Consider the following 57,671-nt stretch of genomic DNA (forward strand, 5'->3'; position numbering starts at 1 on the left):
TCAATTCTATCTTGATATTTTACTTCTAATTGAATCATAAGTTAATTATATAAAATATATTGGTTTTTTAGTATTTTAGTTCTTATCTATTTTAAAAGTATTTAATTTCTAAAAAGCTTATTTTGTTTTTTATAATCGTATTCTTTAACGGTTTCTTTTAGCATCTTAATACAGTGTTCATCACTAAATGGCATTACATCTTGTGCGTGCAATCATAAAATAGTTAAATAATAAACGAAAATCTTTTGTTGAACTAAGTATTCTTCTCAATATGAATCATATTCATCAAGGAAAATTTGTTCTTGTTCTTTAGTTAAAAATGAACCACAAATAAAGTACGCTAAATCAAAGTGTTTATCACCCATTGATGCGTATTCTCAGTCAATAAAATATACTTTATTATGCTTATCTAAAATAATATTACCCATATAAAGATCATTATGTAATGGACGGTTATTTTCTGAGTGTTTTAAGATTAAATTAATTCGTTTGTAATATTCATTTAAAACGTCAATCTTAACTCCTTTTTCTTGCAGTATTTTACGATATTCTTTTACTCTAGCTGCGTGATTGGTTTTAGGAAATTTAAGATTAGAATCGTGTAATGTTTTAAAATTACGAGCGATTTGTTTTAGTACATCTGGTGTAAATTCAAGTGGTTTGGTGTCAATAAGTTCATAAATTAGTTCTTGCTCATCATTTTTAATTAATTTGGGCACAAAATCTAATTTTGAAAGTTGTTGATAATCAATTTCATGATTGAATTTATTTTTAACTTTTTCTTGATAAAAAAACTTATCATCTTTATAAGAAATGTTTGTGTGTCCTTCTAAAATTCTTGTTTTCATTTCTCTCCTTATTCAATATAATTAAATTATATAAAACTAACAAATAAATTGTGAAAAAGTAGGTAATATGCAACAAAAAATCATAGTGTTAGATGTGGGTAATACCACTGTAGATTTAGGTATTTTTGATGCTCAACAAAACCTACATAGTGCAAAGAAATTTAACTATTCACAATTAGAAAATGAATTGCTTTATTTTTTAGCAACTGAGTTAGATTTTAATAGTATTTTAGTAATTGGATATGTTAATTTTTCAGCTTATAAAATTATAATGAACCATATCACTAAATTTTTCCAAAATATTTATGTGATTAATGACGTTCGTGATTGAGAATTTGGACTGAACCCTCAAATTAAGATTGACGAAGTAGGAATTGATATTCTTGCGAGCACAGAATATGCTGTATCGCAAGGATATTTTAATAGCATAATTTATTTATTAGGTAGTGCTAATGTTGCAATTAAAATTAAAAATTCAATTTTGCAAGGAGCAGTAATTACTCCTGGGTTACAAAATACTTTTAATGGTTTAATTGATAATATTTATAATTTACAGAATTTAAAATTCGATAGTGTTATGACTACTGATATTACTAATTTAATTTTTGGAACAAATACTAATCAAGCAATTAAAATCGGTTTAATTAGACAACTAAATTCTTTTGTTGCAGATTTTTATGATGATAATTCAAAAATTTTTATTACAGGCGGCAATGCAAAATTCTTAAATAAAGAATATACTGTATATCAAGATAGTTTTTTTGTTATTAAAGCTTATTTAAACACATTTTTAAAAAGAAAGGGGTAAAAATGGATAAATCTCGTTTATATACAAATGATGAAAGAAAAGAGTTATGAAAAGATCGAGTTATTCCTGCTGTTTTATTAGTAATTGGATTTTTAGCATTATTAGTCATTAGCAGAATTTCATTTTTTTATACAAATTACCAAACTAATTTAACTACCTTTTGAGTATTAAGAATAGTCTCATTAGTGCTTTGAACATTATTTGGTTTATGAGTTTTTTATGAGCTAAATAAAGCTTTTTTAGAAAATAAAATAGCAAGTCTTTTATTAAGCTTTATTTCGCTTGGAATGTTATTTTTAAGTCCAAATTGATTACTTAGTGTATTACTTAGCGATAGCTTTGCTGTATTTAGTGTAAATAACTTTGCAATTTTTAAAAATTATTTATTTATTGATTCGTATGGATTAAATTTAATTTTAATTTTTACAATTACTGTGTTTTATTCAATTTTTAGAATGATAGTTTTAAAAAATAACTACATTGTAAAAGAATTAATTATTAAAGCATGTTATTACTTTGTAGCTTTATTTGTGCTTAATTTCTTATTAAAAGGATTTATTTTATTATGTGCTTTTAATTATGGATTAGAACTAATTTGCTTAGTTATAGTGATCGCAATGTCAAGTGATATTGGAGGGTTTTTTGGTGGTAGATTTTTAGGACATAAATGATTTGATAAAAAATTAGCACCAAATATTAGTCCTAAAAAAACAATTGAAGGAGCAATAGTTGGTTACATAACAGCGATTTTAATGTCGCTTGCTCTTGTGTTTATTTGACAAGGTGTATGTATCGGACTTGGTTCACAAAATTATATCGGCAAATTATTTACTTCAATTAACTGAGGTAATGAAATCTTTATTTTCTGATTATTCATTATTCTAGCTCCATTTTTTGCAATTATTGGTGATTTATATTTTTCATTAATTAAAAGAAAAATAGGTATTAAAGATTATTCGCACATCCTAAGAGGTCATGGTGGAATTTTAGACCGTGTGGATAGTATTTCATTTATTTTTACATTTTTAGGGATTTGTTTAGCTTGTGTAGTTATTTAGAAAGGAACATATGAAATCAAAGTTTCAAGACGCTTGTTTTGGTAAATTAATGGATTTTCTAGGAATTAAACATCTAGATGGTTTTAATGATGCGTTTGTTAAAGATTCGTTAATTGAAATTGAATGTGATGATGATGGTAATCATTTTTATCAATGTCAAATTTGCATTCCTAATGTTCCTAATGCGAATGATTTATTAAAACTATATGACTGCATTAAAAATAATCAAATTGCAACAATTAAAGCTGACTTTAAGGTGCTAACAGGCAATGTTGAACAAAAAAGACTAATTGATTTTTATTTAGATTTAATTTACTCTTTATCAAAGCTTAAACCTTTACGTAGTCTAGTGCGTGGTATTGCTACCCTAGAATTTAATTACAAAAATGGTGAATGATTTTTTAATTATGATGAATTAAAGCCAAATATTCATTTAGATGAATTATTGCATTATTCAGAACAAGTTATGCATACTTTAGGGTTTAAAGATTTTAAAGTTGTTCCACGCTATATTGGTTCTGAAAATCTTGAGGATGATAAAAACAACCTAATTAAAAAGCTCGAAAAAGATATTGAAGACCAAGAAAGAAATAGTTTTAGCTTAAAAAATACAGACGATTCGTTTAATAAGAGTAAAGAAAAAGCTTTTAAAAATGCTTATTATTCAAATCAAGCACGTAATACTAATTACCGTCAAATGACTATTACTGAAGTGGTTGAGCTACCTGATGAAGCTTTTAATGTAAAAGCAAATCTTGAGGGCATGATTTATAAAACTGAAGTAAGTAATTATGGAGAAAATTACTACTATCATTTTTATATCACTGACTTAAGTGAAGCAATGAAAGTCTCTTGTCGTAGTAATGGAAGTAATGATATTTTAGATGGATTAAAAATTAATGATTGAATTAATGTTTCTGGTGAAGTTAAAATTAATACTTTTGATAAATCTAAATCATTGCAAATTCCTTCACCAAAACAAGTTGTTAAAATTGCGTCAAAATTAACTGAACGTATTGATGATGCTGAACAAAAAAGATGTGAGATTTCAGCACGTAGCAAAATGAATACAATGGATGGACTGCTTTCAGCTAAAGAATTAGTTTCAATCGCAAAGAAATTTGGACATAAATCAGTTGCTATCTTAGATAGTAATAGTGTTCAAGCTTTTCCTGAATTTGTAGCAGCAGCGAAATCAGCAGAAATTAAGCCAATTTACGGTGTTTCGTTTGACGTAATCTATGAAAATAACCAAGCAATCTTAACAGAAAAATTTACAAATGTCGATTTACATAGTGCTGAAGTTGTTTCATTTGACATTGAGACAACACATCTTTCTCCAAAAATTGGAGATGTAATTGAATTTGGTGGTTCACTCATTTCAAATGGATTTATTAAAGAAAACTACCAATTTTTCTTAAAAGCACGTAAACCATTAAGTACCTTTACTATTAATTTAACAAACATTACTGATGCGATGCTCCAAAAAGATGGTTTAGAGCAAAAAGAAGGAATTCAAAAAATTCGTGACTTACTTCATAATAAAATCGCTTTAGCTCACAATGCTAACTTCGATATGCATTTTATTATGCAAAAATTCCTTGACTATGGAATTGAATTACCTAATACTGTATTTATTGATTCGCTAGTAATTTCAAGAATGGTGTTTAAAGATAAAAGTAAACACACCTTAGGAGAATTCTGTAAAAATTTAGGTGTTAATTATGATGCTGAAGTGGCTCACCGTGCTGATTATGATGCTGAAGTGCTTGCTAAAGCTTGAATTAATGTTTTAGCTCACTTATCACATATGGGAATTGTTGATCTGCAAACTTTATATGACTACAAACAAGAAGAATTAAGAAATAAAACTCGTTCAAGTCAAATTAGTATTATTGCTAAAAATCAACATGGACTAAAACAGTTATTTCAATTAGTTTCTAAATCATTAACTGAGAGATTTTATAAATCACCTAAACTATTTTGAGAAGATATTCCTAATCCACACGATGATTTATTATTAGGTTCTGGTGGATTAAAAAGTGAATTAATTGATGCGGTATTTTATTCAAGTGATTTAAAAGTTAATAAATTAATTTCTAAATTTGATTACATCGAAGTGCCTCACCCTAGTGCTTTTAAGCATTTAATTGATACAAATGATTTTACTTACCAAGATATTTGCTATTTACTTAAAGATTTTATTTTAAAAGCAAAATCACAAAATAAAATCGTAGTTGCAACAGGTGATGTCCGTTATGAAAATAAAGATGATCAAATCTTTTATAAATCTTTAGTATATTCAAAAGGAATTGGTAACGTAGCTCATTTTTTATTTAACTACAGTAAAGCTAAAGCTGGAAATCTACCTATTCCTGATTTATATTTCCTAACTACAAAGGAAATGTTAGAAGAATTTAAATTTTTAGATAATTTAGATTTAATTAAGGAAATTGTTATTGAAAATAGTAATAAGATTGCTGACTTAGTTGATGATAATATTATTGTTATTCGTGACAAGTTATATACACCTATTTTTGATGATTCGCAGACTAAATTAAAAGAACTAGTTTATAAGACTGCACACGAAAAATACGGTGAGCAATTACCTCAAATTATTGAAGAAAGACTTGAAAAAGAAATTACACCGATTTTAAAATACGGTTTTGATGTTATCTACTGAATTTCGCATAAACTTGTTAAAAAATCAAATGATAGTGGATATCTAGTAGGTAGTCGTGGTTCGGTTGGTTCTTCGCTTGTTGCTACTATGTCAGGAATTACTGAGGTTAACCCTTTACCACCTCATTATGTTTGTGAAAAATGTAAGCATTTTGAATTAGCAAACGTAGAAGGAATTACTTCTGGTTTTGATTTAGATGATAAAGAATGTCCAAATTGTCAAATTACAATGATAAAAGATGGACAAACCATTCCGTTTGAAACATTCCTAGGATTTAATGCCGATAAGGTTCCAGATATTGATTTAAACTTCTCTGGAGACTTCCAAGGGCAAGTTCATAATGAAATTAAAAGATTATTTGGTGATTCGCACACATTTAGAGCTGGGACTATATCAACAATTAAAGATAAAACAGCGTTTGGATATATTAAAAAAACTTGTGAAGAATATGGATTTAATTATTCAAAAGCTTTTATTGACTATTTAGCTACTAAAATGATTGGTGTAAAAAGAACTACAGGACAGCACCCTGGCGGTATTATCATTATTCCTAAAGAATATGACGTAGAGGATTTCACACCTTCAAACTACCCAGCTGATGATACATCGATAGATTGAAAAACAACACACTTTGATTTCCACGCAATTCACGATAACGTTTTAAAACTTGATATTTTAGGACACGTTGACCCAACCGCTATTAAAATGCTAGAAAGATTAACTGGATTAGATGTTAAAAAAGATGTGCCTAAGAAGGATTTAAAGGTTTTATCATTATTTAGTAGTACAAAAGAGTTAGGAATTAGCCCAGACTCAATTGGTGGTGAAATTACTGGAGCTTTAGGTTTACCTGAGTTTGGGACAAACTTTGTTCGTAGAATGCTTTATGAGGCTAAACCTGAAAGTTTCGCTGATTTAATTTCTTTATCAGGATTATCTCACGGTACTGATGTTTGAAGTAATAATGCACAAGAGTTGATCAATAATCAAGGAATGACTATTAAGGATGTTATTTCTTGTCGTGATGATATTATGGTTTATTTAATGAACAAAGGTGTTGAACCACTTAGTTCATTTAAAATTATGGAGCAAGTGCGTAAGGGTAAAAGTATTAATGATGAACAAGAAAAAATGTTAAAGGAAAATAATGTTCCTGATTGATACATTGATAGTATGAAAAAAATTAAATATATGTTCCCTAAAGCCCATGCTACTGCTTATGTATTAATGGCCTGACGTATTGCGTTCTTTAAATTATATTATCCACTTCCATATTATGCAACCTACTTAACCACACGTGTTGAAGAGTTTGACGTTGAAGTGCTTGCGGATGATTATGGATGTAAAAAAATTAATGCAAAATTAAAAGAAATGGAAGCGATCAAGGATAAAAAAGTTAAGGATAACGAATTAATTCAAACCTTAGAAATTGCACGTGAATTATATGCTCGTGGTTTTGGTATATCTGGAATTAACCTTTTTAAGTCGTTAGAAAAAGAATGAGTTATTGATTATGAAGCTAAGAGCTTAATACCTCCTTTTAGTGCACTAAAAGGATTAGGTTTAGCGGCTGCAGAAAAAATAGTTCAAGCCAGAAACGAAGGTGAATTCCGTTCAAAAGAAGACTTTAAAAAACGTTCATCTATAAACAATACGTTATTTAATTTAATGGATGAAATGGGAATTTTAAAAGATTTAACAGATACTGACCAAATGACATTATTTTAATGGATTTGACTAGCGTAAGCTGGTCATTTTTTGAATAAAACTTTCAAATAATATATTTTGAATTGAAAAAAATTTAAAAATATCAAATATTAATTAAAATATTTTTAGTTATTATAAATTCATAAAAAAGGATATTTATGTTTGGCGTTAAATATAAAAAATGAAGCAAAAATACAAACAAGTTATTGATACTTTTAACGGTTTTACCTATATTATGATTCATTCTTTGCTTAGGATCGATAACGATATCATATTTTGTAGTAAATAGAATGGATATGAGAAACAAAAACTTCACTACTTACTTATTTTCTTGATTGTCTATTAGCTATGATTGTATATTTATTATCCGCACATTAATTTCTAATTTAATACATTATCCTTCTGCACGAATAGTTATTTCGACATTATTGATGCTTTTTTCTTATCAAAATCACTTAATTACAAAATCATATAAAGAAAAGACAAAAATAAATGAATAAATTACATCTTAGTAATAATTTAAATATTTAATTATTAAAAAAGTATAAAAGTTTAAAATATTTATATACATTTATTAATAGAAAGGAACTATAATGAAAATTACACACATCGACGACACTAGAAATGATTCTATGTTAGTTAAAGCTGTTTTCAAAGGACAAGAATATCCTGAAACAGTAATAGAAAAAAATAATGTTGTAACAGAATACTTTGACAAAAACGAAGCATTAGCATATTTAGGTGATGAAGATAAATTTGACTTTGATGCACTTACAGCTTTTGCTAAATCATTATTTGCAAATCAAACTAGAGACTTACAAATTTACATTGATACATTTGCAAGAGGAGGGCTTTTCGTTCGTGAAGTTGTTAAAGCTTTCGTTCATGCATATAACTATGTAAATGCCGATCTTTATTCAGCAAAAACAAATAAAAAAGAAAATAAATTTAAAGTTAGCTTATTTTCAAAAGTAGAACAAGACCACTTCCAAGCTGCATTAAATGAAGCTGTTATTCTTAGTGATGCTGTAAACTTTGCAAGAAACTTACAAGTTACACCTCCAAACATTTGTAATTCAGAATGATTAGCTGATCAAGTAGTTGCTGACTTAGCAAAATACGATAACTTAAAAGTTACTGTACTTGATAAAAAAGCTATCGAAGAACAAAAAATGGGACTTTTACTTTCAGTTAACCGTGGAAGTATGTACGAACCACGTGTTGTAGTTATTGAATACAACGGAAATCCAGAATCAGAAGAAAAAACTGTTTATGTAGGTAAAGGTATCACATTCGATTCAGGTGGTTACAGCTTAAAACCAGGTAGAAGTATGCTTGGAATGAAATACGATATGTCTGGATCAGTATTTGTAGCAAGTGCTTTAAAAGCTATTGCACAACTTAAACCAAAAGCAAACGTAGCTGCTATTATGTGTATTACAGATAACCGTGTAAATGGTGATGCATCATTACCAGATTCAGTTTGAACATCAATGAATGGAAAAACTGTTGAAATTAACAACACAGATGCTGAAGGTCGTTTAGTTATGGCTGATGGTCTTACATACGGTGTAAGAAACTTAAAAGCAACACGTTTAGTTGATGTTGCTACATTAACAGGTGCTATTTTAGTGGCTTTAGGTTCAACATATACAGGTGTTTGAGCTACAACAGAAAAAGCATGAAAAGATTTAAAATCAGCAGCTGATACACAACACGAAGCTGTTTGAAGAATGCCTTTAGATGAAGCTTTTGCTACAGAAATTAGAAATTCAGTAGTTGCTGATTTAAAAAATACAGATCTTTCAGGTGCTGGTGGTGGAAGTTCATCTGCTGCTATGTTCTTAACAGAATTTACAGAAGGTGTTGAATACATTCACTTAGATGTAGCTGGTACAGCTGATATTGCATCAAAACCAACAGGTGTTATGGTTAAAACACTTGTTCAATTAGCTTTAAACGAAAATAAATAATTTTATTTATCGTATATAAAAAAAGTACTAAGTCAATTTTGTTGGCTAAACTAGGATAAACATAGTGAACACAATTAATGTGTTCGCTATTTTTGTTTACTTTAATTTCAAAGTTATAAGTTGAAATTGTGTATATATTGACACCTAATAATTATTTAAAAATTTTACGTGGCTACTGCATTGCGAGGGATATTAAAAATCAGTATAGATATACATATTGATGTCTATACTGATTTTTTTCTAGTTCTATTTGATTTTATTAATGGTTGACTTTGCTGTGAAGATAATTTGTTTTATTATTTTGTCATTATCATAATTATCTTTGACATAAATTAAATTAGATATCTTTGATAAAAACTTATAATAGACTCATCTGAATTTTTGATAAGAATTTGAGTAATTACTGTCAGATCAAAATTTATCAATTCAAATTAATGGTACATCATACTCATTTTTAATATAATCTGATTCATCATATCTATTTTCGATATTAAATTCATAATAAACATTTTTATAAGAAATATTAATCAAAAAAGGGAAATAAATTTTAAATTTATTTAAATAAAGATTATTAAAAGAAACTTTTTTATTAGTTATTGGATTCTTTGAATAATTAGCAGCACCTTCACTGGATGAATTTTCTTGAATTTCTGCTTGAACTATGCCTAAAACTAAATCGAGTTGAGCATTTATAAAATAAAAATAATTATTAATTAAATTTGCATTAATTCAATTCATTCTTATTGAATTTGTGTCTCATAATTTTAATTCATTTAAAAAATGAAAAGAATTGCAAGTTTGAGCGAGTTCTTTCGTTAAACCTAGAATCTTATTGAAATTTGGATTTTCTTTTGAGATTCATCAATCATATGAATTTTCGCCTATACTTTCAAAGTATTCGTAAATTCTGTGTAATATAATACCGAAAATTTGAACATCATAAATTTGTGATATATTTAAATTTAATTTCGGGATTCATTCTTTTTTTGTCCAATGCAATCTTTTATTCAAATGTTCAATTTGTTTATTAGTTCATATTATATTATTTTCGTGTTTTTGTTGCTCTAATTGATAATATTCAGAGTTTAGTGACTGAAAATATGTTGACTTTTTCTCTTTAAAAGCTTCTTTGCTTGTTCCAAAACAAGATGTAGAAACAATAGGTAAGGTTATAAAGCCAGTTACCAAACCAATTGATAATATTTTTGTATTTTTCATAATAATTACCATTTATTCAATAATTTCATAAACTAAATAAATATTTTGAGTTTTATCTATAAAATCTTTGTAATTATTAATAAGAATAGCTTTAAATGAGTTAATAGTTTCTAGTTGTTTTATAGAATTGCTACCAAAAAGAGTTTTCTTGTTTTCAAATAATTTATTTAATTGATCTGTTATAAATGATAGTTGCTTTAAAATGAGTTTCACAGAGAAACCAAATTTTTCTGATTTATTATTTTTATGGATAGTTTTTTCAACTGGAGAATAATATGAAATACTACTTTTTGTTCTTTCAGATGTATAAAATTTATCTATTGAATATTCAATTTTAGAAAATAAGTCTAAAAAGTTATTTTTATGAATTGAATTAGAATTTTTGCATTGTTTGATCAATTCAGATAAAATATTTTTGTAACGAGATAAATTATTTTGACTATTCACATAATCAAAAAACTTATTAATATTTAAATTGTTGAATGTTGTAGTAATTTTAACCCATCGAATATTGTTTTTTTGATTTAAATTAACAGGTATAGAAACAGTGTGATCCCCATCCATTTTTTGCGACAATTTGGAATTTTTATCATTTAAATTTATAATACGATAACCATCGGTATTATTGTATATTTTTCTCATTTTAAAATATTTAGGAATTCCATAACCAGTTTTACTTTTTGCGTGATTATTTTTTCATCATTCGATATTATTCGAGTTTTCTAAATCGTCTATTTTATTATGAACTACTTTTGTATTACCATAAGTTGCCGATGCAACCAATAATGCTTTTGCTTCATTTATTGTTAATTCATGCTTAAATTCAGTTTGAAATAAAGAAAGCAAACCAGAAACCATAGGAGCAGCCATACTCGTGCCGTTAAAATGTATTACATAATTAAGTAATTCTAATGTTTGTCGATTATAATCTGTTTTTTGCAAAGAATTATTTCAAAACTCATAAGCCTTATCACGTGCAAATTTGCGAGTATATTCATATCCTTTTTTACTTTCGATTAATTGGTCATCAATTTTTAATCCCTCTCCATAAGCAGATACTAGCGGATTTAAATCGTGCTCATCATCGTAAGCTGTAAATGATGTAGGTTTATTGTCGTAATTTACTGCTCCGACATAAATTGCTTTTTCTGATCTTTTTTCATTAAATGTTTTTCTGATATTTCTAATTAAAGTATTTATACTTTCATCGATTGTAGATGAATCACCATATGCAAATAATTGATTAATTTTTTTAAAGTTATCATCTGTTAATTTACTAAGAATTTGTAAAAAAACATTATTTTTTGTTCAATGAATATAATTAGGGTGTAAATATATTCTCGATATTGATGCGTATTCTGAGAAATTATTTTTTATATTTTTTAAAAATTCTTTTAGTTGTAAATAAGTGTCGAAATTGTTGTTTGCACTAACTACAAAAATCATATTATTTTTTTCACAAAATTCATCAATAGCATTTGTTAATTCAACATCTCATAGAGTATCTTCGGTCTTTCTATTTTCTAGTTTTTCTGTTAATTTTATAAACCAAATGATTTCAAATAACTTATTTAAATCTTTGTCATTCATAATTTTTCTTAGTTCATCTCAATTAAAGCTATTTTTTCATTTGTTTAAAAAACTAAAATTTTGACCTAAGCTGATATTTACTATATTCACACCATTAGATTTAAATTGAGAAAATATATTTAATAAATTTTGTTTTTTATTTGGAGCTTTTGCATAATAAATATTCGCATTTCTGTTAATACCAAGATCAGTTCCGATTATTGAAGAAACCGCTATAGGATGATTAGGAGAATCGCTTTCCATAGAATGGATGTCTTTTTCAGTGATTTTTTCTTTATTTATATCAGTTGAATTTAAATAGTTAATTTTAAATGTTTGATTTGAGGAATATAAATATTCATCAAATTTTTTGTTTGAGAGCTCTAGAATACCAACTTTATTAAAATTTGTATTAAAGCTTGTAATTTGGTTTTTTCTATCTGTTATATTAATTCCGAGTTTTTGATAATATACTTGAAAAGTATTTTTTAATTCTTGAAGAACGAAATTACGATAATTATTAGTACTACTTGACGCAGATACTATTATTATAGGTATAGATAAAGGAGCGAGAAAAGCAACTATTTTTAAGATTTTGTATAATTTCATGATTGTCTCAATTCCTTGTTAATTATTTATATAACAATAATTTGTTTAATATAAGGAAGTTTTTTCTTCCTCTTATAATTATATTTTTTTAATAATAACCATTTTAATTTTTAGTTAATTCATACTTAATAACTGAAAATTATAAAATTTTGTTTCATATAAAAAACCGTCCGCAGAGCAGACGATTTAAAATTAACGTTTCGATTTGTCGTATGGTATACCGGCAGCGGCAGGTCCAACTGATTTCTTACTTGTAGCAATCATAATGATAAGAGTAATGATGTATGGTAACATTGAGAATAAGTCTCTGTATGCTTGGAATCCTGTTCCGAATAATGTCACTCCATAGAATGATAATGAAAGTAAGAATGAGAAGAATACTGATGTAATAATAGATAAACTAACTTTTCATCTAGATGTAATCATAATTGCAAGTGCGATAAATCCTAATCCTTGTACATCTTTAGTAATACTAAATGCACTAATGTTTGATTGTGCGTAAATTGCACCAGCAATTCCTGCGATAAATCCTGCAAGAAGTACACCTTGTCATTTTGCTTTATTAACATTAACTCCAGCTACGTCAGCAGCTTGTGGGTTTTCACCAATTGCTCTAAAACGAAGTCCTCAACGAGTTTTTCTTAATGCAAATCAAGAAGCAATAACAATGATGATTGTAATAACTAATTTAAATGAAATTAAGTTTTTTCATGATGTTTCTGGAGCAAGTGCTAATTCTTGTCTACCAGGGAATGAAAGGTTAATTCCTGAGTCAGTTACTTTTAAGAATACAAGAATTAATACAGCTGTAATACCACCACTAAGAATGTTAATAGCGAAACCAGAAATTGTTTGATCTGATTTTAATTTAATAGTTGCAAATCCAAATAATAATGCAAATACAGCAGTAAGCAGAGCGGCAACTATTGTTAGTCAAATTTGGTTTCATGAATTACCATAAGTACCTGATGTTTTAAACATTAAGATACTAATTGCAGTATACATTAAAGCACCAAATACCATAAATCCGTTAATTGCAATGTTAACAATACCTACACGTTCAGAGAAAATACCAGAAATTGTACCTAAAATTAATAAACAGAAGAAAAATCCTGTATAAGAAATAACTAATTCCATTATTTATCTCCTTCTAATTTATGTAATTCTGGGTTTAATGCATCAAATTTACTTGAAACAACTTTTGCAACTCATGCAGCAAATAATTGTTCTTTTAAAGCATTAAATGTAACTTTACGTGAGTAAACTTGGTTTTGGTATTTGTTTCTAGCATCTTTGTACTTGTTAAGTCCGAAGCTTTCTTTACGTTTAAGGAACGCAAATTTTTCTTCAGCAATCACGTTGTAAATTTTTAAAATTTGCGATTGAATATTTTTTCTTTCTTGTTCGTTGTGAATATTTTTAAGTTTTTTATCTAATTCATTTATTTCTAATAAATGTTTAGCAATTTTTGTTTCATATTCTTTAGTTTCTTTTTTAAATGAATGATTTAATTTTTTATTTTCAAAATATAATTTGAAAATTTCTTGACGTTCTTTTCTTAAGTATTTTTTACCACTAGCATGTAGTAGTTTTTTGTTCATTCAATATTCTTTGTTAAATAATAAGTAGAAGAATTTGAATGTGCCTCGAATTGGCTTGAAGTTATAGAAGATAACAGCAAGAGCAGCAAGGAAGATAATAATTCCGTTGATGATTGGGAAAAAGTCTGGTCCAACCATCATAGCTCCATCTAATAATTGGAAGGCATCTTTACCACTGTAAATTACACTGTAAAGAAGTCCTGAGAAAATAACTCCAATTGGACTATTTAAGGCAATAAGAGCAACAGCGATTGATTCAAATCCAATAGGATCTGGTGTATCTGTTGCAGGGTAGTTATGTAAAATAACAACAGTGTAGAAGTATCCAGCAAGTCCTGAGAATGCTCCAGCAATACCCATAATAGAAATTGTTGTTAATTTTTCGTTAATACCAACATATTTTGAGTTAGTTTTATTTAAACCAACCATTTTTATTTTGTACCCAAGAGTTGTTCTTTGATAAATATATCACATGCTAATTGCAGCTACAATCAAAATAACTACACCAGCAATTAATAATGACATAGCAGTACTATTTTCTAAAAGGATACCTTGTGTACCAGCAATTTCGAGAAGGTAATCATACCCATTAGCAAAAACGTTGTTTGTTCTTGTGAATAATCAAACTCCTAAATAAGTAATAATTCAGTTTAAGAAAATAGTTGAAATAACTTCGTGTACGTTAAAGAAGGCTTTTAGGAATCCTGAAATTGCACCAACAGCCATTCCGATAATAACGAAAACGAAAATCATTCCGATTAAGTAACCCATAGAAATGTGGTTTAAATCAAGGTTGTTTGTAATAATAATTACAAAGAAAATAATAGCAGGTAATTGCATTTGCCCAGCAATACCAATATTGAATAATCCGGATTTAAATCCGATTGCTACTCCAATACCTGCAAAAGCAAATACTAAAAAGTAACTTAAGAATTTTTGTTGTGAAAGTTCATCAGGTGCTAATGCGTTTTTGAATAGAATAACTAAAAATGTAAATGGATTGACAGTATCTCCTTCACCTCCAGAGATTACCATAATGAAGTAAATTACAGATGCGGCTAATAATCCGATAGCTACAGCTCATAATGAAGCGTATGATTTACGACGTGTTTTTACACGATCATCGAACATTAAGAACTTACGTGTGTTATATAATTCGTTTTTAATAGCGTTCATAAATTCCTTTCTATACTGTAGCTGGTGCTACATCCTCTTTTACTTCACCACGATCCAATGGATCGATTACATTTTTATTTTTATGAGCCATATACATACCAATTTCTGTTCTTGTTAAGTCTTTAGCATCTTTAACAACTAAAATTTCACCACTGTTAATTACGGCGATTTTATCAGCAAGAGCTAAAACCTCATCAAGTTCATAAGAAATTAATAAGATAGCTTTTCCATTAGCTTTTTCATCTAAGATTTGTTTATGGATGTTTTTGATAGCACCAACGTCTAATCCACGTGTTGGTTGCATAATTAAGATGAAATCGTGTGGTGCGTTCATTTCGCGACCAACGATGAATTTTTGTTGGTTACCACCAGAAAGTGAACGAGCCATTGAAAGACCTCTACGTGCTCCACGTACGTCGTATTTTTCAATAATTTCATCATTTTCTTTTTTAACATTTTTGTTTTTGAAGAAACCGAATTTTTCAAAGTTAGAATCTCAAAGTCTTCTTAATACAGTATTAGATTTGATATTATAATCTAACACTAAACCGTGTTTGTGACGGTCTGATGGAATAAATGAAAATCCAAGTTTTGAAATATCGTAAACAGATTCATCTGCAATGTTAATAAATTCTTCTTTTTGGTATGTTTCTTCTTTAAAGTAAGTAAATGATAAGAATAATGCTTTACCAATAACCACTAAGAATAACATAATTACAGCAAATACTACATTTGCGATTTTTAATCCTGAAATATCTTTAGTAATAGTTGTACCACTTAAGAAAATCACAGCTAATGTTGACAAGTAGTAAATTACTTCATAAGCGATTAATTCGTTTTTATGTGCTTTAGTTTCAATAAAAATAGTTTTTTTCTTGATAAAGAAGAATGATTTTAATACAAGAGATAATCCTAATGAAACTAATGTTGTGACAAGTGCGATAATAGATGTTGTTCTTGTAATGTCTGAACTTAAACTTAAAAGTACTGTAATTGTAGATATAACTGCAAAAACGATTGTAGCGATATTATCAATTTTTAATAATAAGTTAGTACGTTTAGCAAAATGCTCTTGGTAAACTTTTTTACCACCGAGAGCTTTTTGGAAAATGTTTGAAAATCCTGTGATCTTATTAATGAATAATAAATATAATACAGCACTTATGAATAAGGTAAATCCACCAAAGATACGAAGAATTGCACTAATATCATCTTGCTCAATTTTTACACACATTAAAATAATTCCAATAATAGTTGCTAAAATTGCGGTACCTAATTGAATTCATAGTGATTCTTTTTGACTTTTAGCTAAGTGTGTGTATCTTTCATTTACTAATTTTGTTTTACGATAAAGAATTTGACCAGCAGTAGGCTTAATCATTCCGCTAAGTACGTATTCTAAATCGGTTTGTCCATTACCTTCAACTCCAGCAATAGCAACGATTTCTCCAGCACGAATATCAAGTGAAACGTCTTTTAATGGTTTTTCACTAGCTGTTGAAACATTTTGTAAGCTCATTATAATTTCATTTTTGTTTGTGTCAGTATATTCGTTGTGTACGACTTCAACATCACTACCAACCATTCTACGAGCCATTTCTTCAATTGAAACATCAGCAACTGCGAAATTACCCATAACTTTACCGTGACGGATAACTGTCGCGTTATCAGCAACTTCTTTAACTTCTCCAAGTTTGTGAGAAATAAATAAAATTGTTTTTCCTTGTTCTCTAAATAATTTGAAAGTATTTAATAATCCCTTAATTTCTTGATCTGTTAAAACAGCAGTTGGTTCGTCAAAAATTAAAATCTCTGAGTCACGGTATAACATTTTCATAATTTCAACTTTTTGTTGTGTTGCTACTGTTTCGGTACCTGTGATTTTATTTAAATCAAAGTGTAAATCAAAAGCTTCTTGGATTGTTTTGATTTTTTGAATAGCTGGTTTTTTATCAATAACATGAGTATTTTTATCATAAGGTTCATCACCTAAAATGATATTTTCTAAATTGGTATAAACATCAACTAACTTAAAGTGTTGGTGTACCATTCCGATACCAAGTGCATTGGCATCGTTAGGACCTTTAATCAACACTTCTTTGTCGTTTACTTTGATAATTCCTTTATCTGGTTGATAAAGACCAAAAAGAATTGACATTAAAGTACTTTTTCCGGCTCCGTTTTCTCCAATCAGAGCGTGTACTGTTCCTTTTTTAACTTGGAAACTAATGTCTTGGTTGGCTTTTATCTCACCAAAATATTTGGAAATCTCTATAAACTCAATTGCGTTTGATTTTTCCATATTTTTCCTTTTTTTGTAGTGAATAAAATAAATAATAGTACGAGACTATTATTTATTATTAGTTTGTTAATTTTAAAATTAAGCGTTAATTAATTTTGCTAATGCGTTTAAAGCTTCTTGAATACCTTTTTCTGTTTGTCCATTAACTGTTAATGATGTTAAATCGTTAACTTGTTCTGGTGTTAATTTATCAAAGTCAGCTTTAGCTTCAGCTAAGTTTTTATCCATATTTGCTTTAAGTGTTTCATCTTTAACGTAAGCGTTTGTGTAACCTACTCAACCTTCGGCCATACCTTCACTAAGGTTTAAGCTTCCTTGTACACCTTTTAATAATCCTTTAGGGTCAAGGTTAAAGATTCTAGCTAAAATAATATCGTATGTAGCTTGAGCAATGTTTTTTGTAATGCTTGATAAGAATCTTTCTCTAGCTGAACTACCTGCACTGAATGTTAATGCTTGGTCAACGTCTACCCCAATGATTTTTACATCTTTATATTTTGAATCTTTATCTAATTCTTCGATTGTAATTTGTGTAGCTGGACCAGCAACTGGTAATGTTACAGCAGGGTTTTGAGCAATAATTGAGTTAATTACTTGTTTCATTTTGTCATTTGGTTCGAATCCTGAGTCGATTGGAACTAAATTATTTGTATTTGTTTTTACTTTAGCTTCAGCGTTTGCTGTGTTGTAAGCTAAGATTCCTCTTAAGAATCCGATGTTAAAGTCTGTAACTCCAGGGAATGATCCACCACCGAAGCTGTTGATAATTCTTTTTTCTGGGTTTTCTTTGAATTCTTCAGCGATTGTTTTAGATACAGCTTTACCTACAACGTACGCAGATTGTTGAACTTTAAATCCAAGTCCGTAGAATCTGTCGTATTGAACTGCATCTTTTCCTTCAAATGGTAACACGAAGTCAACACCAATAATGATGATTCCTTTTTTGTCCATTTGTGCTTTGTTAGCTGCGATAAATTTAGTAATTGGGTCTTGGTGTTTAAATCCTGAAAGAATTCAAACTTTTGTACCTTTTGTTAATAATTGTGAGTAAATAGCAGCGTAGTTTGTTCCTTGAGGTTTAAGTTGTTTTACTTTAACTAATCCTTCTGTTTGGTCTCAGATTTGGTTAAGAGCTTCTCAAGATGATTGGTTGAATGATTTATCATCAACGTTACCAGCATCTGTTACAAGAGCAATTTCAAATTTTTGGTTTTTAAAATTATCTTGTACATAAGCTTTATTAAATTGTGTATCAGGTGTAAGAACTGCAAGTCTGTTTTTTGGTTCTATGTATTTATTTGGTTTTGTTCCTTCTGATTCGCTTGGGTCAACACATGAAACTGCAACCATTGGTAATGCAGCCATTGCTGTTACGCTAGAAAGTGCAAAAAATAAATTTTTAATTTTCTTCATAAATAATAAATACTCCTATTTATATAAGGTTATAAACAACTTTATTTGTTTATGCATATCCATAATTTAAATGCATATATATTATAATTTTTTCTAAATTAAATGATTTTAAAAATAGCAAGCGATAAGTTACAATAAAAGAAAAAAATATTCATTATTGTGCTTTTTTAGCTATTTTTCTTGCATTTACTAATGTTTTTTATACTTTTTCGCTTAAAAATCGAAAAAATAACATTTAGAGCTTTAAAAGAAAATTTTGTGGAAATTTACCACATTTTAGGATTTATGACCTTAAAGGTTTTTGTTTTTAAATTATGTTATTTTTTAATTTTTTTAAATTTTTCTAAAAATTAAAAAATAACGTTTTACCCAAAAAGTAAGAATTTAACCTATATTTAGGGCGTAAGTTCTTTTTTTTTTTTTTGAATCGAGTTTTTTCGTATACAATGTATAGGAATTTATTTTATAGCATTTTTTTGATAATTTTAGGGTCAATGAATGTCTCAAATGATTGCTATATCTATATATTGATTAATGTAATATGTTAATTTAATGCAAAGGAGAAACAATGAACAAAAGAAATAAATTCTTAATTTTAGGAAGCACATCAGCAATTATTGGTGTTATAACACCAACATTAATTGGTGCTTCGACAGAAGCGGATAATTTCCAAAGCACTGAATTTCCAAAGCACTGAATTTCCAAAGCAACCAACAGAAACACATGATTATCGTAAACAAAATAATAGTTATGAATTTACTAATCCACAAAAGGTTGAAGAGCAAAAACACGTAGAAGGTCAACCAGTTACAATTCGGATGATTAATCAAGATGGTTGAAATAGTGATGAACAAACTTGAGAAATTGTGTTCAACAGAGGATACGTTCGTTCAGGTGGTACACTTGGAGCTAAGAAATGGGATAACGATATTGTTTATAAAACATGAGAAGTTATTCCTGCTTCTGTATCATCTTCAAAACAAGATGAAGTTCAATACTGAACTACTAACCCTCAATTTGGTATCGCTCTTTCTAAATCACTTGAAATTGTGCCAGGTTCATATGAATTAGATATTTATAATCGTAGAAAAACAATTGCGTGAGCTTTAGATAACGCTAAAGATAAAAATAACCCTTGATCTGAAGTGCAACCAAAATACGTATATAAAGATGTTTTTAAATATGATTATGAAAACATCCAATTAAGAGAAGAAACAGACTACTTAACTAATATTCAAACTGAAGATCAAAATATAATTAATTCAGAAAAAGATGCCGGAGCATCTAAAAAAGAATTTGATCTTAACTTTGTACACTTTTCATCATTCGGTTTAGCAAAAACTGATAAAACCGGAAATGATGATTTCTACCGTAAAAAATTAGCAGAGATGCAAAATAAAGAATATAACCTTAAAAACGCACAAGAAACATTAGAGATCTACGGTAAAGATGCTAAAGAACAAGAAAAATTACTTCTTTATAATGGACAAAATAATTTCACACCATCAAAAGATTTCCAAAAGAAATTATATAGATGAGAAAGCCAGTTTAATATGCCGCTTTCTCCAGTTCGCTATACAGAATTAGAAGAAAAACCTGAAATATTAGAAAATGTTGGTGAAATAATGGCCTACAGATATTTCAACTCTATATTTTTAGGAACAGTAAGCAATACTCCAGCTGATTATGGTAACCAACATATTTTTAGAATTACATTCAAAACAAGAAAAAATAATTACTTATTAAAGACTGATTCTGATGATATGTATAACAATTTTGGTGACAATGCCTACGTATTAGCTACCTATACTTCTTATGATAATTCAACTTGATATAGACAACTTAAAATGGAAAAGGCTGATTTTAATCACTTATTAAATTATCGTGTTGATATTAAAGGGAAAAAAGAAGCTACAGCAGAAGCGTCAAAATACCAATTACCTGGTGTTAAATTTAGTTTATCATTGCAAAATCCTTCAGGTTCAACACCAATTACTAATGAACCTTTAGAAATAACTGATTTAGAAGGAAAAGAATCATTCTATGGTAGAGGTATTTTTGGTGTATCAGATAAAAATAAAAATAAACAAGTTTATAACGCATTACAAGCTGATGATTTTTATGCTAAATCTGAAACTGAATTAACTGAAAACGGACAAACTAACCCAGATAAATTAAAACTTGAATATGAAATTCAACCAACTGGTGATGATGTTTGAGATTTAAATATTAAAAAAGTTGGTTTTGATCCACATTCAACAACCGTTAATTATGAAGTTGAGTATACTTTAAACCCTGATAAAGTTCGTATGCATACAACTTTAAAAAATATCGACTCAAAAGAACACTTGACAGCTGCTCAAAAAGCACACTATAAAGCAGAAGCTTTAAAATTACCTAATGAAGTTGCAGACATAACTAAATTTAATGCAATGATTAATCAATTAGATACATTCCAAGATAGATTAGAAAAAGCCGAAGAAAAATTAAAAGGTAATAATTACGATTTTAGTAGTGATAAGCCTAAACAAGCTTTTAATGCTGCAGTGCAAAAAGCTACTTCTTGAACAAAAGCTAAAAATCCTGAATTACATACTTTTGACGAAGTTAAACAATTAATTATTGATACAACTATCGCTGAAAGAGCTTTAGATGGAGAGCGATATTTAAAAGATTTAGGTGGTATTATTAAGGAAGCTGTTGATACATTACCAAAACCAAACTTTACAACTTCAGAAGAATCAGCTACTAAGTTAGCCGAACAAAAAGGTGGAGGTAGCGTTTCAACACCTTCACTTAATGACTTTAATAATCATTCAGAACATATTAACGATCAAACTCAAAAACTTTCACCTAGAGAGCATGCAAAAGATTATACAGAATGAATGTTACGCCGTGTTGCTGTAGCAAATGAACTTGCTAAAGCTTTAGAAAATTCTAAAATTGTGTCTAACATTAAAGACTATGCAGAATTAACTAAAGATACAAATGGTTTAGATAATGCTCAAGCAAACTTTAGTGATAAATTTGCTAATGCAGATCAAACTAAACAAAATGCATTTACAACTGCATTAAAAGATGTTTTAGAAGCTCAAAAGCAATTATCAACACTTGATTTAACTAAAGCTCCTTTAGATGATGTTCAAGCTATTTATAATAAAATAAATAAATTAAAAGAAGTTCGAAAAGAAATTGATAATCGTTCAGTAGAACAATGATGTGAAGATAACATTAATTCATTCCATGATGAGTTACTTCAAGATACTAATGAAGTAACTAAAAAACAATTAATTACTAAATCTAAAGAAACTACACCAACAGAAAATGCGTTTGCTGATAAAGTAGAAAAAACTCTTACAAAAGAATTAGCAGACAAGTTTAGAAATAATGGTAATTTAGATTATGCTAAAGCTGCAACTTTATATGAACAAGCATTTAATGCTGCTAAAGAAAAAGCTACTAGTTTAATTAACGCACTTCCAAATGCAACTACTAAAGAAAAGCAAGCTGCAATTACTGAACTTAATAAGGAACAAGAATGACCAATTCATAATGATTCAAAACTTTGAAAAGCTTATTCAGATTTAAAAGAAGCAACAGATAAACGTCCAGATTACCTTGCCGAAATAGATAAATTACAAAACTTATCAAATGAGCAAAAAACTGCTTTAAAAAATGATTTAAAAACAGTGATTGCAAATACTGAAGATTCAAATCAATTAGATACTAAAGCACAAGCAAAAATTACTGATGCTAAAGCTTTAGATAGCAAGATGTCTGAATTAAAAACAAAACTTGCAGATAAAGACAATTGAGGTCAAAACCTTAAACAAAACCACATTGATAAGCTTACTAAAGATATGAATAGCAAAACAACAATTGCTGATTTAAATACTTTAGAAACTAACGCACAACAATTAAATGATGCAATGAAAGTTGCTAAAGATAATGCAGATTCAAATGCAAACCTTAATGAAACATTAAAATATGGCTTAGCTGATGCTGATAAACAAAATGCAGCTACACAAGCAAAAAATAATTTAAATAATTATTTAACAAGCAACGAATCATTAGACAATGTTTCTTACGAACAAGAACTTAAAAACATTAAAACTCCTAGTGAAACATTAACTACAAAAGTTAATGAATTAAACGGAAGCAAAGAAAAAGCTCAAGCTAAGTTTGATAACTTTGATTTATTAGATGATAAAACTCAAGAATTTAAAAACAAATTTAACGATCAAAGTACAATGGTTGATTTAAATAACTTAATAGATCAAGCGTTTAATCAAGCAAAAACAAATGCAAAAGCTAAACTTGAAAACTTAACAGATTTACCAGCTGATAAAAAAGCAGAATTTACTAAACAACTTGAAGCTGCTCAAATTACAAAAAATGATACAGATAAATTTGATAAAGCTTTAAGTGATATTCTTACTCAAGCTAGTGCAGAAGACAGCAAGAACAAAACATCTAAAGCTGATGCTTTAAAAGAACTTGAAAAATTAGCAAATCTTAATGATGCTCAAAAAGCACAACATAAAACATTAATTAACAATGCAACACCAAGTGAAGTAAGTAGTAAACTTGAAGCTGCTAAAACTTTAGATGCTAAAATGGGTGAAGCAAAAGCAGTTTTAACTAATTTAGATGAAAAACTTAAAGCAAACCCTATTACAGATGTTCGTTATACTAAAGCATCTCAAGACACTTTAAAAACAAACTTTGATACTGCTAAAACAAATCTTACAAATGTAACTGATCAAGCTAATGGTGAAGCTAAATCACTTGCAGAAGTAGAACAATTAATTAAAGCTTTAAAAGATGCTGAAAATCAACTTGATGGTGATAAAGTTGAACTTAAAGAGCAAATTGATAATTTATTACTTCCAAACACAGAACAAAAAGAAACTCTTAAAGGACAAATTCCAACTGATAAACCTTTAGATGAAGCTACAAAAGCAAAAGTTGAACAAGCAATTAAAGATGTAGTTAATGGTGAAACTACAAAGGCTATTGATAACTTTAAAGGATTAACAGATCAAGATAAAAAAGAGTTAAAAGATAAATTAGCAAATACCAACTTAGATAAAACACAAACAAATTTTGATAAGCCATTTAAAGATTTAATTGATGAAGCAAAACGTAAAGATGTAAATAATCAAATTGATGCAAATGAAAATCTTGATAAACCACGTAAAGTTGCTTTAAAAGAACAAGCTAAAGCTGCTGAGCTAAATGATTTAGATAAATTTGTTAAATCAGCTAAAGAGCTTGATAATGCTGTTAAAAACCTTAAAGATTTAGTTAATAATGATGCTAAGTTAAAAGGTTCTGATGCATATACTAAGAGTGATGCTGCAAAACAACAAGCTTATGATCAAACAATTACTGATGCTCAAAATACTTTAAATAATCTTGCTAACCCATATGATGCAGTAAAAGATAAAGAAGCATTAGAAAATGCTAAGAAAGCAATTAATAATGCAATTAGCAATCTTGAGGGTGATGCAGCATTAAATGAAGCTAAAACACAAGTAAAAGCAGATATTGATGCGTTACCATATTTAAATGATGCTCAAAAAGATGCTCTTAAAAATAAAGTTAATACTCAAACAGATGCAAGTAAAATCCCTGCAATTGTTGAAGATGCTAAGAAATTAAACGAAGCAATGTTAGACTTAATTAATGCTGTTGATGATGCTCTTGGTCGTGAAGCTAACGAAGAGAAAAAATTAGCTAAAATCGATCCAAAAGACGCTATATTAAACAACACAAATTACCTTGAAGCAGATCAAGATAAAAAAGACGCTTACAAAGGCTTAATTGATACTAACCACGAGTTAGCTAAATCTGATTCAACAAATGCTCAGTTAGATCCAAAAGAAATCGCAAAACAAACTAAAGCAATTAATGATGCAAAAGCTAAATTAAATGGTGTAACTAATTTAGCAACTGCTAAAGAAAAACTTAATAAGAGAATTGATGATACTAAGGATTTAACTCACTTAACAGATAAAATTAAAAATGCTGCTAAAGATGCAATTACAAAAGCTGATTCAGTAGCTAAAATTAATGAACTAGAAAACAAATTAAATAATTTAGATTCTCAACTTGAAAAATTAGCTGAACTTGCAAATGATGATTATGACAATAAACAACATAACAATGCTTCAAAAGATGCTAAAGATGCTTTTGATCAAGCAAAAACAAATGCTGATCAATATTTAAATTCAACAAATCCACAAGAAACAGTTGATTTTGCTAAAGAAGCTGACAAAGTTAAAGATTTAACAGATCAACTAGAATCAGCTAAAAATAATTTAGATGGAAATAAAAACGATCTTAAGAATACTCTTGATAAATTTGATAACTTATCAGAACAAGATAAAGAAGCATTAAAAGGTAAGGTTGATCAATTACCAAATAACTTTACTAAAGAACAAGGTAATGCAATTTTAGAAGAAGCATTTAACAAAGCAAAAGAAAACGCTAAAGCAGAAATTGCTAAACTTGATCACTTAGCTGATGCTCAAAAACAAGAGTTTAATAACAAGATAGATGAAGCTAAATTACCTACAACTACATCTAAAGAAGCTACAGATTGAAACTTATCTAATATTGTTAAAGATGCAACAAAACAAGATACAATTAACCAAATTAATAGTAACAATTCACTTAATCCAAAACAAAAAGAAGATTTAATTAAAGAACTTGAAAACAAAACTAAAGCTGAAGTACTTAAAGCTGCTGAAGATTTAGCTAAGAAAATGGATGAATTAAAAGATAAATATAATTCATTACCAGAATTAATTAAGAATAAAACAGATAGCGATTATGCAAACGCTATTGCAGATAGTAAAAAAGCTGTTGATCAATTACTTGATGATGTAACTAAGACACTTGATCAAAAATCAGGTAAGAATACTTCTAAAGATCAAATTGATGAGCTTATTCAAGGATTAAATAAAATTAACGAAACTTTAAATGGTGATGAAACAACTAAAGCTAAACTTGATGAACTTAAAAAAGAAATTAAGAAAGCTCAAGATGCAAGTAAAACAGATGCATACAATAATGCTGATCCAAATCACCAATCTGATTTAAATGAGGCAATTAAAAATGCTGAAGAGTTAGCTAAAAAAGATGTTAAAGATTTAACTCCAGGTAAAATCGATCAAGCAATTGAAGATTTAAAAACTGCAGTTAATAATCTTGATAAAGCAAAACCAAATAAAGATAAAGAATTAATTAAAAATCTTCCAAATCTTTCTCAAGCAGAAAAAGATCAATTAATTGATGAATATGATAAAGCGAAAACAGCTGAAGAAAAACAAAAAGTAGTTGAAAAAGCAAAAGAACTTAATGATCAAAAAGCTAAATTAATTGATGAAATTAAGAAACAAAACAATCTTTCAAAAGAAGAAAAAGATAAAGCAATTAACACAATTAAAGAAGGAAACTACTTAAATAACAAAGAACAATTAGATAAAGTTGTGTCTGATGCAAAACAAGCTAACAAACAAAAACAAGATGCAATTAAAGAAGTTACTCAACTTGATAATTTATCTCAAAAAGATAAAGACAATTTTACTGAACAAATCAAGAATACTAATGTTTCAAAAGAACCAAAACATCTTAATGAAATTGTTAATAATGCTAAAGTAGCAAATGATAAAGCTAAAGATGTAGTTGAGAAATTAAATGACTTAGTAAATAATCATGCTCAAGATAAATTGAAGGATATTAATGAATTAATTAAAGATTTAGATAATTTAGGTGTTCAAACAGATGATTTTAAAAATCTTGTTAATAATGTAACTAACCTTAAAAACTTAAAAGATAAATTAGAACAATTTAAAAACTCTAGTGTAAAAGAAGAAAACTTTGCTAATGTTAAAGATAAATTAGTTAAAGCATTACAAAACTTACCAAAAGAATCTTTAGGTCAACATCCAGAATTAAAAGATGCTTTTGATAAAGTAACTAAATCAACACAAGATTTAGCTAATGAAGCAAAAGCTTTAATGGACTTAGTTGATGCATTACAAGATAAATCACTTGATAAGTTTGAAGATGTAATTACTAAGCAACATCAAAACAACAATACAGAGTTTGATGACTTACACTCACAATTAGTTGATAATGATTTCTTTGCTATTGCAAATAAAGATAAAACAGAATTAATTCAAAAAGATCATGATAAATTAGCAAAAATTGATTTATCAAAAGAATCAACAGTGCTTAAATCAGCAACTGAATTAGATGATTTACTTGGAATACAAGTTCAAAAAGATAAATTACCATGATGAGTATGACCAAGTCTTGGAACAATGATTGCTGCTGCATTTGGAATTATTGCTGGATTTATCATTAAAAGAAAGAAAAACTAATTGTTTATTAAAATAGAAAGTTACCAAAAATGGTAACTTTTTTTGTGCTTTAAATCACCTTAAAAATTTTTAAAAAAATAATTATTTTTTCTTGTTAATTTTGTTAATTATTAATTAATTTGTCCACCTGGATAGATACTAAAACTATAATTGTATTAGTGTCTTGAAAGGTGGTTTTCTTATGAAAATAGAAACTAGAACAGCGTATGAAGTACAAAGAATGCATAAATACGAAATGATAGGTAGATACTTTGAATTATCAAATCAAAAACTTGCAACAATGCTTAATGTTTCAACTAAAACAATACAAAGAATTAAAAAGGATATTTTAATCAAGAAAGAAACTAAAGAAATCTTTTATTCTTTTGTTCACGGAAATAGATTTAAGACAAAAGAAAATTGCGGAATAACCCAAGAAACTTATAACAACGCAGTCGACAAATATAACCAAATCAAGACTGCTATTTTTCCACATCAAAATTCTACTTTTTCAGATATTACAGTAAGTGATTTCGTAGACAGATTAAATTTAAGCGAAAGACAGTTCTATTCAAAATCTCATTTTAAAAAGCTTTTACGTAAAAATGGGTTTGCTAATTCTTTTTCTCATAAGAAAACTAAAAGATATGCAAAGAAATTACTTCAAAACAAATTAAAACAAGAAGTGTCAAAACTAACAAAAACAGAAATCAACAGATTAACCAAAATTATCGAGCACATAAATCAAACAGATGAAAAAATAGAAAAGAGACAATATTTAAATATTAAGGAAAATAGAAAATTTGGAGAATTTATTGAATTAGATGCTTGTATCGAAGTGTTTTGAAATAACGAAACTGTGTCTTTATTTCACGCAGTAGATTCTGCAACTGGTAAATTATTAGCTATTCATTGTGAAAAAACCGAAACTGCAATAGGATATCAAAGACTACTAGATAAAGTTTTTAAAAAATATGGTTTTCCACAAAATATTTCAACAGATAGAAGAAGAAATTTTTGAATCAATGGTGAAACAATGACAAATTTTGAAAAAGCTTTAAATAAAAGAGGTATTAAGTTATTAACTTCAAGCAATCCAACGTTCAAACCTAATGTTGAGCGTTCTTTTCTAACAGCACAAATGAACTATCCTTTATTTTTTTACGAAAATCAAATAAATTTTATTAAGTCATTAAATGATAATTGAGAATTTATTGTAGATTTTTACAATAATAAATTCAATAAAAACAACATATCAAAATCAAATGTTTTTGAAAAAGGAAAGTTATTTGATGATAATCCTGATTTTTTAATAGAAATTAAAAGAAAAATTACATCTGGTGTTTTTAAAATGAACGGTAATTATTACGCACCTTTTGATAAAGAAGGGAAAAGAATTTATATCAGAAGTAGTGTCGAAGCAACATTGGTTACTGATATAAATCAAAAAATTTGATTTTTAATAAAAGGTCAAAAGTTTGATGCAAGAATACCAAACGGAAAACAATTAAGTGAACAAGAATTATGATCACTAGCTAAAAATTTAGATATTAATATTCCTTTAGTTCATGTTCTTTCAAATGAAATTAAGAAAACGAGAGAGTTCCATAAATTTTTACATAAAGTTAAAGAACTGTTGCAAAAGAAAAGAGAACTCCCTGACGAAATTCTCTTTAAAATTCAAAGTGTTCTTGAAAGGTTCTCTAGTTCTCTTGATAACATAGAAAACCAAATTAAATTATGCTAGAAATATCTAGCATTAATATGATATTATTTTTTTAATAAAACAGGTGGACAAAATAAATAATAATTCATAAAAAAAATAATTATTTTTTCTTGTTAATTTTTAATTTATGTAGTACAATATTATCAGTGGTTATAGCAAAGAGGTTCACCTGATACCATTCCGAACTCAGTAGTTAAGCTCTTTAGTGCCGACGATAGCCGAAAGGTGAAAATAGGGAGCCGCTGTTTTTTTATTCAATTTTTATAATTTTGAATTTAATGCACCATTTACGGTGCATTTTTTAATAAAAAATCTCACTTATATTTGTATAAGTGAGAGTGGATAAATCAGCTTAAGCTCAATATTTCATAATTTCCATTAAGTCTAAGTCTTCGGTTGAATGATAAATTAAATCGGCATCTGAATAATCTTCTTTTGAACCGTTAGTAATAGCAACAGCACGCATATTTGCACTTTTAATTCCAAGCACACCTGCGATAGCATCTTCAAAAGCAACACATTCATCTACTGGTAGCCCTAAACCTTCAGCCGCTTTTAAGAAAATATCTGGTGCAGGTTTTCCTTTTTGAATATCTCCTGGATAAACGATGTAATCAAATAATTCTCTGATTCCAAGTTTTTCTAAAATCATTGGAGCATTATAACTGCTTGAAGCAATAGCTAATTTAATTCCTTCATCTTTAGCTTCCATTAATAATCTTTTAATTCCTGGTAATAATGACCCTTCATTAATTTCTTCTTGTAAGAGCTTGATGTACGCGTCATTTTTTTCGGTACATAATTTATTAATTTGTTCATCTGTTAAATGTAAATCAGGAGCTTTCATTGCTAGAATAGCTTCTAATGTTGCTCTACGTGGTAATCCACGAAGTTTTTCGTTTTCTTCAACTGAATAATCAATTCCTAATTCAGCAACTTTATTTTTTCAAGCTTTAAAGTGTAAGTTAGCTGTATCTGTAATTACACCGTCTAAGTCGAAAATAAAACCTTTAATCATTTTGAACCTCGAATTTTTGTAATTGTGAACCAATTACGTGTTTTTTACCTAAAATATAGATTTCTTTTTCTTTACTATTGTTAATTGTTTGAATAGTGAATTCTTCGTGATTTACATTTACTTCAAAATCACTACCTTGGTATTTAAATCTATATCTTAAATTATCTCAATCTTTTGGTAAAAGTGGATCTAAATATAATTTATCATTATGTCAATCTAATCCACCAAACCCAAAAATAATCATTTGATAAATTGCTGCTAGTGAACCTGCATGAATACCGGCATCAGAAGTATGCATAGCAGGACCAAGATCAATATTAATTCCGTATTTAAATAATTGATATGCTTTTTCAATTTTTTTAAGTCTTGCTGCTTCAATAGAATAAGTTGCAGGAGAAAGAGAAGAATCGTGAGTTGTTAATGGTTCATAGTAGTTGAAGTTTGCTTCTCTAATTTCTCTAGAAAATAGGTGTGGAAGGATATTTGTGAGCAATACTACATCTGCTTGCTTAACTAATTGTGAGCATAATCTTTTGTGTCCTTCTTGGGTGCTAAAAAGTTTTTTACCAGCATCACCTAACATTTGGAATGGAGTTACATCAACTTTTGGTAACCCTAAAAATTGATCGTTTTCAGCAATAACTAAATCTTTATTTGGTAATTGTTGTTTTAGGTTTTTAGACACGTCTTTCATTTTTGAAAGATTAAGTTTATATGGAATCTTTTTATAAATTTTTTCCAGTAATTCTGGTCTATTTTTCTTAAGGTCAGCAATGTATTTTAAGGCTAAATCAATATTTTGTTTAGCAAACATATTAATATAAGCATTATTATCAATGTTACCTTTGTATTCGTTAGGTCCCATAACATCTTTAATTTCATAACTACCATCTGATTGTTTTTCGGCACGATTTGTGAAGAAGTACGCAGTGTCGAAAATCATTTCATAACCCATTTTATCCATAAATTCTTGATCGTTAGTAATGTGATAGTATTGATTGATAGCGTAAGCTACATCTGCAGATACGTGAATTTCTTGTCTGCGTGAAGCAATCGGAACTTGTTTTCCAGTCACAACATCAGCTTGTCCTCAATAAGGACAAACTTCACCTTCAGTTGGTCAAGCCATTTCTCATGGGAATTGAGCACCTAACAGATTTGATTCTTCTGGTCTTTCTTTTTGTTCTAAGGCTTTCTTTCTAGCTCCAGCAATTCCTTTATATCTATATGTTAATAAGTTTCTAACTACTTTTGGATCGTTAAATAAGTAAATTGGGTTAATGAAAAATTCAGTATCTCAGTAGGTGTGTCCTTGATATCCTTCACCACTAAGTCCTTTTGCACCAACATTCATATTTGTTGATGTAGTAGGAACAAAGTTATTTAAATGGAAAATACCAAAATCAAGAGCTAAAGCATCATATTTAGCTGATTCATTCCCTTTAATTTGCACAAAGAAACGATTTCAGACTTTTTCTTGCATTGCTGCAATAGATTGTTCTTTTAATGCATCATAAGAAGCTGTTAATAATTCTTCTAATTTCTTATTAGCGTTTGCAAGAACTTTTTCATCTTTAAGTAAGTAGTTTTTATCATCAACTGCTGTGTGAATTGACATTAATTTTTCTAAAACTAAAGTATCACCAGGTTTTAAATTAGCAGTGATTTTAAAGTAGATTTTTCTACGTTTAATGTCAATTACATAATCGTCAGTTCCACCTTGAATTAATTTTCCATTAATAAATAAACGTGTAACCATATTATGTACTGCTAAACGTTTTGAAAGTGTAGTTTTTTGTTGCATTTGTAATGATTCGTTAGTTGGACGAGATTTAAGACCTTCAACAAAGTGTTGTGTTCCGCTGTTAGTTACTTGTCCGTTAATTCCTGCGTGTAATACAACTTTAGCACCTGCATCTTCAGTTTCGAGTACTTTAATTGTTATTTTTTGAGCATAAACATTTAAATCGCTTTGAGAAACAAAACGTTCGAATTTAAGTTCAAAAATACCATAATCACGGTCTGCGACAATATCTCTAGTTAAGTAACCTTCTTTAATGTGAAGTGTTTTTAAGTATGAATCTTTTTCGTGTAGCACAAAAGGACGACCATTTAAGAAAATTGGAGTAGTTAAGCAGTCTGCAAGGTTTGCAAGTTCGCTAACTTCATCTTCAGTATCTTTATTAAACATACCGTTAACAAAGAAGTCTTCTTTATTATATGATGTACGTTCTTCATCAGCACTTCTAATTCCTAAGTATCCATTTCCTAATGAAAAAATACTTTCAGTTTTAGCAGTCACGTTTTTATCGAATTTTACTTGTGAAACAGTTTTGTTTTCAACATCGTATTTTAAAAATTCCATAATACCTCTTAATTTTTAATTAAAACTGACTCATATGGTCTAAGTTTTTTACTTACGATTTTTGCATCTTCGTAAGTTGATAAAATTTGTTCTCCAAGTTCAACATCGACTGTTAATTCTTTATCGGTCATATTGATGTAAGCGCACATTCTTTCGTTGTTGAATGTTCTTTCTACAAAAATAGCTCCACCAGGTAAAACATCAATTTTTGAACTTCCTTTAACAAGTACATCGTGATAGTTTTCTTTTCTATATTTAATTAATTGTTTGTAGAAAGCTAAAATACTGTTTGGATCTTTTGTAGCTTCTTCAACATTGATTGTTTCTTTAAATCTACCATTTTTAATTCAAGGTGTAGCTCCACTATTAAATCCGCCATTAACGCTAGAATTTCATTGCATTAATGCACGGCCTGCATCACGTGAGTTAATGTTGCAATATAAAAGCATTTCACTTTCACTATAAATATGTTTTTCATCAACTAATTCTCTAAATCCATTGTAAATATCAACATCTTTAAATTCACTACGTTTATTAAAGATATTATTTAATAAACCGATTTCTTCACCGTAGTATAAACAAGGTACACCTTTAAGAGTAAACATTAATAATGCGTGAGTTTTAGCAGCTTGTTTTCTGAATAATGTTTCATTTCCTCAACGTGAGATGCTTCTTGAAGTATCGTGGTTTGAAAGGAAGTTTGTAAATGAACCAGCTGGGATTTTTTCATTTTCTTGGAATGGTTTTTGTTGATAAACAAAGTTTTTGTAGTCTCAATTAGCATCATAACCATTTCTACCTGTTTGTCTACCTCATCCAATTCATCATCATGAGAAGTTGTAGTAGTTATCAGCAACTTTGTCAGCACCTAATCCATATTTTTGAAGTTCATCAGCAGTAATGCCACTTGCTTCTCCAAATGTAAAAGCATCTGGTTTATTTTTAAATGCTAATTCATTAAACATTTTTAAGTATTCTACTGCACCATCGCATCAAGCAAATGCTGGATTACCTTCAGTATTATCAAATGTCTTAGCTACGTGTTTAATAGCATCAAGTCTAAATCCACGAACCCCTAAGTTATATCAAAAATCAATAACTTCAGCCATTGCTTTACATGTATCTGGGTGAGCTCAGTTTAAGTCGACTTGTTCTTTAGCAAATAAGTGGAAGTAATATCTATTTACGCTTGGAACAAATTCTCAAGCACTACCACCAAAAATACTCATTGCTTTTTGTTCGTTTGCATTAAGTTCATCTCTTCAAATGAAGTAATTGTGTTCTTTATTATCTCTGCTTTCGCAAGCTTTTTTAAATCATTCGTGTTCGTTTGAAACGTGGTTTAAAACGATGTCCATAATAATGTCTATCCCACGTTTTTTAGCTTCAGTAGCTAATTCTTTAAAATCTTCGATTGTTCCAAATTGTTTTCATACTGATTTGTAATCTAAAACATCATAACCAGCATCTACGAAGTTTGTATCGTAAATAGGACATAATCAAATACCATCAATTCCTAAATCTTTTAAGTAATCTAATTTCGCAGTAATCCCTTTTAAATCACCATCACCATCGTTGTTTGCATCATAAAATGAACGTGGAAAAATTTGGTATAAAACTTTATCTTCTAACTTTACAGTTTTCATTATTATCCTTTCATTAAAATTACAGAAGAATGTTTTGCGAGTTTTTTATTGTTAATTAATTTATTATCTAATTTTGTATTAAATAACACTTTGTATATATCTTTGAATTTAAAATCATAATCATTATCTCCAAAGTTATGTGCGACAATAATTTTGTCCGTTCCTTTTTGGATTGTAAAAATAATTATTCCTTTTTCAACATCAACTACTTTGAATTTAAATTTGTTTTCAAGTTTTTCTAAATTTTTTGCTTTAAAGAAAACGGTTTCATTTCTAAATTTGTTTAACTCTTTTACGAAGTTATAAACATATTTTTTAACATCTTTGTTTTTAAGATGTTCTCATTTTAATCCGTTAGTATAATCGGTTGTTTTATATGAGTTTGATTGGTATTCGTTATTATCTGGTAACTCATTAAAATCATCTTTGTAGTTTGACTTAAATCCACGATGTTCTTCCATACCTGAAATATCCATAGGTTTAGATTGTAATAATTCAGTACCAGCTAGCATAAATTGGCGTCCAAATGTTGCAACACTCATTAACACACCTTGACGATATCTTTCAAGACGTTCATGGAATGATAAGTCTGTACTAGAAGTATTAATGCGATCTCAAAGCGTCATACCGTCATGACAATGCGAGTAAGCTAAATTCATTCCAAAATCACTACTAAATAATTCATATGGAGTTTGCACGTGTGGTAGGTTTTTAAAATTAAAATCTTTACGGTTTCCGAGAATTGAAATTAAGTAATTATTAAAGTATTCTGGATTATTCTTAACAATTAATCCTTGATCGGTTCCTTCTTCACCACCTTTAATAGTGTTTCTAATTGTGTCATTAAAGTAAGCGAAATTAAGTTTATTATCAACTGTTCCTTTAATGTAAGACTTATTAAAATCTAAATCACTAAATGGTCAAGCTTCACCGTGAAGCACAATATTAGGATGAATTTTAATTAATTCTTTATGAACTTCATCGATTGTTTCTTTATGTAAGAAACAAGATAAATCAAATCTAAAACCATCAACTCCATATTCAGTAACTAAATGTTTAAGAGAATCAATTATTAATCTTCGAACCATTACACGTTCATCAGCTAATGGTGGTAAATTAACAGGTGTAACTTTAGCATTATCACGGTAGTAGTACCCATCTAAAATATTGTCAAAAATATTGTTAGTCATCATATGGTTATAAACTACATCGACAATTACTGCAATATTGTTTTTGTGAGCTTCATTTACAAAATTACGAAATTCTCTAATTCTAGCATATGGATCGCTTGGATTTGATGAATAAATACCATTAATAGTAAAGTAATTATGTGGGTCATAACCTCAGTTATAGTTTGTTAATCATTTTTGCCCTTCACCTTTGTGATAAATTTTAGTTTCAAATTCATTTACTGTATAAGTAGCTTGTAATGGTAACAGTTGTAAGTGTGTAATGTTTAAGTCGTTTAAGTGGTCAAAAATTTTAGCTTCAGTTAATGCATTAAATGTACCTAAGCGGCTTTGGAAATCATTAGGGTTTAATAAACTAGTAAAATCACGAACGTGTAACTCGTATACGTATGGATCCATAATGTTATTAGTTTTTGTAATTAAAACTTTAGGCTTCTCACCAGCAAGTGCTGAATCTAAATTAACAAAAGCAGCTTTACCTACTTTAGTTTCGTCACCTTCTCAATTAAAAGGTGCCATACTGTATGCGTATGGATCAAGAGCGTATGTTATTTCATCATTTAAATGGTGAATTTTAAATTGGTAGTAATAACCATCAAAATCATCGCTAATTTGAGTGGTTCAAATGTTGTTGTCTTTTGATAGTAAAATTTCATCAATTTTCTTATTTTGATCGTTTTTATCATAAATTACCAAACTAACTAATCTAGCTAGTGGTTGTCATAGGTTGACAAAAATTTGGCCTCCTTGATAAAAAATTCCTAATTTGTCTTTAATTTCGGAATATTCGTTATCAAAATCTTTAAAAAATTGATCTGTTTGATATTTTAAATTCATAGCTATATTATTATAATTTTTCTTACTTTTTAGTTGCTGAAACTTGTTATTTTCTTGATGCATCAATGTTGAATATTCATGTATAAACATCAAATAAGAGTACAAAAAAATCACTAAAAAATTAGTGATTAAAAATAAGCTATTTTATTATCCGATTAATGAGAATTCTTGGTGATAGAATTCGAAATATTCAGGGTCGATATAGAATTTTCCAGCGATGCAAATACTTTCAGTATCATATCCAAAAAATCTAATTGCAAGTGAAGGATTCATTCCGAATTTTTCAACTTTTTCAAAAACAAGTTGATAAACAACATTAGTTACTAAACTTTTAGAAATTAAAAAGTCAATAATTGGTTTATTCATATTAATTTCATCATCACACTCGATATCTTTGGTTGATAAAAAGATTTCACCTTCAGTAATTAATTTATCTCCATTAAAGTATTTTTTATCAAATACTCTGTATCCTGCTGGGAAAATGATGTGCTTTTCGTTCATTCATTGTGGTAATTCTGACACTGCTTTTTCTACACCTGTTTCACTTGTTGCCTTAAATAAAAATGAAATTGGTTTAATTAAGTTGTGAAAATTTTCAGCAACAAAGTGACCACGTTTAGAAATTGAGTATACAGCTCCTAATGCAGATAATCGTTGATAAGCTCCAACTACTATGTTTCTAGAACAATCAAATTTATGCATTAATTGGTGTTCGCTAGGCATAATTTTATTAACTGGAATTTTACCTGAGCGAATTAAGTCCATTAAATACTCGATAATTTGAGTAGTCTTATTTTTTTCTTTTTTTGTATCCATAACTTTATTATATTCCTTTAATGTATTTAAATTCATTTTATATTTTTATAATTATACAACTTAAACCATCAAGTTGTTAGACAAGAATTTAAAGAAAAATACCTAAATTTAGGTATTAAACTTCTTTAGAAAAACTAGGTTTTGCTGGTTTTTTAGATTTTTCACCACTTAATGCTGAACTATTGTGTGTAAGATATACGTATGAGAACATGCTGTCTTGCACTTCAATAGTTGTTGATGTGTTAAGTGTAATTTTTTCTGGTAATTCTCCATAAAGGTATTCGTAGATTTCGTCATTTAATAAACCTGTTTGAATTGCAAAGTCAATTGAGTTAATTAATCAAGTTACTGCTCTATATCATGCAGTTTGACCTAATTCTACCTTTGTTAAGTACACTTGTTTTCCATTAATTGGATCGGTGTTTAAAGTGAATAATGAAGAAATAACAGCGTTTCTTAAATCTTTAAATTTATTATATTGGTTTCAGTTTTCATTATTTTGGTAAGCAATTGGTAATTCAGGTGCAAGTGAACCTACGAAAGTAGGAGCTTTTTTCTTTGGATCGTTGTATGATAATCTATCGTTTTTATCATCAGGTAATTGCACAAGTACTTCACCTGGTCTTAAGTATGAGTTATGATCTTTTTTATTAATGTCTAATGTTACATATTTAGCACTAGCTTTATCACTTGAACCACGTCCAGCAAGTAGTGAAATAAAGTTGTAAGTATCTTGTTTAACTTCGTTAGCTTTTGCAATTAAGTTAAATAATTCTAAAATTTCTTCTGTTGAAGAGTTTTTATTTACTGTGCTTGCTTTTACTTGTTTAAGAAGGTTTGTGTATTTGTTGTATCATCCAAATTGATATCTTCAACCTTTTAAATCAAGAGTTGCGTTTAATTTAATATTATCAATTAAAGCAGGTAAGATGTTTGTTGAAGCTAATTCTAATAATTCATTCATATTTTTAAGAGCTGCTTGCATTTCTGCTTCAGAGTTTTTATATAAAATTTTAACTTTTGAATTTTTACCTAATTTACGTGTAGCGACTTGTTCTTTGAATTTATTCATAAATTCTGTAGCATCTGTAGCTGCTTGACCTGTTAATGATTTAGCAACAGGTTCTAAACGATTCATAATTAAGGTTAATTTATCTCTGTTACTAATTACATTAAGATATAAATTAAGTTTTGCTTCTGCTTCTTGATAAAGTTTTTTAGTTTCTAAAACAGATTTTAATGCACTGGCTGTTTGTGTTGTTGTGTCTCTTAATTGAATATCTGTATTTTTTAAAGTTTTGATAGCTTGTTCTTTAATAGGGTTACCAAATCAATGTGTTTTTAAATATCACTCTTGAATGTATTGAAGATTATCTTTTAAAGCTTGTAATAAAGCTCCTTTTCCGTATCTATTATTCATTTTTGCAATAAATACACGGAAGTTAGCAAGTTCTTGGTTTGCTTCTGCTTCTGATAAATTTCCTTGAGCTAATTTTGCACCAAATTCTGCCATTTTTTGACCTAATTCAGCCGCATCATTTGTAAATTCAACATCATTAAATTTAGCTACTAAATCAGCGGCTTTAGCTAATTCTTTTTGAGCGTCTTCGCTTAAATTTACTGATAATACTGGTTTTTCATCGTTTTTTGATTCATCTGTTTTTTCTTTTTGCTTTTCATCAACTTTTGTTACATCTTCTTTAGTTTCTGTGTTTGATTGTTTTTCTTCGTTTTTTGTTTCTTTTTCTGTTTGGTTTTTCTCTGTGTTATCGCATGATGCAGATAAACCGATAATAGGTGCTGCTACTGAAGTAAGAGAACCTAAAAGTAATAAATTAATTTTATTTCTGAATTTCATATTTCTCCTTGATTAATTGTTAAACATTTTGCTCTGATTGTAAAAGTCTTATTTTTAGTCGCAAAATGTGAAAATTATTGCTTAATTATAGCAAAAAATAAAAATTTTTATTTGCAGAATAGAAAAATTCAAAATAAGAAAAACCACTTTTTTAGTGGTTTTACGTTGTTTATTTGGACTTTTAGCTAAATTTAACTGTAATTCCAAGTGATTTAACTTTTAAATCTGAGAATGAGTTTTTAAGATATTCAGCTTGGTTAAGAATTGTTTGATATTTTTCTTTTTCAATTCTATTTCAAGCACTATGTGAGCTTGGGTCGCTAGTATCCTTAGTGCTGTTAATAAAATCATTAAATTGCTTTTTATTTAATCCGATAAATAAATCAACTTTGGTTTGTAATACTTGGTTCGAACTATCAAAAGCAATTTTTCCGTAATTATTTTGCACTAAATATTGGTCTCAATTGTTGATTGGTGAAATAAATTCATCTTTATATGCATAAGCTAAATTTAAAAACATTGTTTCGAAATTAGAATCAAATTGAGGTTCTTTTGCAAGTGTAATTGGGTTGATAGACGCTAAAACAAAAGGTTTTGGTAGATTTTTAATGCTTTGTAGTTTTGTTAAAACTGCATCGGTGTTTTTTAGTTGTGCTGAAATTAATGAGAATTTAATTAAAACATCATGTTGCTTTGCTAATGGACTTTTTGAAATACTGTTTGAATTAATGCTATTTTCAATAGTTTTAAATTGTTCGTTTTGCTTTTCATAAACAGTCATTAAAATGAATGGTAATCCGTATAAATTGGTTTTTACCACAATAGCTTGTTGAGGAACTAAATCGTTAATGAATTGATTTTGGTATTCAATATATCCACTATTTGTTAATGCTGTTTGCAATTGTTTTGCAGTTGTTTGTTTAAAGAAATCATTGTTTGGAAATAATGGAACAACTTCAAGTCCGTTGTAGGTGCTAAAACCAGTTTTTTGATTAAAATCAAAAATGCTTATTCCGAGTTCGTTTGACTTTTTATTTGAACTATTGCTTTGTAAGTAATTAGTTAAAACTAATTCATTGAATTTTGCGTCAAATTTTTGATATTGGCTAAATAAATCGCCATATAGTTTAAATGTGGTATTTAGGTTTTTAAAGTATGCAAAACCATTTGGTAGGGTATTATTTACTAATTTTAATTGTTTGATAACTTCATCTTTTAATTGTTGAATTAATTCTTGATCACCTGCTTGCATAGATGAATGCACTTGATCAAAAATTAGCAATTGTTTATTTAATAATAATTGAATTTTGAAAGTCTTTAAAATTGCTTTAAATGCATCAAACTGGTTTCAAGAGTTTGTTCTTTGTTGTTCGTTAGCACGAGAGTATTTTAATAACATTTCAACTTGTTTTTTAACACGTTCAATAATTTTTTCAGTATCTTGGAAAAGTAAAAATTCATCGTGTTGATTTTTAACTAATGTAGTGCTAATATTAGCTTTAATAAATTCATTTGCTTGAGCACCAGCAGTACTTTGTAATGCGTAGTTTTGTAGTTCATAATAGACTTTTGGGTTTTTGTGTTCTAATTCATCAAGCATTTGAATATCCACTTTATTGGTACTTTGAAATAATTCGAAAATTCCTTGAATTGCAAAGTCATTTAAGAGATTAGTAAATAATGTTTGTGAACCTTGTAAAATGTTTTGCACGATATGGTTAAGTTTTTCGTCTTTAATTTCAACTTTGTATAAACTTGCATTGATGTTTACTGAATGGTTAACTTGTGTAGTTTGTTGTCATGCACAACTGCTTGAAAGAGCAAGTCCACCAAGAAGTGGAAGGGTAAGTAATAATTGCGATTTCTTTTTCATATTTATATTGTATTAAATTCTAGTTTGCGTATCACAAGTTTATCAGCATTTTAAGTACTGTAAAAAAGTTAAAAAACCAAAAATTTGATTTTAATAATTTGAGATTTATACATTAGGAGTTGAATAAATAATTAAGCATACTTATGGTTTAACAAAATTTTATAAAAAACACTCCAATATTTCAATATCAGAGTGTTGTGCTAAATGCGGCTGATTAATTTTGATTAAAAGTCAATTTCATTTCAAGATTTTGAGGTTTGTTATTATTGATATTTTCGACTGCTTTTTGTGTTGCTTCGTAAGTTGTATCAAATTCAGTTTTTAAATCAGTTAATTTAACATTATCATCAGTTAATAATTTTTCTAATTGTTCAAGTTTAATATCAAGTTTTTCTTGCTTAATAAAGTCAATAAGTAATTTTGCACGTTCTTTTAATTCTTTGATTTTATCTTGTTCATTTGCTAAATCAGATAATTTTGTAGTTTGAACTCCGCTTGGAATAGAAAGGGTTAAATAGTTTGCTAATGTGTTATATTGACTTTCTGAAATTGCAAAAATTATTCCAATAGCAGGAAGCTCTTGTGAATTTAAAACAAATGCATTATTGTTTTGTAAAATAGCAATTAAATCACTTGGTAATGATTTTTTAGTTAATTCATTTTGATATGTAAGTTGTAAATTAATTGTTGTATTTTTATCTTTACTGTCTAATTTAATTTCTGTTGCTGCAAATTGATTGAATGCAAGCAATGCATAAAATTGGTCAAGATTATATGTGCTTAGAATTTCAAATGGAGTGTATTGACTAGGGTTAATTGCTGGCTGATTTTGGTTATTACTTGGCATAAATCAAGCAGATGGTAATTCAAAGTTAATTAGATATTTAGCAGAATTATCATTTTTAAATGTGTTTAAGATTTGTGTTTGTACACTTGGTTTTAAAGCTTTAAGACTTTCTTTGTCTGTATATTTAATTAAGTTAATTCCGCCACTTAAGTTTAAGTTAGATACAGTTACTGGAATATAGGTTGAACCAACAAAACTGCTTGGTAATAAGAAGTCATCATTTAAGTTAGTTGGATAAATTTCAGATGTATATTGCATTTGTTTTTCAAGGTTAGCAATTGCATTGCTGATTTGTTCAACTTTGTGTTTTTGCTCATCGCTTTCTTTTTCTGCTTGTGCTTTTTTAAGTTCATCTTTTAATTTACTTAATTGTGTATTTAATGCTTTAAATAAACCATCTTTATTAGTGATTTCTGAACTTTCAGCACTATTTGTATCTAAAACATAACTAAAGCCTGGAAGCAGTGATTCGCCAGGAGCTGCTTTTAAATATTCAGGAGTTAAAGCATCGTTTAATAATTTAATTTGTTTTGAAATGCTTTCAGTTAATTCTGGTGCTTGTGAATTAAATAATTGTTTAAATTCAGGTGCAAGTTGGTTAAATTTAGCAGCGTATTCACTAAATAAATTAGAATTTGATTTTGCGATATATTTTTCTAATAATGTTGTTGAACTACCAAAGAATTGTAATTCTTTAAGTGATTGAGCAACTTTTCCTATTTCACCAATTTGAGGAATGATTTCTTGAGCAATTTTTGAATCTTGTTCTAAGAAGAAGCTTAAATATTTAAAGAATTTTAATTGGTAATTTTTGAATAAGTTTTGTGAAAATTCTTGTAATTTTTCAAATGAATTAATTTCGGTTGAGTTAACTTCAGAAACAAAAGCATTTAAATCATTTTGGATTTTGTTTTGGTAAAACACTAAATAAGCTTGTAATGGATAATCGTTGTGTTTAGTTTTGTAATCTGTTAATCATTGAGCTATTGCTGGTAATACTTTTGTAGAAATTGCTTGGTTTAAATGTGTAGCAGCGTCATTTAATTTAGTTGTATATGTTTCATAAACATCATTAAATGTTGTAGATAGCTTAATTTTAATAGGTGTAGTTTCAAAGTTAATATTTTCTAAGTTTAATGTACCAAGACTTCTTTTAAGTTCTTGTGTTGTTTCGTTAGCTAATGCATAAAATTTATTATTTAAACTTAAATCAAATTTTCCTTCAGGGTTTACAACTTGTTCTTCTAAAGCTTTAAGTTTGGTAAGTTTTTTATTTAAATCGATGATTGCTGATTGATTTTTAAATGCGTCTCAAATTGTGTTAATTTCATCATTTAGGCTAAATGCTGTTTTAAGAGTATAAATGTTATTGTATCAGTTTAAATATTCAGGCATCATCGCTTTAACAGGTGCTAATTCTGAATCTTTTGCAGAGGCTCCAACATTTTGTAAAGTACCCATAATTGAATTTGCTAATTGTTGACCAAATGGGTAATTACTCATTTGATGTTGAACCATTTGCATATTGTTTTGAATAGAATTTCCGATAAATCCAGCTAGTGCACTAAAAATTAATGAATTTTTAGTTGGAACTTCTTTTAATAAATATTGGACATAAAGCATAAAAAGCTTTTGCACTTCTTGAACGTGTTCTTCAAGTTTATAATCTTCTTTTTTAAGATTGCCTTGCATTGTTGTGAGTAATTGATCTAAATCTGCGATGTTTGTCTTACTCATTTGTTCAATAGCATTTTTTGCAAACTGAGCGTCAAATTTAGGTGAATTAGGCATAAATCCTAAAACTGATTGTAAAATTCGATAATTAATATTTAAATAAATAATATTAAAGAATGTATTTCCCATTGCTTGATCGATTTCATCTGCCACATTAAATTCTGTTTCTTTTTGAAAATCTCCAAGTAACTTAATTGTATCTGCTAAAGTTGCTTCTAATTCTGGTTTTACTTTTACTTCTTGAATTAATTTATATTCTTGTAAAGTAACATCACGGTTTGGAAGCATTAATTGTTGTTGAGCAAAATCTACTTTAATAGTTTTGGTTTCATCATTACAACTAATTGCAAGAGCAGGTACGATACCAACAGTTAAAGTTGCTGGTAGTAATAAATATTTTCTTAATTTATATTTCATAATGTTTTTAATTATATTAAATTAATGCTTTTTGTATCGGGTAAATTGCTAGAAGCTGCGAAATCTCATAAAACTAACTTATTATTAAGATTAATTGAATATTAATCTATATATTTAATATAATTAATTTTATTAATAAAGAATATTTAGAAAGGAAAATAATGGAAGAAAGACAAATGAATCCAACTGTTGGTCTAACTTCTGGAGAAGCACAAAGACGTTTAGCTAAATATGGGCCAAACGAACTGAGAGCAGTCGAAAAAAGAAGTCTTTTAAAAATATATTTTAGTCAATTTAAAGACTTTATGATTATTCTACTTTTAATTGCTGCTTTTATTTCTTTAATGGTTGCAATTTATCAAGTAATCTCTTCACACGGAAATATTTCTAAAATAGAAGTAGCTGTAAGTTTCGTGGAACCACTTATTATTCTAATTGTGGTTGCGTTAAATAGTGCTCTTGGAGCTTATCAAGAAGTGAAGTCCGATCAAGCAGTCAAAGCTTTAGCAGAAACAAACGAATTAACTGCTAAAGTAATACGTGATGGACAATTAATTCAAATTCCAACACACGAAGTTGTAATTGGTGACTTATTAGTAGTAGAAGCTGGTGATGCTATTTGTGCAGATGCACGTTTAATTGAAGCTTTCTCATTAAAAGTTGTTGAATCAGCATTAACTGGAGAAAGTACACCAGTTGAAAAAGAAGTTAAAAATTTCAAAAATGAAGAAATTATTCCACTCGCCGAAAAAACAAATCAAATTTTTTCTGGTACTTATGTTGTAAATGGTAAAGCTTTAGCTGAAGTTGTTGCAACAGGAAAAGATACTGAAATTGGAAAAATTAATACTTTAATTCAAAACCAAACAGTTACCTTAACGCCATTACAAATTAAACTTAGAAAATTAAGTAAATTATTTGGTATTTTAGGGATTGTTTTATTAGTTGTCGCATTTGTATTACAAGTTGTATTAACAGGTGCTTTTGGTGCTGATAAAGATCAATGAGCTAACCCTTCAATGTACTCAGATGCATTAATTATTGGTATTTCTTTAGCAGTAGCTGCTATCCCTGAAGGTTTAATCACTTTCACTACAGTATTATTAGCTATTGGTGTAGCACAAATGACTAAAGAAAACGTAGTAGTTAAGTCATTTCCAGCAATTGAAACATTCGGTTCAACTAATGTAATTTGTTCTGATAAAACAGGAACTTTAACTCAAAACAAAATGACTGTAGTTAAGTTCTATGATGCTTTACAAAAAGAAGGTGATTTATCAACTTCTAAAGCACTTAGTGCTTTTGTAGCTTGCTGTGATGCAAGTGTAACAGTTAATGAAAATAATGAATTTGTTGAAGTTGGAGATCCAACCGAAACAGGAATTTTACGTTTCGGAATTAAAAATAATAATAGTGCTGAAGATTTCTTTAGTACAAATAAAAAAGTTTATTCATTACCTTTTGATAGTGATAGAAAAATGATGTCAATTTTAGTTGATAATGGTAATGGTAAGAAATTTATGATTACAAAAGGTGCACCTGATGTAATCTTAAGTCGTTCAAAAAACGCTTCACCTGAAGACTATGAAAGAATTAAAAGATGAAGTGAAAGTGCTTTAAGAGTAATTGCTGTTGCGTTTAAAAACGTACCAGAGTACAAAAAAGACATTGACATACATGATGAACGTGATTTAACATTTATTGGATTAGTAGGTATGATTGATCCACCACGTCCAGAAGTTAAACAAAGTATTTTAGAAGCAAAAGCAGCAGGAATTAAAACAGTTATGATTACTGGTGATCACTTAATTACTGCAAAAGCAATTGGTCGTGATTTAGGAATTTATCAAGAGGGCGACTTAATTGTTTCTGGTGAAGAACTTGCTCAAATGAGCGATGATGAATTACGTGATAAAGTTGAAGTAATTTCAATTTATGCACGTGTAAATCCGACTGATAAATTAAGAATAGTTAATGCATGACAATCGCATAATAAAGTGGTAGCAATGACTGGTGATGGTGTAAATGACGCCCCTGCCTTAAAAGCTGCTGACTTAGGTTGTGCAATGGGAATTACAGGAACAGATGTTTCAAAACAAGCTGCTGATGTAATTTTAACTGATGATAACTTTAGCACTATTGTTAAAGGTGTAAAAAACGGAAGAGAAACATTCGACAGAATTAAAACGGTTATTTTAAACTTATTAGTTTCATCATTAACTGAAATTATAGTAATGTTAATTGGTTTATTTGCGTTTAGATTTATTTTTAAAGAACAAATTGGTGCTGCAGAATTCTTTATTCTGTCTGCTGCTCAATTATTATGAATTAATTTATTAACTCATGGATTACCTGCTATAGCTCTTGGTATCACTCCACTTGATGAAGATGTTATGAATCGTTTACCATTTAGTAAACAAGAAAGTATTTTCTCTCGTGGTATGGGTAAAAAATTAATTATTCAAAGTTTATTGTTATCATTATTTGCTTTACTTTCATATTTAATTGTTGGATTTATTGCAAAAGCAAATGGTATTATTGGAGAACAATTTGTTTTACTTACAGCATTTGCATGTTTTACAACATTAGGAATTGGAGCAAGTATCAACTCTCTTAACTTAATGAGCAAATATAATATCTTCAAATGCAACCCAATTAAATATAAATGAGTATATCTTGCTACTTTATCTTCACTTGTTTTAGTGCTTGCAGTTGCGTTTATACCAGGCTTAAACTCTATGTTTACAATGGCAAATATTTATTCAATTTCTGCTGAACAATTTAATCATGGATATTGAATTGTTCCAATCTTATTTGGTTTCTTCTTGCTTGGTGTTGAAGAAATTAGAAAAGCCGCAATTAACTATAATTGAAAAGAAGTTTTAAGATACAAAAAATAATTAGATATGATCCTAGCGAATGCTAGGATTTTTTAATTAAGTATTTATTAGAAAGAAAAAAGTCCCAAATTGTTGGGACTTTCATTAAAACATTAATGACTTAACTAGTGCTGAAATAGCTTGAATTTTATTATAAGTATTATCTGATGCTAAACTAGATTCTACTTCTTGTAAAGCTGCATTAATACTGTCTTTAGCAGTTTGGTTTGTATCTGGTGTATTAACTTTTTGATCAGCAATTTGTTTAAGTGCAGGATAAACATTTACTATTATTTCTTCTTTAGTATCTAATAAATTTTGTTTGTAATAATTATATTTTTCTACTAAATCAAGTGTATTTGTAGAAAAGTCTTCCACTTGTGCAAGTGTTGAAATTTGTTTAATTAGGTTTTGATTGAAATAATTTTGTTCTAAACTTGGTAAAGAGTTTATTAAGTTATCTAGTTCGCGAATAGTGCTCAAGTAGTTATCAACATCAATTTTAAAGTTTTGATTAAATAATTCTGTTCGTTCTCTGAATAGATCACGGAATATGTAAGCAGCATTATAATGATCATCCACTTGCATTGAACTGAAAAGTCCTAAGGAATTTGCCATAAAATTAAATGAGAAAGTGAATATATGATTGTATAGTTCTTCGCTTGTTGGATAATAGTTTGTTGCACCATATCAAGGTGTTTTACTGTCTAAAAAACGTTTAAAATATTCTTTATTTGTTAAAAAATTATCTAACATAACCTTTGAACTATATGGTGTATTTAGATCTGGTTTTATTGAGTCGTTGTTAATTCATGTGGTTATATCATTAAATTGTTGTGCACCTCAAATATATGGGAAAATGCTATATAGCATAATACCATCATTAAAACGGTAAACTCAGGAATCTGTGTCTCATAAACCTCATCAATTACCATTTGAACGATACTCATAGCTATATTCTTTTTGATCAAAGTTAGGATCACTTTTGTTTACCATAAAGGCATATTCATCAGGCATAACAAAAAGATGATCATTTGGTTCGAATTTTTCAGTTTTTGTGTTAAAAAAATCGTTACTTTCTCATAATAAGTTGTCTGTGTTTGTATCCGCACCCAATCCATACAAGGTTGTTTTAACTAACATTTCTATATATTCTGCAGGAGTTAGATATTCTTTTGCGATTTGTAATCATTGTCATCACTCATTAAATGTTTTTAAAATTCATCCTCTAAGGAGTTTAGCGGATTCTCAGATAATTGATAAATATTTATCATCAACAGCTTGTTTATTTATACCAGGAATTTGAGGATCTGCAATATCATCTAAATATATTTTATATGCTCGGTCGACTGATTTGTTAAATTCATTATCATTGTTTGCATCTAAGGATTCCTGTTGTTTTTTATTTGTTAAATATTTTTCACTAATTGCTTTAAGTTCCTCTGTGATTGTTTTATTTCTTTCATCATTTCAACCAAGCAACGGAACTTGGACAAATGATGAAACCATTCTTCCGGCTGCGAATTTATCATCATAAAGTCTAAAGTTTTTAAATACATTATAAAAGTGAGAAGTTGTTGATGAAATTTTTTTATTAAAATTATCTGCGAATTCACGATCTTCAGAAAGTAATTCATCACTTGTTACTTTGATTTCATTGATTTTATTGTCTGGCTCATTTAATAAATCTTTTAATTTATCAAGTAATGGTTCTATTTTGTCTTTATTATCAACATCATATTTATCTAAGATAATTTCAGTTGCTTTAATTATGTTTTTTGTTCTAGTAATTACAGGGTGTTCTTGTGGCTCTTCTGGCTTTGGTGCAGGTTTGTTATCTACATTATCATCTTTTGGTCGCTCATGGTCATTTGATGGTTTTGTTTCTTCTCCAGTTTGATTATCACCTGTAGAATCTGTGTTTTCGTTAGGTTTAGTTTCTTCTTTGGGTTGTGAAACAACTATTTTATAGTTTTTAATGTTTTCAATATCTTTTAATAAATCTTCATTTGATTCGTAGTCATCAAAAGCAGGTTTAGCCACATTGTCTAAATTATTATAGTTTTGAACAATTTGCTCGAAAGTAATTTGTGGATAATTAGCTATTTCTGCTTCTTTATCTTTTTTAGCCTTGCGAGCTTGTTGAATAAGATCTGCATTTGTAATTGCATCACTTAGTTTAATTTTGTATTCATCTATTGCTTGTTTTATCTCTTCAAGTGATGATTCTTTGTTGTTTATTACAGTCTCAACATTAGCTCGTGCTTGTTCCAATGCTTCTTGGTATCTTTTGTTCATACCGGTTGCAGTTTGTAATTGGAGCTCAGCTCATTCTTTTTCTAATTTAGTGCGTTCGTTTATAAAATCTACAGTGTTTTGATTTGCTAATTTCAATTCATTGTATTGTTTATTAATTTCATCAATTGTTAATGGTTTTTTAACAAGTGTATCATTACCATTTTTAATTTGAGTTTCTAATGGTGTAGAAATTGCAGAAGGTACTTTATTTGTAGGGGTTTTTCAGTTTCTGCAATTAAGTCTTCTAATTCTTGCTTTTGGATTCTTAAATCATTAATAGCATTTGTAACATCTTGTTTATTATCTGAATTAATTAAAGAGTTACCGTTTAAAATACTTTGTTTTAAAGTTTGAATATTTGCATAATTGTCAAGTTGCTCTTTATTATTGTTTAAAATATCATTAATTGAATTTAATAAGTCAACTAATTCTTGATTTACAACAACTTTTTTGTATTTTTATGTAAAACCAAAGTTCAAATAGTAGTAGCGGTTGCAACAGCTGTTGGAACACCAATTAATGTTGTTTTTTAATTTTTCGCTTAGTACTTCGTTTCATGATGGCTCACTCCCTTTACAATATATATATATATATATATATATATATATATATTGTATGAATTTTCATACAATACCTTAATTTCGTATTTTTTTCTCAGTTTTTTTGTTGGTACATAAATATCAAAATTACTTTGATAAATATTTTTTTATATTTCTGTTTTTCTTAATTTCATTCTTAATGTTTAATTGGTTTAATTTCAAAATTTCCTATTTTCTTTATTATACAGATATTTTATCTGCATATTTAGCTTGAATTAGGAAGTTTTTAAATGTAAAAAAACCTCTAATTTTTATCAAATTAGAGGTCAAAAATTAATATTTTACTTAGAAATTAATACGTTAAATAATTTTTCGTGTTGAGCAGTTTTGTCAGATTTTGTAAGTTCTAATAATTTTTGTACAGCTAAGAATTGTGAAACTAACATAAATACTCTTTGTTCAGATTCTTTTCCTTGTGGTACTAAGTGAGATTTTCTAACTTTTTCAAGTAATTCTGGTGTAGGTTGAATGTCTAATTGTGATAATACTCATTGAGTTGCGAAATCTTTTGTTAATTGAGCTTCTGCTTGTTTTTTGAATTGTTCTTTTAATTCTTCTTCGCTTGATTTAACAATTTGTAAGTATTCAGATTTTTTAATTTTGTAAGCTTTTAATTGTTCTACTAATTGAGCTTCAAGTTTTGCAGCTTCATTGCTGTAAGCACGTTCATGTAATGGTTGTTTGATTGCGGTGGCAACTTCATCAATTACTTCACCTAAGAATTTAGCTTCAACTTCGAAGAAGTGGTTTTCTACTTCTCTATTATCAAATCATTCTCTAAATTGAGCAACTGTTTCGATGTTTGGAATTCCAAATTGAGCAACAATTGTGTCTGTTAAATCCATAGCTTCAGTTCTTTTAACTGAGTTAACTTTAATTTCAAATTTAGCATCTTTTCCTTGGTATTCTTTTGAGAAGTAATCAGCTGGGAAAGTAACGTTAATATCACCTTCTCATCCTTTTGATTTACCAACTAATTGTTCTTCAAATCCAGGAATGAATGATTTTGAACCTAATGTAAGGTCGTATCCTTCAGCTTCTCCACCTTCGAATGGTTCGTTATTGATGAAACCTTTGAAGTTGATGTTTACAACATCACCTTCTTTAGCTTCTGTTTCAACTTCTACTGGTACTGAGAATTGTTTTAAGAATTTAGCAAATGCTTCATCTTTAACTTCTTGAGTTGTGTCTAATGAATCCATTTTTGTTTTTAAATCTTCTAATTTAATTGTGAATTCAGGTTTAAGAACAAAAATGTATTTTAATGTAAGTGACCCATCTTCGTTTACGTTAAGGTCTTCATAAAAACTAACAGCACCTAATTTGTTTTCTTCTTTCATGAAGCATTCTGTTGCTTCGTTTACGTGTTGTTCAAAGAAGAATTGTGTAACTTGTGAGTTAATTGTTTGATAATCTACTCTAGCTAATCTTTTTTCTTTTGGTGCTTTTCCAGGACGGTATCCAGGAACTTTAACGTTTTTAGCAGCAGCTTCTACTCTTTTGTCGAATTCTTTTTGAACTTCATCTTTTGAAATTTCAAAAGAAACAACAAATTCGCTTTTTGCTTCTAATAATTCGTGTTTCATTATTTCTCCTATTTGCATGTTTTATATTATTTTTATATTTTACCTTATTTATAGCAATATTAATTTTACTTATTTGAGAAAATCTAAAATTTTGAACGGACTTTTATTGTGAAAAAGTACATTAATAATATTTTCTAGTAATGGAACAGTAATATCTTTTTTGCGTAATATTTTTTCAAGTGTTTTTGCGGTTTGATATCCTTCAACTGTTTTAGCGTTTTTTTCAAGAGCTTCTTTTACTCCAAATTCAGCAATTTCGCGTCCAAAAGAATAGTTACGGCTTTTAAAACTTGAACAAGTTAAGAAAGTATCTCCAGCACCTGCAAAATCTATTGAAATTCGAGTGTCATTGTCATTTGGACACATTCTTTGGTAAACTTTAGTGATTTCACGTAATCCTAAAGATAAAATGGCTGCATGTGTATTATTTGAGTCATCTTGATATGAAATAATACCCATTCCAATTGCTAACACATTTTTAAGTGCTGCAAAAACTTCAGCACCCTTAATGTTATAGTTAGGGAAAATTCTAAATTTATCATTGTTAAAACAATGACATAACATTTCGATGTAATCAGCATTATCTCCAACAGCATTAATCATTGTCATTTTTTCGTTAAATACTTCTACAGCAAAAGATGGACCAATAAATGTAGCTAGATTTTTTAAATTACGTCTAAATTTTCTCTTAATAAAATCAGAGAAAAACATCTCAGTTGTAGGTTCAAAACCTTTTGAAAGATTGATTAAATCAATTCTTTTATATTTTAAAATACCTTGTATTTGTTTTAAAACAACTTTTACTAAGTGTGAAGGTACTCCTAAAACAATCACATTAGCGAAATCTAACACTTCTTTTAGATTATCTGTTGCTTTAATGTTTTGTGGATTGTCAAATGCTCTACCATTAAAGTACTTTGTGTTGTATCCACGGTTGATATCGTCGATTTCATTGTGATCAACACCATAAAGCATAACTTCGTAACCATTGTGTGATAATACATTTGCAAGTGCAGATGATCAAGCACCAGTTCCGATAAATCCAAATTTACGTTTCTTTTTCATAGTGAGTAAATTATATAAAATAATCAAGTTTTAGACTGGTTTTAATAAAAAGTAAATAAATTTACCTTTAAAAATATTTAACTCATATAATTTTTATATGAATGATTTGGATAGAATTGTGAATCTACTTTGTAAAAACGATAATAGATTGGTTGTTCAAGGAAGTTATGCACTTTATAAATTTGGTTGATTAGATAGAAAACCAAACGATATAGATCTCTTACTTTTGATAGAAGAAGATAATTTAAAACTTAGAAATAAAGAATTTGAAAAAATAATTAAAGAAAAAATCAACAATACTTCTATAAACGGACATGAGTATTTTAAACATTTTGAAATATATAATGGAGAAAAATTAACAAATATCGAATGTATGGTTTTTAAGAAGATTAAAAAAGATTGAGTTATTCTCGAAAATTCTGTTCAATATATAAAACCATATATTTGTATAATTTTTAAATTTTGTCAGATTATTACTAATTACTACTTTTATAAATTTCAAGGAATAAATGAAAAACTTCAAAAAATCATTAGAACATTTTCTGATATAGAATTATTTTTAATATCTAACGAAATAGATTTTGATGAATTAAAAAGAATTTTTAAAGAAGTTTCGATCACTAATATACAATTTGATATTCTGTCTTACGCAGAATCTCCCTATTATTTCTTATTTCAATCAATTGATGAAATATCAAAAGATATTAAATATAAATTAGATCAATTCCCTTATACATCTAAACTATTTTTAAAATTATTTTATGACGGCGAAATATCTCAATTTATTGCGAATACAGAGTTTATTTGGGATATTAAGAAGATTTTTTTAAGCACATTGCAATATTGAGATGATAACAAATTACAAAAAATAAAAAACTTTGGAGCAAACTTTGAATTTTCGAATATAAGAACTTTCGTTTTCTTTTATGTCTTATTTTTAAATAATCTTAGAATAAAAGGTATCAATTTTGAAATTCAAAAATTAAATAAAAATATATTATTTCTTGAGAACGGCAACGTTATTTTTAATTTTTATGAATGGTTTTTATCTTATCTAAATAGTTAAAAATGTGAAAAAGGTGTATTTTTGTACATTTTTCTCAATTGTACTTTACAATACTACACCCTTTTATTAATGAAACAATAGTGAGCAGTCCGAATCGTGTGTGTTCTATCTTTATCGAATGCGTTTCTCGTTGCAACTCTAAATTTAAATTTTTAATCTCTAGTTTATAAAAAACTCGGATGTTTACTAAACTAGGTAAACCAAGACTCTTTCAGTGGATGGTTTATAAACATGAATGAACATCACAACATTGTTGAGGTGTTTTTCAATTTAAATTTGATTGTAATCTTTCGTTGTTATATCATTCTATGAAATTAGAAATCGATTCTTTGAGTTCTTTAAATGTTAAATCTTTAATATTGATGTTATATAAATCTTCCGCTTTCAATATTGAAAAGAAATATTGGATTTCTCTGTTATCTAATGAATTGCCAACTCTACATATTGATATAATTTCATTATTTTTGTTAATAGTTTTGATGTAATCTTTTGATGAATATTGGAAACCGTGATCGGAGTGAATAATGCATTTTCTATAGGTTTAATTTCTTTAATGTGTTCTAAAACTAAATTTATATCGTTTCTATTAGATAAATTTCAATTTATTATTTTCTTGGTTTTGTGATCGATGCAAGCTGAAAAATACACAAAATTATTTTGTATATTTTTTGGTGAAGGTATATATGATACATCAGTTGCTATTGCAATCTCATTATTTGTACCATTATAATCTCTGTTGACTAAATTATTAAATTTAACATCTACATTTTTAATCTCTCTAGATTTACACTTCTTTCTAATATTAAATTTTAAGCTTAATTTATTTATTATTCTACCTAGAGCTCTGTAATTTATGTTTATTTGATATTTATTTTTGATGAAAATAGATAATCTTTCTCTACCGTAAATCTTTTTTATTTCATTAAAAGCTTTTAGTATCACAATATACAATTCATCTAATTTATTAGGTTTGTATTTAGTGTTCTTGTGATTTAACCTTTTATACAATAAACTTTTTGAAATGTTTAGAAACTTACCTCATACTCTTTTAGATATATGAGAGTTAGTCAATCTGTAATGTTTTTGTTAAGTCTATTTACAGTAGAAGTGTTTTTAACGATATCACGTAAATATTCGATAATTTCGATCAAATCATCACTTGATAATTTATTATATTTTTCTTTTGTAATTTCTCGTTTCTTTCTAGCCCTGGTACTGCCTTTACCTTTTTTAGGACTTGTACCAGTCATCGAAATTAAATCTGTCATACCATTATTATAAAATGCATATTTCTTTCTTACGGTTTTTCTAAAGTATTGATTGTTTTAATTTCTAGAAAATTTATTAATTAATTCGATCTGAAATTCATTTTCTGTAATTTTACAATTCAGAAAATCATCATATATAATTAACAATTCTAATCATTCTATTTGCTTTAATTGTTTCATATAATCTCCTAATACAAAAATAGCGAACACATTAATTGTGCCCACTATGTTTGTCCTAGTTTTTTAATAAAAATTGTATAAAAAACAGAGAGCACACGCTCTCTGCTGAACTTGTCTTGGTTTGTGTGTCTTTTAAAAATAATAATTGTGTCGTAAAAGCACCGTTCGAGACAAGACAAACCCAACTAAAAGTTGGAACACAATTAGCTCTTTCAAGCAAAAATATTATACATTATTTTTTGTTTTTAAAAGAATATTGAATATTGACTTTTTGACATTTCTGTTTTAATATTCTATCTTGATAATCATTTTCATTTCCTGACTTAATAGAACGTAAAAATAATTGAATGTAACAGCAATTATAAATTGAATAAGGATAGATAATTGGTGGTTTATCTTGATCTAAAACACATTCAAAACTAAATCATTCATTATTATTTCTGTGCACAAATACAAATTTTGTATGAAAAGTTGGAATATCTATAATGTTATTGCTTTTGTCTTTCATGAAATATAATTCGGTGAAAAAAGAATGAAGTGAACTATTTTTAAAATTCTCTTTTTCTAAATTATCGAAGAATTTTTTTCAAGTGTGAATTTTGTGTTTAATATCTTTAATATTCTTTTGTTGTTCACTGTTAGCAAGATCTTTGTGTATTTGAAGTGTTTTTCTTAATAATATTCCCTTTAGACTTTCGCTATCTGTTCTGCTATATCTTTTAAATTTTCTAATACCTAATGCATGAAAAATAAATCTTTCATCTAAATTTATAAAAATTTTATTTTTATTAAATTCACCATCGTGGTATATACAGCTCTTTTCTGTATAAAAAGAAAAGGATTTATATTCAGCAAAAAGTCAACAAATTTTACTGTATATTTCGTAAATATCATCTGTAAGTTCTTTTGCTTCTTTATCTATATCTATTTCATTTTTAATTAAATTGCTCATAGTAAAAATTATTATATTAGATTTATTTAAAAATTTTTTATGTTTGAAAACCGGATAGATATAAAATGGTTTTAATGTTAATGTATTTTATGTTTATTATATAAATATAAAATTATCGAGTGCAATTCTCATTGTAACTCTAAATTGATATTTTTAATCTCTAGTTTATAAAAAACTCATATATTGAACAAACATCCGAGGAACTTTTTAGAATTATTTATAGAATTTATTTCTACTTTTATTTTTGAATTTTTCGTTATTCCTAAGTATAAACGTTAGTCTAATGGTATAATCTTTCACGGTTCTTTGAAATCGTTTCAGGTCATAAACAACTCGCTTGCTAAATATCAACCTAATATTTCTCTAGGCATCAAATTTATTCTATTTTGGACATACAATAAATAATTATCTGAAACTTTTCCGAAATCGGTACCCTTAGGAAAATATCTCCTAATTAAACCATTTGTATTTTCATTTGTTCCTTTTTGGAATGATGCATACGGATCTGTTTTATAAATTGTTATTCCAGTTCTATAACTTAAATAAAATAATTTATTAAATTCAAAACCATTATCACAAGTGATTGATTTTACATTTAATTTATATTTTTTGATTAAATCTCAAATTTTTAAATTTATTAATCAACCATTTTTTCCATTTATTCTGACAATGAAAAGATGTCTTGTCTTACGCTCTACAAAAGTTATTAAATGATCACGTTGTTTTTCTTTTCTCCCTATAATTAAGTCGATTTCATAATAACCGAAATCACTTCTGTCGTTTATATAATAAGTCTAGCTCAAAAAGGTTTGATTAATCTTGCTCCAACTAATTGAGTTATTGCATTACCACCACGTTTTCTACCTCTTGTATATTTACTTCTTAATTTTTCTTTTTCTGTAATTTCTCATATACCAGAATTAATTCAATTAAATACAGTTCTGATTAATGGGATAGGAAATGAATAAGTGTTTTGAATTAGTTTATAAGTTGTTTTTATTCCAAAACTTCTCTTATCATAATGTTCAAGAAATTTATTTTTAAATTTTTTATAGTGTTCTAATTCTTGAACTAAAATATGTTGATTTTTTCACCTATTTCTTTTATTGTGTTTTTTCTTGTGCTATTTCTGCACTATATTCACCATCACAAGAATTATTTTTAACTTCTCTATACACACTAGTTTTATTTAAACCATTTTTTAGCTATTTCTGGTATAGATAAATTTGATTTTTTTTAGAAAATATTCTATTTGAACCCTTATCTTATAACTGATTCTATTATAATTTATAAGGCACTCTCTTTCCGTTTTTAAAAGGGTGCTTTTTCTTGTCAAAAAACTCCCTATTAAATTTAACAATTTAAAGTGAGTTGCAATGAGGATTGCAATTGTTAAGTATGAAAAAAAGTGTATTTTTCCACATTTTGAATCTCTTTACGTGCCTTTTTGGTTTCATATATTGATTTTTTTTATAATTTAAGTGGATGATTACTCATCCAATTAAAATAAATTAATATAAATTTTAGGAGAATTTAAAAATGTTTAAAACAATTGATATGTCATTTTTATCTGGTATCACTGGAATTGTTGTCCCAGCTAATGCTACTGAGCAACAAGTTGATGAAATAATTGATAAACTTTCTGAAGTTGAGAAAATTATTTTATTACAAACTGTAGATATTTTTTCCAAATTAAATTTTCAAAAAGAATTAAATATTGATAAAGATATTTTTGAAAATAGTGTTCTTGAATTAAAAAATAAATTATTTTATGATGATTTAAAAAAATCATTAAAAACAGAAAGATATTATTGGTCTTCAAGAAGCCTAAATAATGATGATTATTATACACTAGAAGGTTTCTTACAATACATTGTATCTGCTCAAAATGTGCTTGAAAAACAAAAAGCAACAGATACTGAATATGAATTAACAGTATCAGGTGCGGCTTTAGCAGGTGTCGGTGCAGGCGTGACGTTAGTTCCTGTGGTTGGTTGAGTTGTAGGGCCAATCCTATCTATGGTAGGTAGTGAATTAGCAATAGGTGGAGCAGTAACAAACCACAATAATCAAAATATTCAACAAGAAATTTGAAAAATTGAAACTTTAAAAAA

At 28.0% G+C, this 57,671-nt stretch carries 33 protein-coding genes and 1 rRNA gene (2 of these 34 cut by a window edge); 10 read left to right on the plus strand and 24 right to left on the minus strand.

The annotated features are described in order from the left end of the window. Nucleotides 1–38, minus strand: partial view of an RluA family pseudouridine synthase gene (locus ACPYPZ_RS00385; protein WP_426461358.1) — the start only. It extends 919 nt beyond the left edge of the window; only the first 38 of its 957 coding nucleotides appear in the window; its start codon is at nucleotides 36–38; the stop codon falls past the left edge of the window. Nucleotides 39–101: 63 nt separating this feature from the next. Next, nucleotides 102–848, minus strand: coding sequence for a phosphotransferase (locus ACPYPZ_RS00390; protein ID WP_426461359.1), 747 nt, complete (start codon nucleotides 846–848; stop codon nucleotides 102–104). A 67-nt stretch (nucleotides 849–915) separates the two neighbouring features. On the opposite strand from ACPYPZ_RS00390, the gene ACPYPZ_RS00395 reads away from it, so the two are divergent. The 4 genes from ACPYPZ_RS00395 (at nucleotide 916) to ACPYPZ_RS00410 (ending at nucleotide 9,077) form a co-directional block, all read left to right on the plus strand. After that, entirely contained in the window at nucleotides 916–1,656 is a 741-nt protein-coding gene (locus ACPYPZ_RS00395) for a type III pantothenate kinase (protein WP_426461360.1), read from the plus strand. A gap of 2 nt (nucleotides 1,657–1,658) precedes the next feature. Next, entirely contained in the window at nucleotides 1,659–2,714 is a 1,056-nt protein-coding gene (locus tag ACPYPZ_RS00400; RefSeq protein ID WP_426461361.1) for a phosphatidate cytidylyltransferase, read from the plus strand. A 10-nt stretch (nucleotides 2,715–2,724) separates the two neighbouring features. Next, nucleotides 2,725–7,125, plus strand: coding sequence for a PolC-type DNA polymerase III (locus ACPYPZ_RS00405; protein WP_426461362.1), 4,401 nt, complete (start codon nucleotides 2,725–2,727; stop codon nucleotides 7,123–7,125). Nucleotides 7,126–7,697: 572 nt separating this feature from the next. After that, the gene (locus ACPYPZ_RS00410) at nucleotides 7,698–9,077 is read left to right on the plus strand and encodes a leucyl aminopeptidase family protein (RefSeq protein ID WP_426461363.1); all 1,380 of its coding nucleotides are present in this window, start codon (nucleotides 7,698–7,700) and stop codon (nucleotides 9,075–9,077) included. Between the two features lie 246 nt (nucleotides 9,078–9,323). On the opposite strand, the gene ACPYPZ_RS00415 is transcribed toward ACPYPZ_RS00410, so the two are convergent. The 6 genes from ACPYPZ_RS00415 to ACPYPZ_RS00440 all read right to left on the minus strand — a co-directional run bounded on the left by ACPYPZ_RS00415 (nucleotide 9,324) and on the right by ACPYPZ_RS00440 (nucleotide 18,965). Next, nucleotides 9,324–10,295: a hypothetical protein gene (locus tag ACPYPZ_RS00415; protein ID WP_426461364.1), complete on the minus strand. Its 972-nt coding sequence runs from the start codon at nucleotides 10,293–10,295 to the stop codon at nucleotides 9,324–9,326. 12 nt (nucleotides 10,296–10,307) lie between these two features. Continuing rightward, the gene (locus ACPYPZ_RS00420; protein WP_426461365.1) at nucleotides 10,308–12,473 is read right to left on the minus strand and encodes a S8 family serine peptidase; all 2,166 of its coding nucleotides are present in this window, start codon (nucleotides 12,471–12,473) and stop codon (nucleotides 10,308–10,310) included. Nucleotides 12,474–12,665: 192 nt separating this feature from the next. Further along, the gene (locus ACPYPZ_RS00425; RefSeq protein WP_426461366.1) at nucleotides 12,666–13,610 is read right to left on the minus strand and encodes an ABC transporter permease; all 945 of its coding nucleotides are present in this window, start codon (nucleotides 13,608–13,610) and stop codon (nucleotides 12,666–12,668) included. Continuing rightward, entirely contained in the window at nucleotides 13,610–15,250 is a 1,641-nt protein-coding gene (locus ACPYPZ_RS00430; RefSeq protein WP_426461367.1) for an ABC transporter permease subunit, read from the minus strand. Before ACPYPZ_RS00430 ends, ACPYPZ_RS00425 begins: the two co-directional genes overlap by 1 nt. Before the next feature lie 10 nt (nucleotides 15,251–15,260). Then, the gene (locus ACPYPZ_RS00435; protein ID WP_426461368.1) at nucleotides 15,261–17,552 is read right to left on the minus strand and encodes an ATP-binding cassette domain-containing protein; all 2,292 of its coding nucleotides are present in this window, start codon (nucleotides 17,550–17,552) and stop codon (nucleotides 15,261–15,263) included. A 78-nt stretch (nucleotides 17,553–17,630) separates the two neighbouring features. Beyond that, nucleotides 17,631–18,965, minus strand: a complete 1,335-nt coding sequence (locus tag ACPYPZ_RS00440) for a BMP family ABC transporter substrate-binding protein (protein ID WP_426461369.1) — start codon at nucleotides 18,963–18,965, stop codon at nucleotides 17,631–17,633. 644 nt (nucleotides 18,966–19,609) lie between these two features. Between ACPYPZ_RS00440 and ACPYPZ_RS00445 the strand changes: the two genes are divergently transcribed. The 3 genes from ACPYPZ_RS00445 (at nucleotide 19,610) to rrf (ending at nucleotide 29,311) form a co-directional block, all read left to right on the plus strand. After that, on the plus strand, nucleotides 19,610–27,358 hold the full coding sequence (locus ACPYPZ_RS00445; protein WP_426461370.1) for a hypothetical protein: 7,749 nt from the start codon (nucleotides 19,610–19,612) through the stop codon (nucleotides 27,356–27,358). 181 nt (nucleotides 27,359–27,539) lie between these two features. Next, complete coding sequence (locus tag ACPYPZ_RS00450) at nucleotides 27,540–29,084, plus strand: hypothetical protein (protein WP_426461371.1); 1,545 nt, start codon at nucleotides 27,540–27,542, stop codon at nucleotides 29,082–29,084. A 121-nt stretch (nucleotides 29,085–29,205) separates the two neighbouring features. Then, a 5S ribosomal RNA gene (gene rrf / locus ACPYPZ_RS00455) occupies nucleotides 29,206–29,311 on the plus strand. Between the two features lie 104 nt (nucleotides 29,312–29,415). On the opposite strand, the gene pgmB is transcribed toward rrf, so the two are convergent. The 8 genes from pgmB to ACPYPZ_RS00495 form a co-directional block, all read right to left on the minus strand. Next, a complete protein-coding gene (gene pgmB, locus ACPYPZ_RS00460) occupies nucleotides 29,416–30,081 on the minus strand; it encodes a beta-phosphoglucomutase (RefSeq protein ID WP_426461372.1) in 666 nt (221 codons plus the stop codon). Beyond that, on the minus strand, nucleotides 30,074–32,446 hold the full coding sequence (locus ACPYPZ_RS00465) for a glycosyl hydrolase family 65 protein (protein ID WP_426461373.1): 2,373 nt from the start codon (nucleotides 32,444–32,446) through the stop codon (nucleotides 30,074–30,076). Before ACPYPZ_RS00465 ends, pgmB begins: the two co-directional genes overlap by 8 nt. Before the next feature lie 8 nt (nucleotides 32,447–32,454). Next, the gene (locus tag ACPYPZ_RS00470; protein ID WP_426461374.1) at nucleotides 32,455–34,092 is read right to left on the minus strand and encodes an alpha-amylase family glycosyl hydrolase; all 1,638 of its coding nucleotides are present in this window, start codon (nucleotides 34,090–34,092) and stop codon (nucleotides 32,455–32,457) included. A 2-nt stretch (nucleotides 34,093–34,094) separates the two neighbouring features. Then, nucleotides 34,095–36,119, minus strand: coding sequence for an alpha-amylase family glycosyl hydrolase (locus ACPYPZ_RS00475; RefSeq protein WP_426461375.1), 2,025 nt, complete (start codon nucleotides 36,117–36,119; stop codon nucleotides 34,095–34,097). A 147-nt stretch (nucleotides 36,120–36,266) separates the two neighbouring features. After that, on the minus strand, nucleotides 36,267–36,935 hold the full coding sequence (locus ACPYPZ_RS00480; protein WP_426461376.1) for a winged helix-turn-helix domain-containing protein: 669 nt from the start codon (nucleotides 36,933–36,935) through the stop codon (nucleotides 36,267–36,269). 115 nt (nucleotides 36,936–37,050) lie between these two features. Further along, on the minus strand, nucleotides 37,051–38,793 hold the full coding sequence (locus ACPYPZ_RS00485) for a hypothetical protein (protein ID WP_426461377.1): 1,743 nt from the start codon (nucleotides 38,791–38,793) through the stop codon (nucleotides 37,051–37,053). A gap of 181 nt (nucleotides 38,794–38,974) precedes the next feature. After that, nucleotides 38,975–40,666, minus strand: coding sequence for a hypothetical protein (locus tag ACPYPZ_RS00490; RefSeq protein WP_426461378.1), 1,692 nt, complete (start codon nucleotides 40,664–40,666; stop codon nucleotides 38,975–38,977). Nucleotides 40,667–40,880: 214 nt separating this feature from the next. Continuing rightward, nucleotides 40,881–43,664, minus strand: a complete 2,784-nt coding sequence (locus ACPYPZ_RS00495) for a hypothetical protein (RefSeq protein ID WP_426461379.1) — start codon at nucleotides 43,662–43,664, stop codon at nucleotides 40,881–40,883. Between the two features lie 161 nt (nucleotides 43,665–43,825). Here ACPYPZ_RS00495 and ACPYPZ_RS00500 point away from each other — a divergent pair, with 161 nt between their 5' ends. Further along, the gene (locus tag ACPYPZ_RS00500; RefSeq protein WP_426461380.1) at nucleotides 43,826–46,564 is read left to right on the plus strand and encodes a cation-translocating P-type ATPase; all 2,739 of its coding nucleotides are present in this window, start codon (nucleotides 43,826–43,828) and stop codon (nucleotides 46,562–46,564) included. Nucleotides 46,565–46,648: 84 nt separating this feature from the next. Here ACPYPZ_RS00500 and ACPYPZ_RS00505 read toward each other — a convergent pair whose 3' ends face one another. From ACPYPZ_RS00505 to ACPYPZ_RS00515, 3 genes are all read right to left on the minus strand, one after another. Then, nucleotides 46,649–48,937, minus strand: a complete 2,289-nt coding sequence (locus ACPYPZ_RS00505) for a hypothetical protein (RefSeq protein WP_426461381.1) — start codon at nucleotides 48,935–48,937, stop codon at nucleotides 46,649–46,651. 784 nt (nucleotides 48,938–49,721) lie between these two features. Continuing rightward, a complete protein-coding gene (gene tig, locus ACPYPZ_RS00510; RefSeq protein ID WP_426461382.1) occupies nucleotides 49,722–51,026 on the minus strand; it encodes a trigger factor in 1,305 nt (434 codons plus the stop codon). 69 nt (nucleotides 51,027–51,095) lie between these two features. After that, on the minus strand, nucleotides 51,096–52,091 hold the full coding sequence (locus ACPYPZ_RS00515; protein ID WP_426461383.1) for an NAD(P)H-dependent glycerol-3-phosphate dehydrogenase: 996 nt from the start codon (nucleotides 52,089–52,091) through the stop codon (nucleotides 51,096–51,098). Nucleotides 52,092–52,188: 97 nt separating this feature from the next. Here ACPYPZ_RS00515 and ACPYPZ_RS00520 point away from each other — a divergent pair, with 97 nt between their 5' ends. Continuing rightward, nucleotides 52,189–53,157, plus strand: coding sequence for a hypothetical protein (locus tag ACPYPZ_RS00520; RefSeq protein ID WP_426461384.1), 969 nt, complete (start codon nucleotides 52,189–52,191; stop codon nucleotides 53,155–53,157). 223 nt (nucleotides 53,158–53,380) lie between these two features. Here the strand turns inward: ACPYPZ_RS00520 and ACPYPZ_RS00525 are convergent, their stop codons facing one another. From ACPYPZ_RS00525 to ACPYPZ_RS00545, 5 genes are all read right to left on the minus strand, one after another. After that, nucleotides 53,381–53,545, minus strand: coding sequence for an IS3 family transposase (locus tag ACPYPZ_RS00525; RefSeq protein WP_426461385.1), 165 nt, complete (start codon nucleotides 53,543–53,545; stop codon nucleotides 53,381–53,383). 32 nt (nucleotides 53,546–53,577) lie between these two features. Next, complete coding sequence (locus tag ACPYPZ_RS00530; protein WP_426461386.1) at nucleotides 53,578–54,165, minus strand: hypothetical protein; 588 nt, start codon at nucleotides 54,163–54,165, stop codon at nucleotides 53,578–53,580. A 17-nt stretch (nucleotides 54,166–54,182) separates the two neighbouring features. Continuing rightward, a complete protein-coding gene (locus tag ACPYPZ_RS00535; RefSeq protein ID WP_426461387.1) occupies nucleotides 54,183–54,425 on the minus strand; it encodes a hypothetical protein in 243 nt (80 codons plus the stop codon). Nucleotides 54,426–54,837: 412 nt separating this feature from the next. Beyond that, nucleotides 54,838–55,557: a hypothetical protein gene (locus ACPYPZ_RS00540; protein WP_426461388.1), complete on the minus strand. Its 720-nt coding sequence runs from the start codon at nucleotides 55,555–55,557 to the stop codon at nucleotides 54,838–54,840. Between the two features lie 275 nt (nucleotides 55,558–55,832). After that, nucleotides 55,833–56,342 carry an IS30 family transposase gene (locus tag ACPYPZ_RS00545; RefSeq protein WP_426461627.1) on the minus strand — a complete coding sequence of 170 codons (510 nt, stop codon included), beginning with the start codon at nucleotides 56,340–56,342 and terminating at the stop codon, nucleotides 55,833–55,835. 754 nt (nucleotides 56,343–57,096) lie between these two features. Here ACPYPZ_RS00545 and ACPYPZ_RS00550 point away from each other — a divergent pair. After that, nucleotides 57,097–57,671, plus strand: the 5' portion of a protein-coding gene (locus ACPYPZ_RS00550; RefSeq protein ID WP_426461389.1) for a hypothetical protein. Its footprint extends 286 nt past the window's final position; only the first 575 of its 861 coding nucleotides appear in the window; its start codon is at nucleotides 57,097–57,099; its stop codon lies beyond the right edge, outside the window.

Origin of the sequence: Mycoplasma hafezii, from assembly GCF_049942695.1 — a bacterium.
GTDB lineage: Bacteria > Bacillota_I > Bacilli_A > Mycoplasmatales > Metamycoplasmataceae > Mycoplasmopsis > Mycoplasmopsis hafezii.